At 64.1% G+C, this 54674-nt stretch carries 60 protein-coding genes; 43 read left to right on the forward strand and 17 right to left on the reverse strand.

Annotated elements, in window-relative coordinates:
* Window positions 1-703: 703 nt before the first annotated feature.
* Entirely contained in the window at window positions 704-1768 is a 1065-nt protein-coding gene (locus AC4FWB_RS24845; RefSeq protein WP_491028874.1) for a TraB/GumN family protein, read from the reverse strand.
* Window positions 1769-1970: 202 nt separating this feature from the next.
* Window positions 1971-2918, reverse strand: a complete 948-nt coding sequence (locus tag AC4FWB_RS24850; RefSeq protein ID WP_491028875.1) for a tyrosine recombinase XerC — start codon at window positions 2916-2918, stop codon at window positions 1971-1973.
* An 89-nt stretch (window positions 2919-3007) separates the two neighbouring features.
* Here AC4FWB_RS24850 and rimM point away from each other — a divergent pair, with 89 nt between their 5' ends.
* Window positions 3008-3604: a ribosome maturation factor RimM gene (gene rimM, locus AC4FWB_RS24855; protein WP_491028876.1), complete on the forward strand. Its 597-nt coding sequence runs from the start codon at window positions 3008-3010 to the stop codon at window positions 3602-3604.
* A complete protein-coding gene (gene trmD, locus AC4FWB_RS24860; RefSeq protein ID WP_491028877.1) occupies window positions 3601-4302 on the forward strand; it encodes a tRNA (guanosine(37)-N1)-methyltransferase TrmD in 702 nt (233 codons plus the stop codon). The genes rimM and trmD overlap by 4 nt, the downstream gene beginning before the upstream one ends.
* On the opposite strand, the gene AC4FWB_RS24865 is transcribed toward trmD, so the two are convergent.
* Window positions 4284-5036, reverse strand: coding sequence for a sulfite exporter TauE/SafE family protein (locus AC4FWB_RS24865; RefSeq protein ID WP_491028878.1), 753 nt, complete (start codon window positions 5034-5036; stop codon window positions 4284-4286). The two genes, trmD and AC4FWB_RS24865, sit on opposite strands and share 19 nt — an antisense overlap.
* Window positions 5037-5344: 308 nt before the next feature.
* On the opposite strand from AC4FWB_RS24865, the gene rplS reads away from it, so the two are divergent.
* The 10 genes from rplS to AC4FWB_RS24915 all read left to right on the forward strand — a co-directional run bounded on the left by rplS (window position 5345) and on the right by AC4FWB_RS24915 (window position 14337).
* The gene (gene rplS / locus AC4FWB_RS24870) at window positions 5345-5878 is read left to right on the forward strand and encodes a 50S ribosomal protein L19 (RefSeq protein WP_491028879.1); all 534 of its coding nucleotides are present in this window, start codon (window positions 5345-5347) and stop codon (window positions 5876-5878) included.
* A 156-nt stretch (window positions 5879-6034) separates the two neighbouring features.
* On the forward strand, window positions 6035-6469 hold the full coding sequence (locus AC4FWB_RS24875; protein WP_491028880.1) for an organic hydroperoxide resistance protein: 435 nt from the start codon (window positions 6035-6037) through the stop codon (window positions 6467-6469).
* Window positions 6466-6969, forward strand: a complete 504-nt coding sequence (locus AC4FWB_RS24880) for a MarR family winged helix-turn-helix transcriptional regulator (RefSeq protein ID WP_491028881.1) — start codon at window positions 6466-6468, stop codon at window positions 6967-6969. Before AC4FWB_RS24875 ends, AC4FWB_RS24880 begins: the two co-directional genes overlap by 4 nt.
* 169 nt (window positions 6970-7138) lie before the next feature.
* The gene (locus AC4FWB_RS24885; protein WP_491028882.1) at window positions 7139-7936 is read left to right on the forward strand and encodes a transporter substrate-binding domain-containing protein; all 798 of its coding nucleotides are present in this window, start codon (window positions 7139-7141) and stop codon (window positions 7934-7936) included.
* A 260-nt stretch (window positions 7937-8196) separates the two neighbouring features.
* Window positions 8197-9009 carry an amino acid ABC transporter permease gene (locus AC4FWB_RS24890; protein WP_491028883.1) on the forward strand — a complete coding sequence of 271 codons (813 nt, stop codon included), beginning with the start codon at window positions 8197-8199 and terminating at the stop codon, window positions 9007-9009.
* A gap of 63 nt (window positions 9010-9072) precedes the next feature.
* A complete protein-coding gene (locus AC4FWB_RS24895; protein WP_491028884.1) occupies window positions 9073-9723 on the forward strand; it encodes a class I SAM-dependent DNA methyltransferase in 651 nt (216 codons plus the stop codon).
* A 371-nt stretch (window positions 9724-10094) separates the two neighbouring features.
* On the forward strand, window positions 10095-10220 hold the full coding sequence (locus AC4FWB_RS24900) for a hypothetical protein (RefSeq protein ID WP_491028885.1): 126 nt from the start codon (window positions 10095-10097) through the stop codon (window positions 10218-10220).
* A 69-nt stretch (window positions 10221-10289) separates the two neighbouring features.
* Entirely contained in the window at window positions 10290-11699 is a 1410-nt protein-coding gene (gene leuC / locus AC4FWB_RS24905; RefSeq protein WP_491028886.1) for a 3-isopropylmalate dehydratase large subunit, read from the forward strand.
* A 165-nt stretch (window positions 11700-11864) separates the two neighbouring features.
* Complete coding sequence (locus AC4FWB_RS24910; RefSeq protein WP_491028887.1) at window positions 11865-13088, forward strand: GGDEF domain-containing protein; 1224 nt, start codon at window positions 11865-11867, stop codon at window positions 13086-13088.
* Window positions 13089-13137: 49 nt separating this feature from the next.
* Entirely contained in the window at window positions 13138-14337 is a 1200-nt protein-coding gene (locus AC4FWB_RS24915; protein ID WP_491028888.1) for a GGDEF domain-containing protein, read from the forward strand.
* On the opposite strand, the gene AC4FWB_RS24920 is transcribed toward AC4FWB_RS24915, so the two are convergent.
* A complete protein-coding gene (locus tag AC4FWB_RS24920) occupies window positions 14321-14674 on the reverse strand; it encodes a hypothetical protein (RefSeq protein WP_491028889.1) in 354 nt (117 codons plus the stop codon). The genes AC4FWB_RS24915 and AC4FWB_RS24920 overlap by 17 nt on opposite strands.
* Before the next feature lie 246 nt (window positions 14675-14920).
* On the opposite strand from AC4FWB_RS24920, the gene AC4FWB_RS24925 reads away from it, so the two are divergent.
* The 7 genes from AC4FWB_RS24925 (at window position 14921) to AC4FWB_RS24955 (ending at window position 20437) form a co-directional block, all read left to right on the forward strand.
* Complete coding sequence (locus AC4FWB_RS24925; protein WP_491028890.1) at window positions 14921-15397, forward strand: hypothetical protein; 477 nt, start codon at window positions 14921-14923, stop codon at window positions 15395-15397.
* 231 nt (window positions 15398-15628) lie between these two features.
* A complete protein-coding gene (gene sdhC / locus AC4FWB_RS24930; protein WP_491028891.1) occupies window positions 15629-16051 on the forward strand; it encodes a succinate dehydrogenase, cytochrome b556 subunit in 423 nt (140 codons plus the stop codon).
* Window positions 16051-16446, forward strand: a complete 396-nt coding sequence (sdhD, locus tag AC4FWB_RS24935; protein WP_491028892.1) for a succinate dehydrogenase, hydrophobic membrane anchor protein — start codon at window positions 16051-16053, stop codon at window positions 16444-16446. The genes sdhC and sdhD overlap by 1 nt, the downstream gene beginning before the upstream one ends.
* A gap of 4 nt (window positions 16447-16450) precedes the next feature.
* Window positions 16451-18289, forward strand: a complete 1839-nt coding sequence (sdhA, locus tag AC4FWB_RS24940) for a succinate dehydrogenase flavoprotein subunit (protein WP_491028893.1) — start codon at window positions 16451-16453, stop codon at window positions 18287-18289.
* Between the two features lie 2 nt (window positions 18290-18291).
* Window positions 18292-18726, forward strand: a complete 435-nt coding sequence (locus AC4FWB_RS24945) for a DUF3052 domain-containing protein (protein WP_491028894.1) — start codon at window positions 18292-18294, stop codon at window positions 18724-18726.
* A complete protein-coding gene (locus AC4FWB_RS24950; RefSeq protein WP_491028895.1) occupies window positions 18726-19505 on the forward strand; it encodes a succinate dehydrogenase iron-sulfur subunit in 780 nt (259 codons plus the stop codon). Before AC4FWB_RS24945 ends, AC4FWB_RS24950 begins: the two co-directional genes overlap by 1 nt.
* 305 nt (window positions 19506-19810) lie before the next feature.
* On the forward strand, window positions 19811-20437 hold the full coding sequence (locus AC4FWB_RS24955; protein WP_491028896.1) for a YceH family protein: 627 nt from the start codon (window positions 19811-19813) through the stop codon (window positions 20435-20437).
* Window positions 20438-20657: 220 nt separating this feature from the next.
* Here AC4FWB_RS24955 and AC4FWB_RS24960 read toward each other — a convergent pair whose 3' ends face one another.
* The gene (locus AC4FWB_RS24960; protein ID WP_491028897.1) at window positions 20658-21083 is read right to left on the reverse strand and encodes an OsmC family protein; all 426 of its coding nucleotides are present in this window, start codon (window positions 21081-21083) and stop codon (window positions 20658-20660) included.
* Window positions 21084-21350: 267 nt separating this feature from the next.
* On the opposite strand from AC4FWB_RS24960, the gene AC4FWB_RS24965 reads away from it, so the two are divergent.
* The 3 genes from AC4FWB_RS24965 to AC4FWB_RS24975 all read left to right on the forward strand — a co-directional run bounded on the left by AC4FWB_RS24965 (window position 21351) and on the right by AC4FWB_RS24975 (window position 22632).
* Window positions 21351-21578, forward strand: a complete 228-nt coding sequence (locus tag AC4FWB_RS24965) for a hypothetical protein (protein ID WP_491028898.1) — start codon at window positions 21351-21353, stop codon at window positions 21576-21578.
* On the forward strand, window positions 21575-21931 hold the full coding sequence (locus AC4FWB_RS24970; RefSeq protein WP_491028899.1) for a YciI family protein: 357 nt from the start codon (window positions 21575-21577) through the stop codon (window positions 21929-21931). Before AC4FWB_RS24965 ends, AC4FWB_RS24970 begins: the two co-directional genes overlap by 4 nt.
* 170 nt (window positions 21932-22101) lie before the next feature.
* Window positions 22102-22632 (forward strand): hypothetical protein, encoded by a 531-nt coding sequence (locus tag AC4FWB_RS24975; RefSeq protein ID WP_491028900.1) that lies wholly within the window; start codon window positions 22102-22104, stop codon window positions 22630-22632.
* 272 nt (window positions 22633-22904) lie between these two features.
* On the opposite strand, the gene AC4FWB_RS24980 is transcribed toward AC4FWB_RS24975, so the two are convergent.
* Window positions 22905-24167, reverse strand: a complete 1263-nt coding sequence (locus AC4FWB_RS24980) for a ubiquinone biosynthesis hydroxylase (RefSeq protein ID WP_491028901.1) — start codon at window positions 24165-24167, stop codon at window positions 22905-22907.
* 101 nt (window positions 24168-24268) lie between these two features.
* On the opposite strand from AC4FWB_RS24980, the gene tesB reads away from it, so the two are divergent.
* From tesB to xth, 7 genes are all read left to right on the forward strand, one after another.
* Window positions 24269-25132, forward strand: a complete 864-nt coding sequence (gene tesB / locus AC4FWB_RS24985) for an acyl-CoA thioesterase II (RefSeq protein ID WP_192255936.1) — start codon at window positions 24269-24271, stop codon at window positions 25130-25132.
* A 248-nt stretch (window positions 25133-25380) separates the two neighbouring features.
* Window positions 25381-25719 carry a P-II family nitrogen regulator gene (locus tag AC4FWB_RS24990; protein WP_126097179.1) on the forward strand — a complete coding sequence of 113 codons (339 nt, stop codon included), beginning with the start codon at window positions 25381-25383 and terminating at the stop codon, window positions 25717-25719.
* A 50-nt stretch (window positions 25720-25769) separates the two neighbouring features.
* Window positions 25770-27098, forward strand: coding sequence for an ammonium transporter (locus tag AC4FWB_RS24995; protein ID WP_491028976.1), 1329 nt, complete (start codon window positions 25770-25772; stop codon window positions 27096-27098).
* 268 nt (window positions 27099-27366) lie between these two features.
* The gene (locus AC4FWB_RS25000) at window positions 27367-27642 is read left to right on the forward strand and encodes a hypothetical protein (RefSeq protein WP_491028977.1); all 276 of its coding nucleotides are present in this window, start codon (window positions 27367-27369) and stop codon (window positions 27640-27642) included.
* Window positions 27643-27852: 210 nt separating this feature from the next.
* Window positions 27853-30498, forward strand: a complete 2646-nt coding sequence (locus AC4FWB_RS25005; protein WP_491028902.1) for a DNA translocase FtsK — start codon at window positions 27853-27855, stop codon at window positions 30496-30498.
* A 166-nt stretch (window positions 30499-30664) separates the two neighbouring features.
* Window positions 30665-31333 (forward strand): outer membrane lipoprotein carrier protein LolA, encoded by a 669-nt coding sequence (locus AC4FWB_RS25010; protein ID WP_491028903.1) that lies wholly within the window; start codon window positions 30665-30667, stop codon window positions 31331-31333.
* A 358-nt stretch (window positions 31334-31691) separates the two neighbouring features.
* The gene (gene xth / locus AC4FWB_RS25015; RefSeq protein ID WP_491028904.1) at window positions 31692-32492 is read left to right on the forward strand and encodes an exodeoxyribonuclease III; all 801 of its coding nucleotides are present in this window, start codon (window positions 31692-31694) and stop codon (window positions 32490-32492) included.
* 289 nt (window positions 32493-32781) lie between these two features.
* Here xth and AC4FWB_RS25020 read toward each other — a convergent pair whose 3' ends face one another.
* A complete protein-coding gene (locus AC4FWB_RS25020; protein WP_491028905.1) occupies window positions 32782-33237 on the reverse strand; it encodes a Crp/Fnr family transcriptional regulator in 456 nt (151 codons plus the stop codon).
* A gap of 191 nt (window positions 33238-33428) precedes the next feature.
* Window positions 33429-34112, reverse strand: a complete 684-nt coding sequence (locus tag AC4FWB_RS25025; RefSeq protein ID WP_040974579.1) for a response regulator transcription factor — start codon at window positions 34110-34112, stop codon at window positions 33429-33431.
* A 147-nt stretch (window positions 34113-34259) separates the two neighbouring features.
* Between AC4FWB_RS25025 and AC4FWB_RS25030 the strand changes: the two genes are divergently transcribed.
* Window positions 34260-34793 (forward strand): L,D-transpeptidase family protein, encoded by a 534-nt coding sequence (locus AC4FWB_RS25030; RefSeq protein ID WP_491028906.1) that lies wholly within the window; start codon window positions 34260-34262, stop codon window positions 34791-34793.
* 74 nt (window positions 34794-34867) lie between these two features.
* Here the strand turns inward: AC4FWB_RS25030 and AC4FWB_RS25035 are convergent, their stop codons facing one another.
* A complete protein-coding gene (locus tag AC4FWB_RS25035; RefSeq protein WP_491028907.1) occupies window positions 34868-35125 on the reverse strand; it encodes a hypothetical protein in 258 nt (85 codons plus the stop codon).
* 130 nt (window positions 35126-35255) lie between these two features.
* Between AC4FWB_RS25035 and AC4FWB_RS25040 the strand changes: the two genes are divergently transcribed.
* A complete protein-coding gene (locus AC4FWB_RS25040) occupies window positions 35256-36182 on the forward strand; it encodes a LysR substrate-binding domain-containing protein (RefSeq protein ID WP_491028908.1) in 927 nt (308 codons plus the stop codon).
* 21 nt (window positions 36183-36203) lie between these two features.
* Here AC4FWB_RS25040 and AC4FWB_RS25045 read toward each other — a convergent pair whose 3' ends face one another.
* The 6 genes from AC4FWB_RS25045 to tsaD all read right to left on the reverse strand — a co-directional run bounded on the left by AC4FWB_RS25045 (window position 36204) and on the right by tsaD (window position 40333).
* Complete coding sequence (locus tag AC4FWB_RS25045) at window positions 36204-36629, reverse strand: DUF1761 domain-containing protein (protein WP_491028909.1); 426 nt, start codon at window positions 36627-36629, stop codon at window positions 36204-36206.
* A 102-nt stretch (window positions 36630-36731) separates the two neighbouring features.
* A complete protein-coding gene (locus tag AC4FWB_RS25050) occupies window positions 36732-37445 on the reverse strand; it encodes a class I SAM-dependent methyltransferase (RefSeq protein WP_491028910.1) in 714 nt (237 codons plus the stop codon).
* Window positions 37400-37825, reverse strand: a complete 426-nt coding sequence (locus AC4FWB_RS25055) for an EVE domain-containing protein (RefSeq protein WP_491028911.1) — start codon at window positions 37823-37825, stop codon at window positions 37400-37402. Before AC4FWB_RS25055 ends, AC4FWB_RS25050 begins: the two co-directional genes overlap by 46 nt.
* A 97-nt stretch (window positions 37826-37922) precedes the next feature.
* Complete coding sequence (locus AC4FWB_RS25060; protein WP_491028912.1) at window positions 37923-38219, reverse strand: YciI-like protein; 297 nt, start codon at window positions 38217-38219, stop codon at window positions 37923-37925.
* Between the two features lie 18 nt (window positions 38220-38237).
* Window positions 38238-39251 carry an NAD(P)H-dependent glycerol-3-phosphate dehydrogenase gene (locus tag AC4FWB_RS25065; protein ID WP_491028913.1) on the reverse strand — a complete coding sequence of 338 codons (1014 nt, stop codon included), beginning with the start codon at window positions 39249-39251 and terminating at the stop codon, window positions 38238-38240.
* On the reverse strand, window positions 39248-40333 hold the full coding sequence (tsaD, locus tag AC4FWB_RS25070) for a tRNA (adenosine(37)-N6)-threonylcarbamoyltransferase complex transferase subunit TsaD (RefSeq protein WP_491028978.1): 1086 nt from the start codon (window positions 40331-40333) through the stop codon (window positions 39248-39250). Before tsaD ends, AC4FWB_RS25065 begins: the two co-directional genes overlap by 4 nt.
* Window positions 40334-40563: 230 nt before the next feature.
* On the opposite strand from tsaD, the gene hemC reads away from it, so the two are divergent.
* The 9 genes from hemC (at window position 40564) to AC4FWB_RS25115 (ending at window position 49721) form a co-directional block, all read left to right on the forward strand.
* Window positions 40564-41487 (forward strand): hydroxymethylbilane synthase, encoded by a 924-nt coding sequence (gene hemC, locus AC4FWB_RS25075; RefSeq protein WP_491028914.1) that lies wholly within the window; start codon window positions 40564-40566, stop codon window positions 41485-41487.
* Between the two features lies 1 nt (window position 41488).
* The gene (locus AC4FWB_RS25080; RefSeq protein WP_491028915.1) at window positions 41489-42202 is read left to right on the forward strand and encodes a uroporphyrinogen-III synthase; all 714 of its coding nucleotides are present in this window, start codon (window positions 41489-41491) and stop codon (window positions 42200-42202) included.
* A 99-nt stretch (window positions 42203-42301) separates the two neighbouring features.
* Entirely contained in the window at window positions 42302-43768 is a 1467-nt protein-coding gene (locus AC4FWB_RS25085) for a COG4223 family protein (RefSeq protein ID WP_491028916.1), read from the forward strand.
* A 10-nt stretch (window positions 43769-43778) separates the two neighbouring features.
* Complete coding sequence (locus AC4FWB_RS25090) at window positions 43779-45347, forward strand: heme biosynthesis protein HemY (RefSeq protein ID WP_491028917.1); 1569 nt, start codon at window positions 43779-43781, stop codon at window positions 45345-45347.
* A 33-nt stretch (window positions 45348-45380) separates the two neighbouring features.
* Window positions 45381-45857, forward strand: coding sequence for a tellurite resistance TerB family protein (locus AC4FWB_RS25095; RefSeq protein WP_491028918.1), 477 nt, complete (start codon window positions 45381-45383; stop codon window positions 45855-45857).
* A gap of 14 nt (window positions 45858-45871) precedes the next feature.
* Window positions 45872-46588, forward strand: coding sequence for a glutamine amidotransferase (locus AC4FWB_RS25100; RefSeq protein ID WP_491028919.1), 717 nt, complete (start codon window positions 45872-45874; stop codon window positions 46586-46588).
* A 139-nt stretch (window positions 46589-46727) separates the two neighbouring features.
* Window positions 46728-46958, forward strand: a complete 231-nt coding sequence (locus AC4FWB_RS25105) for a hypothetical protein (RefSeq protein WP_491028920.1) — start codon at window positions 46728-46730, stop codon at window positions 46956-46958.
* Window positions 46959-47317: 359 nt separating this feature from the next.
* Window positions 47318-47740: a hypothetical protein gene (locus tag AC4FWB_RS25110; RefSeq protein ID WP_491028921.1), complete on the forward strand. Its 423-nt coding sequence runs from the start codon at window positions 47318-47320 to the stop codon at window positions 47738-47740.
* Between the two features lie 85 nt (window positions 47741-47825).
* Entirely contained in the window at window positions 47826-49721 is a 1896-nt protein-coding gene (locus tag AC4FWB_RS25115) for an esterase/lipase family protein (RefSeq protein WP_491028922.1), read from the forward strand.
* A 727-nt stretch (window positions 49722-50448) separates the two neighbouring features.
* On the opposite strand, the gene AC4FWB_RS25120 is transcribed toward AC4FWB_RS25115, so the two are convergent.
* On the reverse strand, window positions 50449-51687 hold the full coding sequence (locus AC4FWB_RS25120; protein WP_491028923.1) for an MFS transporter: 1239 nt from the start codon (window positions 51685-51687) through the stop codon (window positions 50449-50451).
* Window positions 51688-52305: 618 nt separating this feature from the next.
* Here AC4FWB_RS25120 and AC4FWB_RS25125 point away from each other — a divergent pair.
* The 3 genes from AC4FWB_RS25125 to AC4FWB_RS25135 are packed head-to-tail and all read left to right on the forward strand — an operon-like array spanning window position 52306 to window position 53545.
* On the forward strand, window positions 52306-52632 hold the full coding sequence (locus AC4FWB_RS25125) for a hypothetical protein (RefSeq protein WP_491028924.1): 327 nt from the start codon (window positions 52306-52308) through the stop codon (window positions 52630-52632).
* Window positions 52616-53092, forward strand: a complete 477-nt coding sequence (locus AC4FWB_RS25130; protein ID WP_491028925.1) for a hypothetical protein — start codon at window positions 52616-52618, stop codon at window positions 53090-53092. Before AC4FWB_RS25125 ends, AC4FWB_RS25130 begins: the two co-directional genes overlap by 17 nt.
* A gap of 45 nt (window positions 53093-53137) precedes the next feature.
* A complete protein-coding gene (locus AC4FWB_RS25135) occupies window positions 53138-53545 on the forward strand; it encodes a lysozyme inhibitor LprI family protein (protein ID WP_491028926.1) in 408 nt (135 codons plus the stop codon).
* A 16-nt stretch (window positions 53546-53561) separates the two neighbouring features.
* On the opposite strand, the gene AC4FWB_RS25140 is transcribed toward AC4FWB_RS25135, so the two are convergent.
* Window positions 53562-54662, reverse strand: a complete 1101-nt coding sequence (locus AC4FWB_RS25140; protein ID WP_491028927.1) for a pyridoxal phosphate-dependent aminotransferase — start codon at window positions 54660-54662, stop codon at window positions 53562-53564.
* Window positions 54663-54674 lie beyond the last annotated feature (12 nt).

Raw genomic sequence — 54674 nt, forward strand, 5'->3', positions numbered from 1 at the left:
CCCGCGAAGGGTCGCGGCCTTGAAAAGCTTGGGGCCCTCTCCCCCATGAACATGGGGGAGAGGGGGCCTCGCAGCGGCCGGAGTGGGGGACTGGCGCCGCCATATGCGATTGGCCCTGCCGTTTACGGGAGAAGATGCCGGCAGGCAGATGAGGGGCGGCGCCTGCGCTGAAATATCCGCACGCCCTTATTCGTAAAGCGAATGGACGCGCTCCAAACAAAACGACCCGCCTTTCAGCGGGCCGTTCGTCGTTAAGCTGCAGCCTATTACTGAGCCGGGGCAGGAGCCGGTGCTGGCGCCGGGGCGGGTGCCGGCGCAGGAGCCGGAGTTGCCGGTGCCGGCTCGGGGGCCGGAGCAGGCGTTGCAGGCGCTGGCTCAGGTGCCGGAGCCGGTGTCGTAGCTGCCGGCGGCTCGGCTGGCGCCGGGGCCTTTTCGCCGCCGGTTCTGCCAAAAACATAATACGCAACAATGGCCAGGATAATGACAACAAGGGCGATCAGCCACCCGCTGCCGCCGCCACCCGACGAGGGAGGCTTGCTCGAAGGGGTGAAGGGGTCGTTAGGGTTCGCCATGAAACGTGTCCTCCTTGGAATGAAAGGCTTCAATCAACAGCCATCAACGCGCGATCCCGCATTCGGTTTCACGCGGGCGGGCGGAAAGCGCTGAAAAACCGCCGTTTTCCGCTCCCCAGCCGCCAGACGACTCAGTTGACGGCGGTAACAGTATACCCCGCCTTGCGGAAATCTTCGACCAGTCCGTCAGGACCGGGAAGATGCAGCGCACCGACGGCCATGAAAGCATTGCCCTTGGCCAGAATCGGCCCGGCATGTTCCACCATCACCTTGTTGCGGCTGGTGATCATGGTCTGCTCGAAGGCGGCATAGCCGGCCTGGTCGTTCGCGGCGTCGGGCAGCACGGCGCGAAACAGCGGCCAGAACATGCCGACATCGCCGCGCTGGTAGAGCACGATCATGGTTTCGTTGACGTCGTTCACCCTGTCACCGAGCTTCAGCGTCTCGACCAGCCCTTTCATGTGGTAGGCAAGCGGCAGCGAGGCCATGGCGCGCAATTGGTCGACGGCGGTTTCCAATCCCTCGACGTCCTTTCCGGACGCTTTGGCATCGGAGGCGAGCTTGACGTCCAGCACCGGCGCGCCGGCGGTCTGGCGCGCCACCTCGCAGGCCGGCAGCGCCACCATGGCCGACAGGATCCACGGCTTCATCTTGGCGACCGTCAGGGGCGGAATGCCGCGTGCGTCGAGCCCTTTGTTCAGCACCGCCACGTCCTCGGGCGACAGCAGCGAGGACAGCGTCGTGTTGTCGGTGAACATCATCAGGCCGGGCTCGGCGGCCATGGCGGCCATCATCTTGGCCTTGTCGAGGGCGTCGGTCGTTTCGATGATGACGGTATCGGCGCCGTCATAGGCCTTTTGCGCCGCGGGCGGCAGCGTGGTGACGCGCTGGTCGGTGATGTGCATGGTGCCAAACAGGAAGGACGGCTTTTCGCCGGGTTTTTCCAGCTTCCACAGCAGGCCCTTGCCGTTCGGAACCGCGGCCGCCTCGGTCTCGACCTTCTTGAAGGCGGCCGGATCGCTCTTTGCGAGGCTTGCCAGCAGATCGCTGCCGGCGCAGGCGGCCGCTTCGGCATGCGCCCTGCCGACCAGCAGCAGGACGACGAGGAACGACAGGAAAAACAGCACGTTGAGCGCTGCGAGCAGCTTCAACGAGACGAGAGCCGCGCGGTCGGCGATGGCGATGACGCGTTTCATGGAGAAGCGTCTTAGCGCCGAAAAGCGGCAAAACGGTTAACCGGAAGAATGAAATTGTTTCCGGTGCGGTGAGTTTTGCAATCCGCTTGGGTTGTCGGAGGGAATGCTTTGACGATTGGCCGAAACGCCCATCGCTTCGTCATCCACGGGTCTTCGCCCCCGCTTCGCTCCCGCTCCGCCCGTGGATGACGAAGTCGGCGGATCACGCCCTTGGATGCGCCCGTTCGTAGATGTCGAGCAACCTCGCCGTGTCGACGCCTGTATAGATCTGGGTGGTCGACAGGCTGGCATGGCCGAGCAGTTCCTGGATGGTGCGCAGGTCGCCGCCGCGGCCAAGCAGATGCGTGGCGAAGGAATGGCGCAAGGCATGCGGCGTCGCGGTCTCGGGCAGGTTCAGCGCCGAGCGCAGCTTCGCCATCTCGCGCTGGACGATCGCCGGGTTGAGCGGTCCGCCGCGGGCGCCGCGGAACAACAGGCCCTTCGGGTCGATATGGAAGGGGCAAAGCCGGCGGTATTCCGCAACCGCGCGCAGCGCGACGGGGAGCACCGGCACCAGTCGCGTCTTGCCGCCCTTGCCGGTGACGCGCAGCACGGTGTCGGCTTCCGTGGCGAGATCGGCGCCGGCGAGGCCAAGCGCCTCTGAAATGCGCAGTCCGGAACCATAAAGCAGCGTCAGCACGGCGGCGTTGCGGGCGGCGATCCAGGGCTCTTCCGCGAGCTGGCCTTCCACAGCCACGACCTGTTTGGCATCGCTCGCCGTCAGCGGCTTGGGCAGCGATTTCGGCTGGCGCGGCGCGCGCAACGCCGCAGCACCCGCAGCGTTGGCGAGGCCGCGCCGCTCGAGAAAGCGCAGCAGCGAGCGGATGCCGGCAAGGCCGCGGCCGAGCGTGCGAGCACCGGCGCCGCTATTACGGCGCGCGGCGAGGAAGCCGCGCAGGTCGGCCGGCCGCAGGTCGGCGATCTCGGCGATGCCGGGCGGGCCGCCGCAATGCCCGGTTAAAAAATGCAGGAACTGGCGCGTGTCGCGCTCGTAGGCTTCGACCGTCTCCGGCGACAGCCGGCGCTCGCGTGCCAGCATCTTCAGCCATGTCTCGCGCGCTGCCTGAAGGTCGGTCTTTGCCGGGATGAGGAATTCCTGCATGACAGGCATCTTCCGGCAGCGAGGTTAGGAAGCGGTGAAGAGGCGATCATTGAAATGACGACGGCAGAGGGCTAGAGCAAGTCAAAGGATTTACACCGATGACCAAGCCCCAGAACCCCGTCCAGATGGCCGTGATCGGCGCCGCGCACGGCATCAAGGGCGAATTGCGGGTAAAAACCTTCACCGGCGATCCGCTGGCGCTGGCCGATTACGGGCCGCTCTACGCCAAGGATGGCCGCGCCTTCCAGATCCTCGACATCAGGCCGGCCGGCACGGTGGTCGTCGTGCGCTTCAAGGGCGTCGCCGACCGCAACGCCGCCGAGGCGCTTGCCGGCACCGAGCTGTTCGTCGACCGTTCAATGCTGCCGGACGACGGCGAGGAGGACGAGTTCTACCATGCCGACCTGATCGGCCTGGAGGTCAGGGACGATACCGGCGTCATCGGCAGGATTGTCGCCGTGCACAATTTCGGCGGCGGCGACATACTCGATGTCACGCTTGCCGGCCGCCAGGGCGTGCTGATCCCGTTCACCCAGGCCGCGGTGCCGCATGTGTCGATCGCCGACGGTTTTGTCGAAATCGATCCGCTGGCGGCGGGCTTGCTCGACGACGAGGACAGCGAGGCGCCCGGCCGTTCCGGCTTCGACCCGAAAGGCCGGCCGCGCGGACCGAAGGACGCCGGGGGCAACCGGTGAGCTTTGCCGCCTCGGTGCTGACGCTCTATCCCGAGATGTTCCCCGGCGCGCTCGGCCTGTCGCTCGCAGGACGGGCGTTGGAGGCCGGCACCTGGTCGCTGGAAGCGATCCAGATCCGCGACTTCGCCACCGACAGGCATCGCACAGTCGACGACACGCCGGCCGGTGGCGGCGCCGGCATGGTGATGCGCGCGGATGTGTTGGCCAAAGGCATCGACCATGCCTCGCCGCCGGGCGATGCGCGCCCAAAACTGCTGATGAGTCCGCGTGGAAAACCTCTGACCCAGGCCCGTGTGCGGGAACTCGCCACCGGGCCGGGCGCCATCATCCTTTGCGGCCGCTTCGAAGGCGTCGACCAACGGCTGATCGAGGCGCGCGGCCTGGAGGAAGTCTCGATCGGCGACTTCATCCTGTCAGGCGGCGAGCCGGCCGCGCTCGTGCTGCTCGACGCCGTGGTGCGGCTGCTGCCCGGCGTCATGGGCAATGCAGTGTCGGGCGAGGACGAAAGTTTCGAGCACGGCCTGCTCGAGCACCCGCATTACACGCGGCCGCAGGAGTTCGAGGGCAGGCAAATCCCCGAGGTGCTGATTTCCGGCAATCACAAGAAGATCGCGGAATGGCGGCGCGCCGAGGCTGAGAAGCTGACCCGGGAGCGGCGGCCGGATCTATGGGCGGCAGGTCACCCCTTGGCGAAATAGTAGAAGGCCAGGAGCAGACCTACGGCAACGACGAAGCCGCGCACGGCACCCTGCGGCACGCGCTTGGCGATCCACACCCCGGCATAGCCGCCCAGCGCCACGCCTGGGATCATGACGACCGCCTGCGGCCAGGCGATGACGCCTCCCGAAACGAAGACCAGAATGGCGACGACCGCGATCACGATGGACAGCATGTTCTTCAGCGCGTTCAGCCGGTGGTAGTCGCCGGCCTGCGTCAGGCCGAGGGTCGCCAGCATCATGACGCCCATGCCGGCGCCGAAGAAGCCGCCATAGACCGAGGTCGCGAACTGCACCAGCGATCCCGCCAGCGAGCCGACCGAGGCTTGATGCTCCGGTCCGGCCGTCGGCTTCAGCCATGGCCCGGCCGCGAACAAGGCGGTGGCGGCGATGAGCAACCAGGGAACGAGGGCACGGAAGGACGGATTGGTGAGCGCGAGCAGGATGAGCGAGCCCGCCAGCGCGCCCCCGGCCGATATCAGGCAAAGCAGCAGGGCGCCGCGCCAGAAATGCCGGATGTCGGTCCAGTAGGCGAGCGTCGAGGTGATGTAGCCCGGCAGTTGCGTCACCGATGAGGTGGCGTTGGCCATGATCGGCGGCAGGCCGACCAGCGTCATGGCGCCGAAGGTGAGGAAGGTACCGCCGCCGGCGACCGCGTTGGCGGCGCCCGAAGCAAAACCCGCAAGGAAGAGCAGGACGGCATCGAATAACGTCATTGAGGGGAGGCCCAGGAAACACACTTTTCCCGGCTTAGAAAGCTTGCGAGACTCGCGCAACCCGGCAGGGGGGCAATAAGATGGTGCCATCGGCGCAAAAAATACGCCTCAAAGGCGTGACAAAGCGCCGAAATAGCTGTATGTGGCCGCCCGAACCGGAAGAACAGTCTTTCGGGCCCGTCAACAATGGCGGTGTAGCCGTCCCTGTCCGATGCTTCTAGCGAAGGACATAGCCGAGCGGTCATTGGAACTGCAAGGCGAGACGAGGACGCTCTGGCTGTCGGAAGAACAAGAAGTGGATATTTGAGATGGACCTCATCCGTCAGCTCGAGGCCGAGCAGGCCGCCAAGATCGAAGCCAAGCGCAAGCTGCCCGAATTCCAGCCCGGCGACACCGTGCGCGTCCAGGTGCGCGTCACCGAAGGCAGCCGCACCCGCGTCCAGGCCTATGAGGGCGTCGTCATCGCCCGCTCCGGCTCCGGCTTCCAGGAGAATTTCACCGTCCGCAAGATTTCCTACGGCGAAGGCGTCGAGCGCGTTTTCCCGGTCTATTCGCCGATGGTCGAGGGCGTCGAGATCGTGCGCCGCGGCAAGGTGCGTCGCGCCAAGCTCTATTACCTGCGCGACCGTCGCGGCAAGTCGGCCCGTATTTCGGAAAACACCGGCGTGCGCGCCCGCAAGCTGAACGACGAGGAGCGTGATGCGCTGAACGCCGAACGCGCCCGCATCGAGGCCGAGAAGGTCGCCGCCGCCGAGGCGCTGGCCGTCGAGAAGGCCGCGCAGGACGCCGCCGAGAAGAAGGCCGCCGAGGCTGCCTCCGCCGAGGCCGCGTCGGCCGAATAAGGCTTTTCGACAGACTGTTTTGGAAAGGCGGCTTCGGCCGCCTTTTTCATTTTCACTAAGCTGTGACGGCTTCGTGCGAGAAAACCGCCCCGGGGCGATTGACAGCCATTTATCTTGTACACTAAATAATCGTGCACAAAGCAAATGGAGACGAAAATGTCAGCACTCTACACCACTCAGGCTCGCGTCGTTGGTGGCCGCGCGGGCCATGCCGAGACCAGCGACGGTCTGCTGAAGGTCGATCTGGCGATGCCGAAGGAGCTCGGCGGGCAGGGCGGCGCGACCAATCCCGAGCAGCTTTTCGCCGCCGGCTATGCCGCCTGCTTCGAAAGCGCGATCCGCTTCGTGGCGCGCAAAAAGAAGCTGCCGCTCGAGGACGCGGCGGTAACGGCCACCGTCAGCCTCTATCCCAACGACCAGGGCGGCTTCAGGCTCGGCGTGGCGCTGGCGGCCGAGACGAAAGGCCTTGATCAGGCGGCGGCGGAAGCGCTTGTATCCGAGGCGCACCAGATCTGCCCCTATTCCAACGCCATCCGGGGCAATATCGATGTTGCGCTTTCCACGGTGGCGCTCGCGGCAAAGGCAGCATGACGACTGAAACCGAAATTCGAAGAAGCGACGTCCCGGCTGATAATGCCGGGACTATCGCCGTTCCGCGTCTCGACCAGCAGCTCTGCTTCGCGCTCTATTCCGCCAGCGGGCTGATGACCAGGCTTTATCGGCCGCTGCTCGACCCGCTCGGCCTCACCTATCCGCAATATCTGGCGATGCTGGCGCTTTGGCAGCGCTCACCCATGACCATCGGCGAGCTCGGCGAGGCGCTGGGGCTGGATTCGGCGACGCTGACGCCGCTGATCAAGCGGATGGAAGCGGGCGGCCTCGTCACCCGCCGCCGCGATGCCGCCGACGAGCGCCGGGTGCTGGTGGAGCCGACGGCAAAAGGCCAGGCGCTGCGCACGAACATGAAGGATGTGACGGCGGCTCTCGACTGCAGCATGCCGCTGGAACGGGCCGAGCTGAAAGCCCTGCACGGCACGCTCACGCGGCTGGTCGCCGGCCTGCGCGATGCCGTTGCGGAGCCTGCGGAATAATCGCTTCACCGCCTGCGTTCGGAAACCGTGCCGATCAGAGCATGGGAATCCGCTTTGACGCTTGTCCATGCAGCGGATCGGCTTGCAAGGCGCTTGCGGAAAGCTAAAGTCGGCGCCGGATTTTCATGCGTGCCCGCATAGCGGGCGTTTCAGGTTCTGGGGAGTTGTCATGACCAAGTCGAAACTGCTGCTGGCCGCCATGCTGGCCTGTCTTCTCGCGCCCGTCGCGGCGCTCGCCGACACGCTGCCCGATCTCGGCGGCAAAAAGGTCGTCGTGGTGACGGAGAACGCCTACCCGCCGCTGCAGTTCATCGACAAGAAAACCGGCAAGCAGATCGGCTGGGAGTATGACGCGATGGACGAGATCGCCAAGCGGCTCAACTTCAAGGTCGAGTACCAGAACACGTCCTGGGACGCGATGATCCAGGCGGTTTCCGACAACCAGTACAACATCGGCATGACCGGCATCACCATCAAGGACGACCGCAAGCAGAAGGTCGACTTCTCCGATCCCTATATGCGCTCGGAGCAGTTCATGCTGGTGCGCGGCGACGAAAGCCGCTTCACCGATGCCAAGACCTTCGGCGCCTTCAAAGACGGGCTGATCGGCGCCCAGCCTGGCACGACGCCCTTCTACACCGCCGTCTACAGCGTGCTGGACGGCAATGAGCAGAATCCGCGCATCAAGCTGTTCGAAACCTTCGGCGCCACCGTGCAGGCGCTGAAGTCCGGCGACGTCGACGTGGTGCTCACCGACGGCACCGCCGGCAAGGGCTATGTCGACGCCTCCGAAGGCAAGCTCAAGCTGATCGGCGGCCCGCTCGGCACCGAGGATTTCGGCTTCATCTTCCCCAAGGGCTCCGATCTGGTGAAGCCCGTCAACGCCGCGATCGCCGCGCTCAAGGCCGACGGCACGCTCGATGCGCTGAACAAGAAGTGGTTCCTTGACTACAAGATGGGGCAGTAAGCCCTGTTGTCGGAAGCGGTGCATGTGCACGAACTCGCGCTGACATTGCGCCAAGGCACCCCCCTCTGCCCTGCCGGGCATCTCCCCCTCAAGGGGGGAGATCGGACGTCGCGTCGGCTTTCGCCAATCTCCGACGCTGTAAGATGGGCGGTGACGCCAAAACTGCCAATCTCCCCCCTTGAGGGGGAGATGGCCGGCAGGCCAGAGGGGGGTGCCTTGGCACTGTCCTTTCGCGACTTTCATTCCAGCGGCAACGCCTGATGGCCACCGCAACTTCCACCGCCAAATCCGAATTCCCCTGGTGGCTGGCCGCCGCCCTAGTCCTGGCATTGGCCGCCGCCCTCGCCATCGCGGCGAGCGACCTCTACGCCCAGGTCTTCGCCACCGTCGCCAAAGGCATCGGCATCACCATTTTCGTCACCGTGGTCGCTTTCGCGCTGGCCTCGGCGCTGGGGCTCGGCATCGCGCTGATGGCGCTATCGGGGTCGCAATGGTTGCGGCAGGTCGCCCGCTTCTATGTCGAGATCATCCGCGGCGTGCCGATCCTGGTGCTGTTGTTCTGGATTGCTTTTGCCGGGGCGCCGACCTTCGTCGCGGCGTGGAACGCGCTGACGGCGCCGCTGCAGAGCGCCGGCTTTATCGGCGAATTGCTGGTGCGCGACGTCTCGCTTCTGTGGCGCGCCATCATGGCGCTCACCATCGGCTACTCGGCCTTCATTTCGGAAGTGTTCCGGGCCGGTATCCAGTCGGTCGAGAAGGGCCAGATCGAAGCCGCCAAGGCGCTCGGCCTGACGCGCGTGCAGCGCTTCCGCCTGATCGTCTTCCCGCAGGCGATCCGCACCATCCTGCCGCCGCTCGGCAACGACTTCGTCGCCATGGTCAAGGATTCCTCGCTGGTTTCGGTGCTGGGCGTCGCCGACATCACCCAGATCGGCAAAGTCTATGCCGCCGGCTCCTTCCGCTTCTTCGAGACCTATTCGATCGTCGCCTATGTCTATCTCATCCTGACCGTCGGCCTGTCGCTGGCGCTGCGGGCGCTCGAACGGCGGCTGCGCCGCCAGCATGTGGAATAGCCGGCAGAGGGAGTCCGCGTTACGATCCCGGCTGTTCGATGCGTGTCCATGGAGGAGCCGACCATGAATTTCGACAAAGCCAATGCGGCGCTGGACTCCGTCTATACGGCCGAGACGCCGGAGGCGCTCGCCAAGGCCTATGCCGAATGGGCGGCGAGCTACGACAGCGAGACCGCCTCGCTGGGTTACCTCTTGCCGTTCCTGATCACCGCCTGGGTGGCGCGCCATGTGCCGGTCGGCGAAGGCCCGCTGCTCGATGCCGGCTGCGGCACCGGCCTGTCGGGGCCGTCGCTCAAGGCGCTGGGCTATGGCGACATCGCCGGCCTCGACCTCTCCGACGACATGCTGAAGCTCGCCGGCAGCCGCCAGGCCAATGGCAGGCCGGCCTATGGCGAGCTGAAAAAGGCGATGCTCGGCGGCCCGCTGCCCTGGCCGGACCGGCATTTCCGCGCCTTCTTCTCAACCGGCGTCTTCACCATCGGCCACGCGCCGGCTTCCGGCCTGCACGAGCTGGTGCGCATCACGAAGGCCGGCGGCCACGCCATCTTCACCGTGCGCGACCAGGTTTTCGAGAGCGGCGGATTTCAGGCTGTGTTCGACGAATTGGAGAAGGCGAGGAAATGGCGGCCGGTCCAGCAGAGCCCGTGGTTCCGCTGCTACGCGATCGGCGACCCGGAAGCGCTGGTAAAGACTTTTGTTTTCGAGGTGATTTAGGGCGGTGAGTTCGCTGACCTTGGCTCCCTTCCTCTCCCTCCGGAGGGGGGAGAGGTGGCGCTGCGAAGCGGCGACGGAGTGGGGGAAGGCGTTCCCCAAGTGCGCCGCCGCTGACAACTCGCCACAGAGCCCCGACCAAGCCGAGGGATTGCCGGGCTTGAATAACATTGCCCGCGCCTGGTCGCCCCCCACTCCGACGAGCTTCGCGCGACCCCTCTCCCCCGATCGACGGGGGAGAGGAAAGGGCGCGAGTTCGCCGACCTTGGTGCCTTTCCTCCCGTTGAAGGTGTGGCAGGTGAGGGCGAGGAACCCAAGTCCTGCCAAGCACGCGCCAATTGCCGAAATCTGCAAACATTGCTATCTACCCCGCCATGGAAGAGCTTTTCGGCGATCCGGCCTACAAGGGTTTCGTGCTGCAGGACAGGAAGCGCCTGCCGTCGCGGTTTGCCGCGCGCGTGTGCGGCGCGCCCACCAGCCGACTTAGCCTGGCCGACTGAAGGTCGCTTTGCCGGTTTAAGCCCGGCGTCAGCTTTTTCCATTTTTCAAAAATCGACGGATTTACGCACATGAGCGCACCGCGCACCCTCTACGACAAGATCTTCGACGACCACGTCGTCGACCGCCAGGACGAAGGCACCTGCCTGCTCTACATCGACCGCCACCTCGTGCATGAGGTCACCAGCCCGCAGGCCTTCGAAGGCCTGCGCATGAGCGGCCGCCAGGTTCGCCATCCCGAGAAGACGCTGGCCGTGGTCGACCACAACGTGCCGACCTCGCCCGAGCGCAAGTTCGGCATCAAGAACGAGGAAAGCCGCATCCAGGTCGAGGCGCTGGCCAAGAACGCCAAGGACTTCGGCATCGAGTATTATTCCGAGAACGACGTCCGCCAGGGCATCGTCCACATCATCGGGCCGGAGCAGGGTTTTACGCTGCCGGGCATGACCATCGTCTGCGGCGACAGCCACACCTCGACGCACGGCGCCTTCGGTGCCCTGGCGCACGGCATCGGCACGTCGGAGGTCGAGCATGTGCTTGCCACCCAGACGCTGATCCAGCGCAAGGCCAAGAACATGCTGGTGCGCGTCGACGGCCAGCTTCCGGAAGGCGTCACCGCCAAGGACATCATCCTCGCCATCATCGGTGAGATCGGCACCGCCGGCGGCACCGGCTATGTCATCGAATATGCGGGCGAGGCGATCCGCTCGCTGTCGATGGAAGGCCGCATGACCATCTGCAACATGTCGATCGAGGGCGGCGCGCGTGCCGGCCTGATCGCGCCGGACGAGACCACCTTCGCCTATGTGAAGGACAAGCCGCGGGCGCCGAAGGGCGCCGCCTGGGACGCCGCACTCGCCTATTGGAAGACGCTGCATTCCGACGAAGGCGCGCATTTCGACAAGGTGGTCGTGCTCGACGCGCAAAAACTGCCGCCGATCGTCTCCTGGGGTTCCTCGCCCGAGGACGTCGTCTCGGTGCAGGGTTTCGTGCCCGATCCGACCGATATCGCCGACGAGAACAAGCGTTCGTCGAAGCTGCGCGCGCTCGACTACATGGGGCTGACGCCGGGCACCAAGATCACCGACATCGCGCTCGACCGCGTCTTCATCGGCTCCTGCACCAACGGCCGCATCGAGGACCTGCGCGCCGCCGCCAAGGTGGTCGAGGGCAGAAAAGTCAATCCGCGCGTCAACGCCATGATCGTGCCGGGCTCCGGCCTGGTGAAGGAGCAGGCCGAGGCCGAGGGTCTTGACAAGATCTTCGTCGCCGCCGGCTTCGACTGGCGCGAGCCGGGCTGCTCGATGTGCCTGGCCATGAATGACGACCGGCTGAAGCCGCATGAGCGCTGCGCCTCGACCTCGAACCGCAATTTCGAGGGCCGGCAGGGTTTCAAGGGCCGCACCCATCTGGTGTCGCCGGCCATGGCGGCGGCCGCCGCGATCGCCGGCCACTTCGTCGACATCCGCGACTGGAAATAAGCGGCGGTCGCCACATCGACCAAGCCAACCCGGACCGCGGCGCGGTCCGGGTTTTTCATGGCCGGCCGAAGCAAGATTCCGCCTGCGTCAGCTTGCGCTTAACCGCTTGTTTGCGCTTCCGCACTAGCATCTCCCCTTGGGTAAAGTTGGGGAAGTCACGGCCCGTTGGACACCGGTCTGCTCATAGCGCTGCTCAATCCGACGATAGCGCTGGCGCTCGGCGCCGCGTTCCTCGTGCTGTGGTTTTATCAGCGCCACCGCCCGTACCTTGCGGTGCTGGCGGCGAGCTACTGCCTGTCGGCGCCGGGTTTCCTGCTGCAATATTTCACGCTTCCGGTCGGCATCGTGCTGACCAAGCTGATCTCCAACATATGCTTCACGATCGCCGCCTGCTGCCTTTCCGGCGCGATCGTCGCACGCTACGGCCGGCGCGTGCCCTATATCGGCATCGGCATCATGACCGGCGGCGGGCTTGCCGCCTTCGCATGGTTCATGTTCGTCCAGCCGGATCTCACCTGGCGCGTGCTCGGCATGAATTTCGGCTTCGGCGCCTTGAGCCTGCTCGTCGCCGCCGAGCTCAAGACAGTGCGCAACAATGGGCCGACTGAGAAGATCCTGTTCGTGCTGTCGCTGCTTTCGGCGCTGAACTTCACCGCCCGCACCCTGATCGTCATCGTCGCGCATGGACCCTTCCCGAGCTATGACGGCTTCTACGGCTCGTCCTACTGGACGACGGCGCTGCTCTCGCATGCGCTCTTGTCGCTCCTGATCGCGCTCTGCCTGTTCACCGCGGCGGCGCTCGATGTGATGAAGGCATTGAAGGCCGAGACGCATACCGACCCGCTGTCGGGGCTTCTCAACCGCCGTGGCTTCGAGGAGGGGGCGGCGCTGCTGCTCGATCGATGCGCCAAGACAGGATCCCCCGTCGCGCTTGTGCTTGCCGACCTCGATCACTTCAAGGCGCTCAACGACCGGCACGGACATGAGGCGGGCGACCGGGCGATCGCCGATTTCGCCGCCAAGCTGCGCTTTGCCACCGGCACGAGGGGCGCCGCCGGCCGCGTCGGCGGCGAGGAGTTCGCCGTGCTCCTGCCGCTCAGCGACCTCGCCTCGGCGCGCCTGTTTGCCGAAGCGATCCGCAGCTACTATTCGGCCGGCCCGGTCGACGGGCTTCCTTCCGGTGTCAGGGTGACGGCGAGCTTCGGCGTCGCCGCCCGCACCGGCAATGAAGGGTTGGCGCCGCTGATGCGGCGCGCCGACGAGGCGCTCTACAAGGCCAAGAAGAACGGCCGCGACAGCGTCCGTCTCTCCTACGAGCGGCCTGAAACCACCTTCATGCCCGAAGCGGTCGGCGTCGGCTGGAATCCCGCAGCTTTACGCGCGCGTTAACGCCTTTTTCGCCCGTCGATGGTTTCTGTCCCAGGGGACTTCGAGGGACATGGGCAGCGCTGATTTCATCCTGGTGATCAATCTGTTCGTCGCCGGGCTTCTGGCGGCGGCCTTCATGACGATCGCCCTCTATGACGTTGGGCGCGTGTCGGCGCGCTGGCTGGCGTTCAGCTATGGGCTCGGCATGGGCTACTTCGCCATCGAGTTCAGCATCCCCGCCTTTGCCGATGCCCGGCTGCCGGTTGTCGCAGCCTTCGCCGTCTTCCTCGGCGCGACCATTGTCTTCAACGGCGGACTTGCCCACAAATATGGCCTGACGCCGCCCTGGGCGCCGATGCTGTTCTTCCTGGGCGTCGCCTCGGTCGCCGTCTATCTGGTGCAGGACCTGCCGCGCCACTCGCTCACCCGCATGATGGCCTATCAGCTTCCCTATGCCGCCATGCAGCTCACCGCTCTCGGTATCGTGCTCTCCTCCAGGCAGAGGCTCGGGCGGCTCGATCACATATTGATGGTCGTGCTCGCGGCAAGCGCTGCGCAGTTCGCGTCAAAACCTTTCATCGCCGGCGCGCTCGGCGGCTGGGGCGCCAATCCGCAATCCTATGTGCAGACGGGCTATGCGCTGGTGTCGCAGTCGCTTGGCACCGTGTTCGGCCTGGCGCTGGCGCTGCTCGCGCTCGCCATATTGGTGCGCGACGTGTTGGCCGAGGCGACGTCGAAATCGGAGACGGACACGCTGTCGCGATTGCTCAACCGCGGCGGTTTCGAACGCCATGCCGAGCTCGCGCTGCGGGATGCCGCGCGCCATGGCGCTCCGGTGGCGCTGGTCATCGCCGACCTCGACCACTTCAAGGGCATCAACGACAGCTACGGCCATGCCTGCGGCGATCGCGTCATCGAGACTTTCGCAGGCCTCCTGCGCGAGGCGGCGGCCAAGCACCATGTCGTCGGCCGCATCGGCGGCGAGGAATTCGCCATCATCCTGCCCGGCACCAATCTCGCCGCCGCGCGGCTGTTCGCCGAAGGTGCGCGCAGCGCCTTCGGCGCGCTGCCGATCGACAGCCTGCCTGCCGATCACCGCTGCAGCGCAAGCTTCGGCGTCGCCGAGCTCGCGGCGGACGAGGGGTTTTCAGATCTCATGCACCGTGCCGACGGAGCGCTCTACGCGGCCAAGAATGCCGGCCGCGACTGCGTGCGCGTATCGCCCGGGATCGCGATTCGACAGCCCAAGGCGCTCAGCGGCAGGGGCTGAGGTTGGGCATCTCGCCGTCGGAAAGCCCGTACATATAGGAGCGGCCTTTCACGAAGACCGGCGGCTGGTAGCAGCCCGGAGCGCCGGCATCGTCGGAGTCGTAGATGACGTCGGGCTGGCCGGCGCTGGTGAAGTTCGAGAGCTCCTTGGCGTGCCTGCCCTCGCCGACTATGATGCGCTTGTAGCCGGCGGCGCTGTCGATGACGAGATTGCCGAAGGAATCGGCATAAACGCGGTCGTGATGGCGCAAGCCGGCCTCGGCCGGCGCGGCAATCGCGGTGGCGAGTGCCGCCAGCGTGACGGCCGCGAAGCTTGCCCGCACTGAATTCGAACGCATGTCGCTCTCCCTTGAACGGCGACCGGTAGGATCGCGCTGCAAAACGCCGGTCGAATCAGAAATTAACCCTTTCTTAACCTTTGTTAAGGGGTGGACGGCTTCCACTGCCGGATCTTAATGGACATGGTTAATTTTCGGCGGATCGGATCGACGGGCCGCGTCACCCAGCCCAGCCCGGCTGACTCAGGGTGAACTTGATCTTGGCGCGCCGCGTGGCTAGCGTGCCGCGCACGAAAGGGGCCGCACATGGCGATTGGCCGCACGGTTCGGGTGTCGCTTGTTATTCCGCTGCTTCTTGCGGCCGCGGCCTGCGTGCCGCAGAACGGCGCGCCCAAGGCGGCGAGCACGGCATCGCCCGTGGTGTCGCCTGCTCCCGGCCAGCAGCCCGCTGCACCCGCGGCGCCCTCGATATCGGCACCAACGAAAACGCCAGCAACGCCTCCGCCGCCCGCAACCAAGATCATCACCGACCTGACCGCGCCACGATCCACCGTGGGTACGGCCACTTATAGATGCGGCAATGGCGGTATGATCACCATCCAGAATCTCGGCTCGTCGTTGCGTGTGCTCGGGCCAGATGGCGCGTCCGAAGAGTTTGCGGCTTCGCCGGCGAATCAGAGCAGCCGCTACCAGGAAGCGGCGACGCATGACGCAATCGTGATCGACGGACGCGAGGCGCTGGTGATGAAGAGAGGATCGACGCCGCAGACCTGCAGAAGGTAGCGAGGTCAATCTTCATGCCGCACTGCAGCGACGTTGCGCCGGCTTCGCATCGCCCGCTAATCGATTGAAGCGGAATTCCCCCTTTTTGTCAGACCAAATGACGTTTCCAAAACGATTTTCCGGCTTTGACGCGGTGCAAAAAGCGCATTAGAAACCGCCTATCCGAAGCCATATCGGGAGGCGGCAATTGCCGTGTCCTTCGCGGCTCCGGAACGCCGACCTGGGGGAGCCATGAGCAAATCACCAGCCACCCGCGCAGTTGCCAGACGTGAACGGCCGCTTTCGCCGCATCTGACGATCTACCGGCCGCCGATCACGATGACGATGTCGATCATCCATCGCATCACCGGCGGCGCGCTCTATTTCGGAACGCTGCTGGTGGCGGCCTGGCTGATCGCTGCAGCAAGCTCGCAGGCTACCTTCGACTGGGTCAACTGGGCCTTCGGTTCCTGGCTTGGCCGGCTGGTCCTGCTCGGCTACACCTGGGCGCTGATGCACCACATGCTGGGCGGGCTGCGCCACCTTGTCTGGGATACCGGCGTGGGGCTTGAAAAGCACACCGCCTCGAAGATTGCCTGGGCGACGCTTGCCGGCTCGGTTCTGCTCACGCTGCTGATCTGGATTGCCGGCTATATGGCGCGGGGAGCTTTGTGATGAGCGCAAGAAACACCGACATGCGCACGCCGCTGGCCAAGGTGCGCGGCTTGGGCTCGGCCCGCGAGGGCACGCAGCATTTCTGGCGCCAGCGGCTGACGGCGATCGCCAACATCCCGCTGATCCTGTTCTTCGTCGGTTTCCTGATCGCGGTCAACGGCCACGGCTATGCCGACGTGCGGGCTTCGCTTGCCAATCCGTTCGTGGCGCTGGTGCTGTCGCTGGTGCTCATTTCCGGCCTCTACCACATGCGGCTCGGCATGCAGGTGATCATCGAGGACTACGTGCATGGCGAGGCCATGAAGCTGGCGCTGATCGCCCTCAACACATTCTTTTCGATAGCAGTCGGCGTCGTCTCGCTCTTCGCCCTGCTCAAACTGGCATTCGGAGGCTGAAGTCTTGGCCAAGGACGCATCAAACGCCAACACGGCTTCCGCCTACACCTTTGTCGATCACAAGTTCGATGTGGTGATCGTTGGCGCCGGCGGCGCCGGGCTGCGCGCCACGCTCGGCATGGCCGAGCAAGGCTTACGCACCGCCTGCATCACCAAGGTGTTCCCGACCCGCTCGCACACGGTCGCGGCGCAGGGCGGCATCGCCGCCTCGCTCGCCAATATGGGCCCCGACAACTGGCAGTGGCATCTCTTCGATACCGTCAAGGGCTCGGACTGGCTGGGCGACATCGACGCACAGGAATACATGGTGCGCGAGGCGCCTGCCGCGGTCTACGAGCTCGAGCATTACGGCGTGCCGTTCTCGCGCACCGAAGAGGGCAAGATCTATCAGCGGCCGTTCGGCGGCATGATGATGAATTTCGGCGAGGGCCCGCCGGTGCAGCGCACATGCGCGGCCGCGGACCGCACCGGCCATGCCATGCTGCACACGCTCTACGGCCAGTCGCTGAAGAACAACGCGCAGTTCTTCATCGAGTATTTCGCGCTCGACCTGATCATGGAGCCGGACGGCACCTGCACCGGCGTCGTCGCCTGGAACCTCGACGACGGCACCATCCATCGTTTTTCGGCCAAGATGGTGGTGCTGGCGACCGGCGGCTATGGCCGCGCCTATTTCTCGGCCACCTCGGCGCATACCTGCACCGGCGACGGCGGCGGCATGGCCGCGCGTGCCGGACTGCCGCTTCAGGACATGGAATTCGTGCAGTTCCATCCGACCGGCATCTATGGCGCCGGCTGCCTGATCACCGAAGGCGCGCGCGGCGAGGGCGGCTATCTTGTCAATTCCGAAGGCGAGCGCTTCATGGAGCGCTACGCGCCGTCGGCCAAGGACCTTGCCTCGCGCGACGTGGTCTCGCGCTGCATGACGATGGAGATTCGCGAGGGCCGCGGCGTCGGGCCGAAGAAGGACCACATCTTCCTGCATCTCGACCATCTCGATCCGGCCGTTCTGCATGAAAGGCTGCCCGGGATTTCGGAGTCGGCAAAGATCTTCGCCGGCGTCGACCTGACCAAGGAGCCGATCCCGGTGCTGCCGACGGTGCACTACAATATGGGCGGCGTGCCGACCAACTACTGGGGCGAGGTGCTCAACCCGACGTCGAGAAGCCCGGACAAGGTTTCACCCGGTCTGATGGCGGTTGGCGAGGCCGCCTGCGCTTCGGTGCACGGCGCCAACCGGCTGGGCTCGAATTCGCTGATCGATCTGGTCGTCTTCGGCCGCGCCGCGGCGATCAGGGCCGGTCAGGTGATCGATCGCACTTCGCCGGTCCCGTCGCCCAACCAGGCTTCGGTCGACAAGATCATGGACCGGTTCGACCGGCTGCGCCACGCCAGCGGCTCGACGCCGACGGCAGTGTTGCGCGAGAAGATGCAGAAGGCGATGCAGGAGGATGCCGCGGTGTTCCGCACGCAGGAATCGCTCGAGAATGGCTGCAAGCGCGTTTCGCAGATCTGGGGTGAGCTCAAGGACATCAAGGTGTTCGACCGCTCGATGATCTGGAACTCGGATCTGGTCGAGACGCTGGAGCTGGAAAACCTGATGGCCAACGCCATCACCACGGTCTACGGCGCCGAAGCGCGCAAGGAGAGCCGCGGGGCGCATGCGCGGGAGGACTTCACGGCGCGTGACGATGCCAACTGGCGCAAGCATACGCTTGCCCATGTCGGCGAAGACGGCAAGGTGACGCTCAGATACCGGCCGGTGCACACCGAGACGCTGCTGGCGGAAAAAGACGGCGGCATCAACCCGGCCAAGATCGCGCCGAAGGCGAGGGTCTACTGACCATGGCGCTGGCGGCCGCGGGATATTCCGGCACGCCCCTTCAGGCCAAGCTCGGGCTGAAGGACGGCATGGTCGCCGCCTTCATCGCGCTACCGCCGGAGCTCGACGATCTGACCGAAGCCGTGACGTTTGCCAGGGTCGATCGGCTGCCAGACTGGTCGGCGATCTCGGGCAATCAAAAATACGATACCGTGCATGCCTTCACCCGCCAGCGCGCCGAGATCGAAGACGGCCTTGCCGGCATCGAGACGGCGATCAAGCGTGACGGCATGGTCTGGGTTTCCTGGCCGAAAAAGGCATCGAAAGTGGCGACAGATGTCACCGAGGACGTCATCCGCACGCAAGCGCTCAAGCGCGACCTCGTCGACGTCAAGGTCGCCGCCGTGAACGAAATCTGGTCCGGGCTGAAGCTCGTCATCCGAAAGGACCGCAGGTAATGGTCGAACTCACGCTTCCCAAGAATTCGAAAGTCCAGCAGGGCAAGACCTGGCCGAAGCCGGAGAGCGCCACCAACCTGCGTGAATACCGCATCTACCGCTGGTCGCCGGACGATGGCGAGAACCCGCGCATGGACACCTATTTCGTCGACATGGACGATTGCGGGCCGATGGTGCTCGACGCGTTGCTCTGGATCAAGAACAAGATCGACCCGACGCTGACGCTGCGCCGTTCCTGTCGCGAAGGCATTTGCGGCTCCTGCGCGATGAACATCGACGGCTCCAACACGCTCGCCTGCACCAAGGGCACCGACGACATCTCCGGCGCGGTGAAGATCTACCCGCTGCCGCACATGCCGGTGATCAAGGATCTCGTGCCCGACCTTACCAATTTCTACGCCCAGCACGCCTCGATCGAGCCGTGGCTGAAGACGGTCTCGCCGGAGCCCGCCAAGGAATGGCTGCAGAGCCATGAGGACCGCGAGAAGCTCGACGGGCTCTACGAATGCATCCTGTGCGCCTGTTGCTCGACCTCATGCCCGAGCTACTGGTGGAACGGCGAGCGCTATCTCGGCCCGGCGACGCTGCTGCAGGCCTATCGCTGGCTGATCGATAGCCGCGACGAAGCGACCGGCGAGCGGCTCGACAATCTCGAAGATCCGTTCCGGCTCTATCGCTGCCACACCATCATGAACTGCGCGCAGACCTGCCCCAAGGGCTTGAACCCGGCCAAGGCGATCGCGGAGATCAAGAAGATGATGGTGGAGAGAAGGGTTTAGGCAAAGGCTGTTCGCTCGCGATAACCGCGAGCGCAGCGATCCTTCGCGCCCCCCTCTGGCCTGCCGGCCATCTCCCCCACTTGGGGGGAGATTGGCTGTCGCGATGGCTTTCGCCAATCGCCGACGTCGAAGATTGAGCGCTGTCGGCAAAGCTGCTGATCTCCCCCCAAGTGGGGGAGATGTCCGGCAGGACAGAGGGGGGCGTTGTCCCGCCGAGGTTGGCGTGGTTCTACTCTGTCCCGGCGCTCCGATGTCTGCCAAAATCGCTACCCCGAAGAAGCGAACACAACCGACAGCCAAATCCAATGACCGATCTCCCCGTCCTCTCTCCCGCCGAAGCCCGTGTTCTCGGCTCTCTGATCGAGAAGAAAGAGCTGACGCCGGACGTCTATCCGCTGACGCTCAACGGCGCGCACGCCGCCGCCAACCAGAAGACGGCGCGCGAGCCGGTGATGGCGCTGGAGCTCACCGAAGTCAGGCGGGCGTTGAGCCAGCTCGAGCAGAAGGGCCTGGTGCGGCAGGCATTTGCCTCGCGCGTCGAGCGCTACGAGCATCTGATGGCGCAGCGCTTCTCGCTGACCACGCCGCAAATCGCCATCGTCGGCCTGCTGCTCCTGCGCGGCGCGCAGACCGCGCATGAGCTGCTTGCGCGGTCGGAACGCATGGCGCGCTTTGCCTCGATTGAGGAGCTGCGCGACAATCTCGACCTGCTGATCGGCCGCCGCCCGCCGTTGATCCAGTTGCTCGAACGTGCGCCCGGCCAGCGCGAGGAGCGCTATGTGCATTTGTTGAGCGGGCCGGTCGAGACAGCGGCGGTCGCGGCGCCTTGGCAGGCGGCGGCGTCATTGGATGCCGATCTGGAGGCGCGTGTGAAGGCGCTGGAAGAAGAGGTTGCGGCGCTGCGGGCGAAGATCGAGGCGCTGGGCGGTTAAGCTTGCTAGTTGGAAAGGTTGGCGGGACAGCGCCCCCCTCTGTCCTGCCGGACATCTCCCCCACTTGGGGGGAGATTGGCAGTTCCGGCGCCGGCGTCTTCTCTCAACGTCGACGATTGGCGAAAGCCGGCGCGACATCTGATCTCCCCCCAAGTGGGGGAGATGCCCGGTAGGGCAGAGGGGGGCGCGAAGGATCGCTGCTGTCCAATAGATTAGGCAGTTATCCCAACTTCGCGTCGAGCGAGACCTTGATGGCGCCAAGCGCTTTCGAGACCGGGCATTCGGCCTTGGCCTTCTCGGCCAATTCCTTGAACTTCGCCGCGTCGATGCCCGGCACCTTGCCAACCAGGGTGATGGCGCTGCCGGTGATGCCGGTGCCGGGCACCAGCGTCACCACCGCCTTGGCGTCGAGCTCGGCCGCCGGCGTGCCGTTCTCGGCCAGGAAATGCGAGAGCTGCATGGCGTAGCAGCCGGCATGCGCCGCGGCGATCAGTTCTTCCGGATTGGTGCCGGATTTGCCGCTCTCGTCCTCGAAGCGCGCCTTGAAGGAATAGGGCGTGGCCTTCAAGGTGCCGCTCTGGGTATCCAGCGTGCCCTTGCCTTCTTTGAGATTGCCTTTCCAGACGGCGTTTGCGGTGCGGTCCATGAAGTCCTCCTGGCTTTTGTCGGGGTCTGCGCCGGCGGGCGCCGGCGTTCTCCTGAACTATAGCGCGGGCGCGCCGGAAGGCCATCCTAAGGCGTGTCGAGATTCAGGTGAGGCCGGCCTGACCTCGATCTCGACAGGCGCTCGCAGGCCTTGCCGGCGCAGGGGCAAAAAAAGTCCTGAAAAAAATGCGCGTGCAAAAATGTCGACTTCCTATCGGCCCAGTCGTCCTGCGGGCGGCCACGGATTCACGGCCGATGGAGGTGCAGGATGGACAATCTGTTTTTCGCGTTTTGGAAAAACCCGGGCCAACGGGTCCGACGATCGGAAGACTTCTGGCTGGACCCGCCAGCATCCGGCTTCGGCCGAATGGTGGCAGCCGTGGTCGTCATCGGCATTGCGGCATGCCTGCTCGACCACGCGGCGGCCGTCAGAAGCAAGGCTGACAGCGTCGCCGTCGCTTCATATGCTTCACCACAGGAAGGGAACGAAAAATGAAATATGTGCTGCTGGTCTATGGCGAGGAAAAAGACCTCTTTGCGCTCACACCGGAGAGGTCGGCCAAGCTCGATGCCGATTCGCTCGCCTATGACAGGTTACTCGACAGCCAAGGCAAGCTGATCATCGCGCAGGCGCTGCAACCGGTGAAGGCGTCGAAATCGCTGCGGCGGCGCAAGGGCAAGCGGCTGGTCACCGACGGCCCCTTCGCCGAGACCAAGGAGCAATTGCTTGGCTTCGTCATGGTCGATGTGGCGAATCTCGAGGAGGCGCTGGCGATCGCCGACGGCATTCCGCTGGCCGAGCTCGGCACCGTCGAGGTCAGGGCGATCTACGACATACCGGGGTCATGAGGCCGGTATATTGCGGCTGCGGAGTCTTTGTTCTGATGCATGTCGTTCTCCCAAAACCGCTGAGCACTTTTGGGCGACATGCATTAGGGGTTTCTTAGCTGCCGCAACTGTCGCGTGTTGAAGCAATGCTGCTCTTCTCCTATCGTTGCCGGGATTTCGGGGGATTCGGCATGCCTTTCCTGATCGCTGTACTTGGCCTGCTCGGCGCGGCGGCCATCTGGTGGTACCGGATGAAAGCCATGAACGAGGCCGCGCGCGAGGTGGCCGACGTGGTCGGGCGGGTGCAGGGCAATATCCGCCGCAAGAAACTGCGCAAGCAGGCGGCGCTGTCGCCCTTGACGGCGATCGACGATCCGGTGGTGGCGGCGGCGACGCTGATCACCGCCATCGTTTCGGAACAGGGCCCGATCCTGCCGCAGCGCGAGGCTGCCCTCCGCGAGGTGATCTCGCAGATCGCGGAAAACCCGAAGAAGACCGACGAGGCCGTCGTCTACGCCAAATGGGCCGCCTCGCAGGTCGACGATACGACGATCGTCATCGACAAGCTGGCGCCGTTCCTGCGCGAGCGCCTCGACCCGCATGAGCGGGAGGATCTGCTACGGATGCTGAACCGCGTCGCGCAGGGCGGCGAACAACGCCTGCGGATCGCCGACCAGCGGATGCTGAGGTTGCGGCAGAAGCTGGGGTTTGAGGTGAATTAAGCTGAAGCAGCGGCGGCCGGACCGCCTGCCTTCGTGATTGGCCGAAACGCCTCTTGCGTCGTCATTCTATGGCGAAGCAAGGAGCGAAGCGACGCGGCGCAGACCATAGAATCCATGCCGTTACCTATAAGCGTTGCAGCGGTGCAGAATTCTGCTCCGCAGCACCCTACGATTAAAGTCACGGAATGGATCCTCGGGTCTTCGCGTCCGCTTCGCTCCCGCTCCGCCCGTGGATGACGAGGTCGTGTAGGCCTCGGCCAGTTGCGAGGCGCTCAGATCGCCTCGCCTTTCAATAGCCGCGGCGTGTCGCCCGATAGTCCCGACGCCTGGCGGATGAAGAAGTCCTTGAGCTTCGGCATGCGCTCGACCAAGCCAAGCCCGACGTCGCGCACGGCGCGCAGCGGGCCGATGTCGTTGGAGAAGAGGCGGTTCAGCACGTCCGTGGTGACGCCCATCTGCAGCGTGTCGAAGCGCCGCCACTGCTGGTAGCGCTCAAGCACGTCGAGGGCGCCGATGTCTTGGCCGAGCCGGTCGGCCTCGACCACCACTTCGGCCAACGCCGCCACATCCTTGAAGCCGAGATTGAGGCCCTGGCCGGCGATCGGGTGGATGCCGTGGGCGGCATCGCCTGCAAGCGCGATGCGCGGCGCGACGAAAGCGCGGGCAAGGATGAGGCCAAGCGGCCAGGCGCGCGGCTTGTCGGCGACGCGGATCTCGCCGAGCTTGAGCCCAAAACGCTGCTCCAGTTCGTGCTCGAAGACGAACTCGTCGCCCTCGACCAGTTTTTGCGCATCTTCCGATCGTTCAACCCAGACGATCGACGAGCGATTGGTGCCGTCCTTGTCGGGCTTCAGCGGCAAGGTGGCGAAGGGGCCTGCGGGCAAAAAATGTTCCTCGGCTCGGCCATTGTGCGGGCGCTCATGCGCGACGGTGCAGACGATACCGGACTGGCCGTATTCCCATTTCACCGTCTTGATGCCGGCCATGTCGCGCAGCTTCGAATGGACGCCGTCGGCGGCGATCAGCAGCCGTGCCTTGAGCGCCGCGCCATCGGCCAGATGCACGGTGATGCCGGCGCCGTTGGTGTCGAAGGCGCTTACCGCCATGCCTTCGATGATGTCGATGCCGAGCTTTTCGGCGCGCCGGCGAAGCGCACCGTTCAGAACCCGGTTGGCCACCATATGCGCGAAGGGTTCGCCGGGCGCCACCTCGCCGTCGAAGGTCAGAAACACCGGGCGCACCGGATCGGCGGCGCGCGAATCGGTGATGATCATCTCGGTGATCGCCTGCGCCTCCGGCGCGATCTCGCCCCAGACCCCTAACTGTTCCAGCATGCGGCAGGCCGCGGCGGCGATCGCCGAGGCGCGGCCGTCCTTCCGCCAGACGCCGGCCGGAGCCGCATCGACGATGGCGACGGCAAGGCTCGGGCGTGCCTGCTTCAGCGACACGGCCGTGGCGAGGCCGACATAACCCGCGCCCGCCACCAGCACATCCAGCGATGTTTTGTCTGCTGCATCCGCCTTGCGCTCCACCATGGCACTTTCCTTTCGCGGCCTCCGGCGGCGGCCGTAGCAGCTTGACTGCCCGCCTGTCCTGTCCGAAACCGCCAATGGCACATCTTCGAAGGACGTGGAACATGACGGCGGCGATGGACGAGCTACTCGACATTCTCGACCTCGAGCAGCTCGAACACAACCTGTATCGTGGTCGCAGCCCCAAGCTCGACTGGCAGCGGGTCTTCGGCGGCCAGACCATCGCCCAGGCGCTGGTCGCCGCCCAGCGCACGGTCGAGCCCGAGCGGCATGTGCATTCGCTGCACGGCTATTTCATGCGGCCCGGCGACACCAAGGTGCCGATCGTCTACGAGGTCGACCGCATCCGCGACGGCGGCTCCTTCACCACGCGCCGGGTGGTGGCGATCCAGCACGGACAGGCGATCTTCTCGCTGGAGGCCTCGTTCCAGCAGGACGAGGTGGGGCTGGAGCATCAACTGCCGATGCCGCGCGACGTGCCGGCGCCCGACACGCTGCTTTCGCAGCGCGAGCTGCTCGGCAAATTCGGCGAGGCGGTGCCGGAAGGCATCAGGCGCTATTGGGAGCGCGACCGGCCGATCGAGATGAAGCCGGTGATGCTGAAGCACTATACCAGCCGCGAGAAGCTGGAGCCGGAGCAGAACATCTGGATCCGCACCACCGGCCCGGTGCCGGAAGACCGCGCGACGCAGGCCGCCGTGCTCGCCTACCTTTCCGACATGACGCTGCTCGACACCTCGACCTTCGCGCATGGCCGCGCCATTTTCGACCGCGACATCCAGGCGGCGAGCCTCGACCACGCCATGTGGTTCCATCGCAGCCATTCGCTGGACGACTGGATCCTCTACACGCAGGACAGTCCCTCGACCCAGGGCTCGCGCGGTTTCACCCGCGGCTCGCTGTTCGCGCGCGACGGAACGCTGATCGCCTCTGTGGCCCAGGAAGGCCTCATCCGGCTGAAACGGTGAGCCGGCTTCGAGTCGCGCCTAGAAAACGGGCATTTTTGAAATTTTGCCTATTTCTTAATCAGGCGCCCTGACGCCTGTGCGCACGATTTGTGTGCAGAGGCCGCCCATTCCCTTTGTTTACAACAGGTTAATGGCCTGCTTCGGCAATTGGCACGGAGCTTGAATCCTGTCCGGCACTCTCCGGCTCTCACGGGATCGGGTGAAGGTGTGCAAACGCGGGGGACCGCAACAGCAAAGGGTGAAACCTTATGAAAATCGTGATGGCAATCATCAAGCCGTTCAAGCTCGACGAGGTGCGCGAAGCGCTCACCGGCGTCGGCATCCAGGGCCTGACCGTCACCGAAGTCAAAGGCTACGGGCGTCAGAAGGGCCATACGGAAATCTATCGCGGCGCGGAATATGCGGTCAGCTTCCTGCCCAAGATCAAGATCGAGGTCGCCGTCGGCGCCGACATGGTCGACAAGGCCGTCGAAGCCATCAGCGCTGCCGCCAAGACCGGCCAGATCGGCGACGGCAAGATCTTCGTCTTCGGCATCGACCAGGCGGTGCGCATCCGCACCGGCGAAACAGACACCGACGCGCTCTAAGCGGCGACCCAGCTATTCCAACGGAGAGTTCAATGAATATTCCTTCCACCTTGAAGACGACGGGACGCGCGGCCGCTTCGCTCGCTCTCGTAGCCCTCAGCACCGCCGCCGCCTTCGCGCAGGAAGCTGCTCCTGCAGCCACGGCCGCCGCGCCGGCTGCTCCCGCGCCTGTGCTCGACACCGGCAACACCGCCTGGATGCTGACCTCGACGGCGCTGGTGCTGATGATGACCATTCCGGGCCTGGCGCTGTTCTACGGCGGCATGGTGCGCAAGAAGAACGTGCTCGCCACCATCATGCAGAGCTTCGCCATCACCTGCCTGGTGACGGTGCTGTGGTTCATGTTCGGCTATTCGCTCGCCTTCTCCGACGGCGGCAGCACCAATGCCTATATCGGCGGCTTCTCGAAATTCTTCCACCACGGCATCACCACCGCGACGCTGTGGCTGCCGGGGGTGGCGAACATTCCTGAATTCGTCTTCTCGATGTTCCAGCTGACCTTCGCCATCATCACCCCGGCGCTGATCGCCGGCGCCTTCGCCGAGCGCATGAAGTTCTCGGCGCTGCTGATCTTCATGGGCCTGTGGCTGGTCTTCGTCTATGCGCCGATCGCGCACTGGGTGTGGGGCGGCGGCTTCCTCGGCTCGGCCGGCGTGCTCGACTTCGCCGGCGGCACGGTCGTCCATATCAATGCCGGCGTCGCGGGCCTGGTCTGCGCGCTCGTTCTCGGCAAGCGCGAGGGCTACGGCACCACCAACATGGCGCCGCACAACCTCGTCTATTCGGTGATCGGCGCCTCGCTGCTGTGGGTCGGCTGGTTCGGCTTCAACGCAGGTTCCGAGCTCGCCGCCGACGGCCTCGCGGGTGCTGCGATGATCAACACGCAGGTCGCCACCGCCGCCGCGGCGCTGGCCTGGATGTTCGCCGAATGGATCGTCGCCAAGAAGCCATCCGTGCTCGGCATCATCTCGGGTGCTGTCGCCGGCCTGGTCGCGGTGACCCCGGCTTCCGGCTTCGTCAACCCGACCGGCGCCTTCATCGTCGGCATCGTCGCCGGCGTGCTCTGCTACATCTCGGCGGTCAAGGTGAAGCACATGTTCGGCTATGACGACTCGCTCGACGCCTTCGGCGTGCACGGCGTCGGCGGCGTCATCGGTGCGCTGCTCACGGGCGCGCTCGCCGATCCGGCGATCAACGCGCTCGGCAAGGGCGCTTCGGTCGGCACGCAGGTCTACGGCATCGTCTTCACCATCCTGTGGACGGCGATCGCCACCTTTGTGATCCTGTTCATCGTCAAGGCGCTGGTCGGCTTGCGTCCGAGCAGCCAGGAAGAGGTCGAAGGTCTCGACGTCACCCAGCACGGCGAAGTGGTGCCGTAAGGAACGTTACCGGCGCCGGCATCCTCCCGCCGGCACGGAAGACAATCCCGTCGTGACGCTCTCGAAAGGGGCTCACGCCTTGAGGCCCGGAGCAATCCGGGCCTCCTTTTTTGGAAAATCCTACGTGTCGAAGGCGAAGCGGAGGATCGTTTTTCGGCGCGATCACGTTCGCGTGATGCGCAAACAGGAAGAAACATCGGGCTTTCCGGTTCCGTACTTGGGGTTGCGGCCGCCGTTCCGGCGCTCGTTAAAGGGAAGGAACCACCTGATGAACATCAAGAACATCTTCCTCGGGGCACTCGCTTTTTCCATGATCAGCGGCGTTGCACTGGCCGGGGCTCTCGACGAACCGGACAACATGGCTCCGTTCTTCACCGATGCCGGCATGAAGACCATGAAGTCCGAGGCCGATTTCAAGGCAGCCTGGGCTTCGACGGCCAAGGACAAGCAGGACATGATGATGAAGGAGTGCCAGGACGCGGCGATGAGCAAGCCCCACGCCGAATTCTGCGCCAACCTGATGATGTACGCCGGTCACAAGTGATTTGCGGGAGATCGGGTCCGAGAGGATCGGATCGTTCGTCGCTCTACAGGGAAGATGGCGGGCTGCGAGGCTCGCCATTTCTGTTTGGAGGGCGGCGCTGGTAAAAGGCCATGGTTAATGCGGCCTTAACCTTCCCACCGATAGTCTGTCGTTCGAATCTGCCGGGGTGCGTCATGCGCCCGGCCAGGCAACGACTTACGGGGACGAGGCATGCGTTCAGGCGCTTCAGCACCGCTCGCGCTGACCGATACGGGGCACGGCATCCAGGCGTTCGCGCGGCGGCAGGTCGGGCGGCTGGTCGGCGCCGGCCTGTTCGTGTTCACCGCTTTCGGCGTCGCCAGCCTCGCCACCTGGAACGTCGCCGATCCGAGCTTCTCGCACGCCACCAACAACATCGTCACCAACGCCATGGGCTATGCGGGCGCGGTGTTTTCCGACCTTGCCATGCAGTTCTTCGGCCTGGCCGCCGTCGCCGGCCTGGTGCCGGCTGTGGTCTGGGGCTTTCTTCTCTTCTCCGCGCGCGGCGTCGACAGGCTGCCAAAGCGCGGGCTTGCCTGGTTCGGCTTCGCGCTCACTGCCGCCGCGATCGTCGGCTGCGTCACGCCGCCCAACACCTGGCCGCTGCCGACCGGTCTCGGCGGCGTGTTCGGTGACATGGTGCTGAAAATCCCGGGCATCGCCGTCGGCGGCTATCCGAAGGGTCTTTTCGCCTCTATCATCGCCGTCGTGCTTGCCGCGCCCGCCCTGTGGCTGTTCGCCTATGGCTCGGCGCTGATCGCACGCAAGAACGGCTTTGCGGTCATGGAGCGCGCCGCCGAGCCCGATCCGCGCGAGCAGGACGAATTGCTGTTCGACGAGGATGAGGACGAGGGCGACGAAGGCATTCTTGCGCTCGGCGCCGTCACCCATTGGTGGCTGTCGTTCCGCGCCTGGATGCACCGCCGCGCCGCGCGCCGCAGGCAGGAGCGCGACGATTTCGAACCGCAGATGGAACCGCGGGCGAGCGCCTGGCGGCGCGCCGCCGAGCGGGTCGAATCGGCCGAGTTCGCCGAGTCCCGGATGAGCCCCGGCGGCCGTGCCCGCGTCGAGCCGGAATTCTTCGCCGCGATGGTCAACGACCGCAGCGCCTCGGTCGATCCGGTCGACGACGATGTCTTCGACGACGAGGAAGAGGTCGATTTCGACGACGAGGAACCTGTCCAGCGCCGCGCCAATGTGCGCAACTTCCGCTCGGACGCGGCGACCCGCGTGGAGGCCCCGGCGCCGCGCCCGGTGCAAGGCGCGCGCGTGCAGCGCGAGGCGCAGACCTCGCTGATCGGCTCCGGCACGTTCGAGATGCCGTCGCTGCATTTCCTCTCCGAGCCGAAGAACGTGGCCAAGGATCCGAGCCTGTCGAAGGACGCGCTGGAGCAGAATGCAAGGCTGCTCGAAGGCGTGCTCGAGGATTTCGGCGTCAAGGGCGAGATCATCCATGTCCGTCCGGGTCCGGTCGTAACACTCTATGAGCTCGAACCCGCGCCCGGCATCAAATCCTCGCGCGTCATCGGCCTCTCCGACGACATCGCCCGCTCGATGAGCGCGATCGCCTGCCGCGTCGCCGTCGTGCCCGGCCGCAACGCCATCGGCATCGAATTGCCGAACGCCAAGCGCGAGACGGTCTATCTGCGCGAAATCATGGCGAGCCGCGATTTCGAGACGACCAAGGCCAAGCTCGCGCTGGCGCTGGGCAAGACCATCAATGGCGAGGCGGTCATCGTCGACATCGCCAAGATGCCGCACGTGCTGGTCGCCGGCACCACCGGCTCGGGCAAGTCGGTCGCCATCAACACCATGATCCTGTCGCTGCTCTACCGGCTGACGCCGCAGGAATGCCGGCTGATCATGATCGACCCGAAGATGCTCGAACTTTCGGTCTATGACGGCATCCCGCATTTGCTCACCCCAGTGGTCACCGACCCGAAGAAGGCGGTGGTGGCGCTGAAGTGGACGGTGCGCGAGATGGAGGACCGCTACCGCAAGATGTCCAAGGTCGGCGTGCGCAACATCGACGGTTTCAACGCGCGCGTCAGCCAGGCCGAGAAGAAGGGCGAAAAAATCTCGCGAACGGTGCAGACCGGCTTCGACCGCCAGACCGGCGAAGCGATCTACGAGACGGAGGATCTCGACCTCGAGCCGATGCCCTATATCGTGGTCATCATCGACGAGATGGCCGACCTGATGATGGTGGCCGGCAAGGACATCGAGGGCGCGGTTCAGCGCCTGGCGCAGATGGCGCGCGCCGCCGGCATCCATGTCATCATGGCGACGCAGCGTCCGTCGGTCGACGTCATCACCGGCACCATCAAGGCCAACTTCCCGACCCGCATCTCCTTCCAGGTGACGTCGAAGATCGACAGCCGCACCATCCTTGGCGAGCAGGGCGCCGAGCAGCTGCTCGGCATGGGCGACATGCTCTACATGGCCGGCGGCGGCCGCATCCAGCGCGTCCACGGCCCGTTCGTGTCCGACGACGAGGTCGAGCGGATCGTCGGACATCTCAAGCTGCAGGGCGTGCCCGAATATCTCGACGCCATCACCGAGGACGATGAGGACGACGATGAGGACGGCGCCTCGGGCAGGGGCGGTTCCGGCGGCGGCGGCAATTTCGAGGATTCCGACGATCCTTACGATCAGGCGGTTGCGGTGGTGCTGCGCGACGGCAAGGCCTCGACCAGCTACATCCAGCGCCGGCTCGGCATCGGCTACAACCGCGCCGCCTCGATCATCGAGAAGATGGAGAAGGAAGGCATTGTCGGCCCGGCCAACCACGCCGGCAAGCGCGAGATACTGGTGCCGATGGAAGACGATAAATTTTAGCCTGGCGGCGACCACAGGGCCGGCCGGCAACTTTGAACCTTCTGGCGCGTTTGTGCGACGGGCTGTCGCCCGCGCTTATGCGACCAAGCGCCGTGTGACCCGCCAAACTTAGGCCCAACTGGGGGTCCAGACACTGCGACGACACGAATCACAGGAAGTGACCGGCATGAAGACCCAGACAGAATTCGCTCCGACCCGCCGACAGGTGCTCGGCCTTGGCCTCATCCTCGCGGGCGCCGCGGCCGTCAATGTCGTGCCGGGCTTCCAGCTACTGGCCCGGGCGCAGGCCGCGGTTCCGCCGGCGGCGCAAAAGATCGCCGACCACTTCTCCTCGGTCAAATCGATGAGCGGCGAGTTCGTGCAGTTCGGCCCGAAGGGCGAGCAGACCGGCGGCAAGTTCTTCCTCGAACGCCCCGGCAAGATCCGCTTCAACTATGACGGTTCGTCGAATTTCCGGGTGATCTCCGACGGCAAATCGGTGGTCATCCTCAACAAGAAGCTGAACACCTCCGACCTCTATCCGCTGTCGAAAACGCCGCTCAAATTGCTGCTCGACGACAGGATCGATCTCTCGGGCGGGCGCGTGAAGGCCGTCAAGGAAGAGGACGACCTCACCACCATCCAGCTTTCCGACAAGTCGGTGTTCGGCAATGCCCGGATCACCATGATGTTCGATCCGAAGAGCTATGAGCTGCGCCAGTGGACGATCACCGACGCGCAGGGCAAGGACACGACGGTGATGATCTTCAACGTCAAGGAAGGCGTCTCCATCCCCGACGACACTTTCGCCATCGACTATACGGCGAACCGCGAACTGAATACGAAGACGCGCTAAATTGCCAACTTGGCGGGCCGATCAGTAGCTTTCGTCATCCTAGGGCGAAGCGACGCGAAGCGGAGCGCAGACCCTAGGATCCATGCCGTAACATAAGAACGCTGCTGCGGTGCAGAACCTTTGCTCTCGATGGAGAGGGAAGGATCGTTGCAATGTTCATTCTGTGCCGCTGCGTTCTCCGATTGGCGTCACGGAATGGATCCCAGGGTCTCCGCGACGGCGCTTCGCGCCTGCTTCGCCCTGGGATGACGAAGTTGAGAAGGCTTTGGCCAATCTCGACGGTTTGCGACTTGCTTCGGCTTGTCTTCGCTCGCCGTCACTGGCAGTAGTTCGGCGATCTTTTGCCGGACCTGCCTGAATGCCCTTCACCATCGCGACCTGGAACATCAACTCCGTGCGCCTGCGCATGCCGATCGTCGAGCGGCTGTTGAAAGAGCACGCGCCGGACGTGCTCTGCCTGCAGGAAACCAAGGTTCCGGACGAGCTTTTTCCTGAAAAGGCCTTCCGCAAGGCGGGCTATGAGCACATCCTTTTCCATGGACAGAAAGGCTACCACGGCGTGGCGACCGTGGCCCGCCGGCCGATCGAGTTGGTCGAGAAGCGGCGTTTCTGCGAGATCGACGACAGCCGGCACCTGTCCGTCAGGGTCCAGGCCGACGGCAGGTCGATCCTGCTGCACAATTTCTACGTTCCGGCCGGCGGCGACGAGCCGGATCCCGAGATCAACCGGAAGTTCCGGCACAAGCTCGACTTCGTCCACGAAATGAACGGCGTGCCGGCGAGCCAGGACGATGCCTCGATCCTGGTCGGCGACCTCAACATCGCGCCGCAGGAGCATGACGTCTGGTCGCACAAGCAGCTGCTCAATGTCGTCAGCCACACGCCGGTCGAGACCGAAGGTTTCGAAGCGATGCGGCGAGCCGGCGGCTGGGTCGACCTGATGCGGCTCAACGTGCCCGCCGAGCAGAAACTCTACACCTGGTGGAGCTACCGCGCGAAGGACTGGGAAGCATCGGACCGCGGCCGCCGGCTCGACCATATCTGGTCGTCGGCCAATCTGGTGCCGAGGTTCAATGGCTACGAGATTCTCAAGGCCGCGCGGGGGTGGGAGAAGCCGTCGGACCATGTGCCGGTGATTGCGCGGTTTGATTTGGATTGACGCGCGGTGGCGGAAGAGGCGCCTGCCTTTCCGGTCGTCATCCTAGGGCGAAGCGACGCGTAGCGGCGCGCAGACCCTAGGATCCATTCCGTTGCCTGTGTCGAAGGATGCAACGACGCAGAACAGAGGGCAAAGCCCTGCCGCATGTCGATCGGCAGCAGGAAAACCTCGTTCTGCAACGCGGCGAAGCATCAACGTCACGGAATGGATCCTAGGGTCTGCGCGCGTCGCTTCGCTCCTTGCTCCGCCCTAGGATGACGCACTCGCCCTTGCGCCGTTGCGTCTGGCCCTACCCCGTGAACCGAGGCGCGAGCTCCTCGATGCGGGCGATCATCTGCTGGAATTCTTCCAGGATGCGCTCGTGCAGCTGCATGGCCAGCTCCGGATATTCCTCCAGGATGCGGCGGAACATCTTGCGGCTGAGCCGGATCACTTCCGAATCGACCGCGGCCGATGCGCTGGTCAGCCGGTTGGTGTCGGCAATCAGCGCCAGTTCGCTCAGCATAGCGCCGGGGCCGGCGGTGCCGATCGGGATGCGTTCGCCGCCCTGCTCGCGGTAGAGCGCGATCAAGCCGCTGACCACGATATAGGCCGAGTCAGCCATGTCGTCCTCGCGGTAGAGCTTGTGGTCGGCCTGCAGGAAGGTGTTCTCCGCGCCAAAGGCGAGCAGGCGCAACTGTTCCTGCGTGAAGCCCTGAAAAAGCTTCACGGCGGACAGGATGCGGATGTCGTCATCCAGCGCCATCCTAGCTGTGTTCCCGAGCGGTCAGTCCAGTCCCTCCTTTGGAGCGTCGCGTCCCTCTGGACGCACACGAACGCTCCAACACTTCCAATCACGCACCATCCGATGCGTCCAGCGAGCCGATCCATCACCCTCCAGCACCAGGATCGTACCCGAAGCGGTCCCGCCCGACCGCTCATTAGATCATGAAATGTTTAAGGAACCAGCTTGTAGCCGCCGCTTTCTGTCACAAGAATTTCGGCATTGGAAGGATCGCGCTCAATCTTCTGGCGTAGCCGGTAGACGTGGGTCTCCAGCGTGTGCGTGGTGACGCCGGAATTGTAGCCCCACACCTCTTCCAGGAGCACGTCGCGGGTCACCACTTTCTGGTCGGCGCGATAGAGATATTTGATGATAGAGGCCTCCTTTTCGGTCAGCCGCACCTTGGCGCCGCGCGGATCGATCAAAAGCTTCTGGCTGGGCTTGAACGTGTAGGGGCCGACCGAGAAGGTGGCGTCCTCGCTCTGCTCGTGCTGGCGAAGCTGCGCGCGGATGCGCGCAAGCAGCACGGCGAAGCGAAAGGGCTTGGTGACATAGTCGTTGGCGCCGGCCTCGAGGCCCAGGATCGTGTCGGAATCGGTGTCGTGGCCGGTCAGCATGATGATCGGCGCCTTGTAGCCGCCCTTGCGCAGGATCTTCACCGCCTCGCGGCCGTCCATGTCGGGCAGGCCGACATCCATGATCAGCAGATCGACGAGGCCGCCGCGCGCCGCGGCGACGCCTTTCGCGGCGGTGGATTCCTGCTGGACGTCGAATTCCTCGTAAAGGGCCAGTTGCTCGACGAGAGTGGCTCGCAGGTCGTCGTCGTCGTCAACGATCAGAATGGTGCGTGATGTCATGGATCAATCCGTTGTTTTAAAAAGAATATTCAGTTGACCTCCCCCCATTTATGCGGAAGCTCACCGGCGCAACAGCCGATCACAGTGATTTGTTCCGTGACACAATCATACAAGAAAAAACGCGCGCGCAATGAGGCGGGTGAATTTTTGCCGAAAGGCCTGCGTGTCCTGACTGTGCGCGCGCGGCCCGGCAACCCTGCGCAAGGGTTCCTGCAGGCCGGCAAAACGGTGTTTCCCTGCGCGCTTGGGCGCGGCGGCATCTCGGCAAACAAGCACGAGGGCGACGGCGCGACGCCGCTGGCCGCGATGCGGATATTGTCGGGCTATTTCCGCAACGACCAGTTTCCCGGCGGGCGGCGGACGAGGCTGGCGATGGCGCCGATCGGCCCGGACCTCGGCTGGTGCGAGGTGCCGGACGACCGCAACTACAACCGTCCGGTGAAGATCCCTTATGGCGCCAGCCATGAGCGGATGCGGCGCGCCGATCGCCTCTACGATGTGTGCCTGGTGCTCGACTGGAACATCGCGCCGCGCCGGCGCGGCCGCGGCAGCGCGATCTTCTTCCATCTCGCGCGTCCCGGCTTCACGCCGACGCAAGGCTGCGTGGCGGTGACGGCGCGCACCATGGCGCGGCTGCTGCCGCTGCTGTCGGACCGGACTGTGGTGAAGGTGGTGAGGTAGGGGAATAGGGGAATGTTGCTTCCATGGGCGCGCGTTCGCACCCAAATGCCCTACTCCCCTACTCCCTCATTCCCTTAATGCCGTCGCGGCTGCTGCCACCCCGCATCCAGCAATCCGATCCGGCCAATCTCCCGGTCCATCGCCTTCGCGACGTCGCGGCGTTCGGCGCCGATGTCGCGCAACTGGCGGTCGGAGAGATCCTCGATGGACTCGAGAGGAAGCCGGGCGGCGACCTTCGCCTGACGCAGCCAATCGACTGCCGAGCGCAGCCAAAGCGTGATGCGGGAGCGGGATTTCAGGGCGGTAAGGGACTTGAGAACGATCTCGGTCATGGCTTTTCCCGTGCTCTCCGGATATCAAATCCGGTTTTAAGGTGTTTCGATGCCGCGATCTTGCCGGATTGAAAAACAAACGGGAAACGAGTAGTTCTTTTCTGATCATCAAGTTTTATTTGGAGATCGAATGTCCAAGCTGCTGCCCGGAACGCGCGCGTTGAGGACGTTCGAGGCGGCGGCCAGGCACCTCAATTTCACCCGCGCCGCCGACGAGCTCGGCCTGACTCCGGCAGCGGTCAGCCACCAGATCAAGGAAATCGAGGATCAGCTCGACCTGGTGCTGTTCACGCGCACCAGCCGCACCATCCGGCTGACGGAAGCGGGCAACGTTCTGTTCGAGGCCTCGATCGATGCGCTCGACCTGCTTGGTCGTGCCGTTACCCGCGCGCGCAAAATGACCAGAGGCACGGCGCTGCTCAAGATCACGCTTGACGCGCAGTTCGCGACCAAGTGGCTGATGCGCCGCGTGGACTATTTCCGCCGGCAAAAGCCCGGCATCGAGCTGCGCTTCGACATCACTTATGACGTCAGAGATTTCGAACGGGACGATGTCGACGCCGGCATCCGCTTTGGCGCCGGCAAATATCCGGGGCTCTGCGCGCATCGGCTGTTCGAAAACATCATCATTCCGGTGTGCAGCCCGGCGCTGCTCAGCTCAGGCCCGCCGCTGAGAGAGCCGCGCGATCTCTTCCACCACACGCTTGCGCATATCGAATGGTCACGGCAGGGCGTGACATGGCCGAACTGGCAGATGTGGATGCACGCGGCAGGCGTCGACGATTTCGACGACAGCCGTATACTGGTCTTCGGATCTGCCACGGACGCCACCCAGGCGGCGCTCGAAGGCAATGCCGTCGCGCTGGCCGACTTCGCCATGGTGGCCAACGACCTTTCGCAAGGGCGGCTAATCCGCCCCTTCGAGCTCGGCATCAAGGTCGCGCCGGAATTCGCCTATTTCCTGGTTTACCCGGAAGCATTGAAAGTCGACGCGCGCATCGTCGCCTTTCGCGAATGGCTTCTCGACGAGGTCGCGAAAGACGGAGAGGCGGGGTAGCGATGGTGCGGGCGACATGCATTAGCCCGCGGGCGCGGCCGGCGCGCCGAACCAGCCGATCACAGCACCCATGATCAGCAGCACGCCGAGCCAGTGGCCGGCGTCGATCAGGGTGAGGTTCCAGCCGAAGCCTTCATAGCGGTGGTTGACCGAAAGCGTGGTGGCGACGAAGCCCAGCCAGAGCACGAAGCCGAACAGCAATCCCGCGACAGGGCTCGGCTCGCCGCCGGTTATCGCGCCGACCACAAGCGTCAGGATCAGCGCCATCACCAGCTCGGCGATGAAGCTGACGATGAACGGAACGGCCGAGCGCTTCATCGCCGCCGGGTCGAGTTTTGCCGCCTTCAGCCACGGCTTGCTCAAGCCCATGTACCAGACGGCGCCGAACAACCATGCCACGACAGCGGCGACGATCACCGCCAGCCAGTTCACGACCGAAAAATCCATGGGTCCCCTCCCCGATGCATGTCGCTCAAAAGTGTGAGCGGTTTTGAGACAACGACATGCATGAACTAAGTCAGCTGATGGAATCCCTGTTCGCCGGCGGCGTCAAGCGGGGAGAGCGGGATCCCATCGCCAGACGGTGGTGCGCTTGACCTCGGCGTCCTCCAGCACGCGCGTCACCGGCACCTGATAGACGGCGAGCGATTGCAGCCCCTTCTTCGGCAGGTAAGCGCGGCCGGGATCGCCGACGAGGATGTCGGCGCCGCGCGCCGTGAGCGTCGCGAACCAGGGCGTCAGCCGGTCGGCCAACGGCTTGTCGTAGAAGACGTCGCCGGCGAGCACGACATCCCAGCCGTCATCCGTATCGATGCAGTCCGCATCCAGGAATTTGGCCTTCACGCCATTGGCTTCCAGGTTGAGCGCGATCACCGCCCCGCAAAACGGGTCGATGTCGGCTGCAATCACTTCAGCCGCGCCGGCCTTCAAGGCAGCGATGGCGACCATGCCGGAGCCGGAGGCGAAATCGAGCACGCGTCTTCCCCGCACCGTTGCCGGATGGTCGAGCACGTATCGAGACAGGCCCTGGCCGCCGGCCCAGGCGAAGGCCCAGAAGGGCGGCGGCAGGCCGATCTCGGCCAGCTCCTCCTCGGTGCGCAGCCACAGGTCATGCGCTTCGTCGGCCAGATGCAGCAGCACTTCCGGCACATGCGGCGGCGCCATCAGCGCCGTGTTGTCGAGGATGAATCTTTTCGCGGTTTTTGGCGTGAGCCGTTTCACGGCGCCGGGTTGAGATCGGCCATGCGGCAGACTTCTTTCCATTCGGCCGGGGTCACCGGCTGCACGGAAAGCCGCCCGAGGCGAACCAGTGCCATGTCGGAGAGCTTCGGATTGGCCTTGACCTGTTCCAGCGTCACCGGCTTCGGCACGTCCTTATAGGCGCGGATGTCGACGCATTCCCAGCGCGGATCGTCGGTGGTGGTGTCGGGGTGGGCGAGCGCGCAGACCTCGGCGATGCCGACGATGTCGAGGCCTTCATTGGAGTGATAGAAGAAGCCGAGATCGCCGATCTGCATGGCCTTCATGTTGTTGCGGGCGGCGTAGTTGCGCACGCCGTCCCACTGCGTGCCGGCCTTGCCTTTCGCCTTCAGCGCCTCGAAGGAAAAGACCGAGGGTTCGGACTTGAACAGCCAGTAGTTCATCTCACTTGTCCCATTGCCATTGCCGCCACGATGAAGCGTTCGCGCTACCCTTACCCTTTCCCCGTTCTCACGGGGAGAGGGGGTGCCGAGCGAACGATCATGCACCGGCGGGCTTCTGGAAGACCCAGTTCCACGCCCGGATTTCGACGCTTTCGAACAAGCCGGCCCTGGCATAGGGGTCGGAGGCCGCCAAGGCTTGCGCACCGGCCATGTCCGGCGCCTCGATCATCACCAGGCTGCCGTCGGGCTTGCCGTCGACGTCGAGGAAAGGACCGGCAAAGGCAAGCTTTCCTTCGCCGATCAGGTCTTCCAGGAAGGCCGCATGCGCCGGCCGCGTGTCGATACGCAGCTGCAAGCTGCCGGGCTTGTCCTTGCAAATCAACGCAAACAGCATCTCTAAAACTCCGATGGTTCAGATGTCGGTTTCGGTTTTGAGCGGGCGCGTCATCAGCGCCGTCACGGCCTGTCCGATGGTGATCTTGCCGTCGAGGATGGCGGCGACGGCGGAAATGATCGGTGCCTCGATCTGGCGCTCGGCGGCGATGCGGGCGGCAATTCCCGCGGTCGGCACGCCTTCGGCGAGCGGCAGGCCGGCAAGCGGCTTGCCCTGGCCGAGCGCCAGGCCATAGGCGAAATTGCGCGACTGCGCCGAGGAGCAGGTGAGCAGAAGGTCGCCGAGGCCGGATAGCCCCATCAGCGTCTCAGGCTTGGCGCCGAAAGCGGCGCCGATGCGGCGCAGCTCGACGAAGCCGCGCGTCACCATGGCGGCCTGGGCGCTGGCGCCGAGCCCGGCACCGGTGACGGCGCCGGCGGCGATGGCAAAGACGTTCTTCAGCGCGCCGCCGATCTCGACGCCGATCAGATCGTCGCTGGAATAGCAGCGCAGGTTTTCGGCCGAGAAGCGGGCCGCGAGCTCGGCCGCCAGATCGCCTTCGCGGGCGGCAACCACCACGGCCGTCGGCAGGCCGCGCGCGACATCGCTGGCAAAGCTCGGGCCGGAAAGGGCTGCCACCGGATTGTTCGGCAGGCTCTCCTCGACGATCGCCGACAGCAGCGCTCCGGTATCGCGCTCGATGCCCTTGGCGCAGAGGACCAGCGGCACGCCCTTCGGCACATCGCCTGCGGCGGCAGCCAGCATCGCGCGCAGCGATTGCGCCGGCGTCACCGCCAGCACGCAATTCGCGCCGTCGAGCGCGGCAGCGATATCGCTGGTGGCGACGATGCCGGGCTCGATCGCGATACCCGGCAGGTAGCGCGGATTCTCGCCGTGATCGATGGCGGCGACGGTCTCGCTATCGCGCGCGTAAAGCCGCACGAAATGGCCGGCCCGCAGCATGGCGAGCGCCAGCGCCGTGCCCCAGGCGCCGCCGCCCAGCACCGCAACGCGCCAGCCGCTCGCTGGCCTCCTGCTGGTCGTGCTGGTCATGCCTTGGCACCGCGCCGGCCAGAGCCGACCAAAGGAGCGGAAACACTGTCCAGCGGCCAGCGCGAACGCGGCACGAAATCGGCGGCATTCTCGTCAGCCATCCCGGCGCGCAGCCGCTCGATGCCGGCCCAGGCGATCATCGCCGCATTGTCGGTGCAGAGTTTCTGCGGCGGCGCAACGAATGCGAAGCCGGCTTCAGAACAGAGCGCTTCAAGCGTGCCCTTGATCGTGCGGTTGGCGGCAACGCCGCCGGCGACGACCAGCGCCGGCTTTGCCTTGTCGGGAAATTCCTGGCGAAAGCGCGTAAGCGCCCGCGCGACACGGTCGCCCAGCGCATCGGCCACCGCCGCCTGGAAGGAGGCGCAGATGTCGGCGACGTCCTGGTCGCTGAGCGGCGCGATCGCCGTTGCCGCCTGGCGCACCGCTGTTTTTAGCCCCGAGAAGGAGAAATCCGGCTGTGCCGAGCCTTTCATCGGCCGCGGGAAGGCGAAGCGGCCGGCATCGCCGCTCACCGCCGTCTTCTCGACGTTCGGGCCGCCAGGATAGGGCAGGCCGAGCATCTTGGCCGTCTTGTCGAAGGCCTCGCCCAATGCATCGTCGATGGTCGTTGCCCAGCGTTGGTAGTCGCCGACGCCGCGCACCGCGACGATCTGGGTGTGGCCGCCGGAGACGAGCAAAAGCAGATAGGGAAAATCGAGACCGTCGGTCAGCCTTGCGGTCAGCGCATGGCCTTCGAGGTGATTGATGGCAATCAGCGGCTTGTTCGCGGCGGCGGCGATCGCCTTGGCTGTCATCAAGCCGACGATCAGCCCGCCGACGAGACCGGGGCCTGCCGTCGCGGCAACCGCATCAACCTCGTCCAGCGACACCGCAGAGTCGGCCAGCGCTGCCTCGACGATGCCGTCCAGCGCCTCGACATGGGCGCGCGCGGCGATCTCGGGCACGACGCCGCCGAAGGCCGCATGCTCCTCGATCTGGCTGAGCACGATATTGGACAGGATCTCGGGCGCGGAAGCGCCGTCCAGCGCCACCACGCTGGCCGCCGTCTCGTCGCAACTCGTCTCAATGCCCAAAACGCGGATCAATTCGTCGCTATCCTCGAAGATTGTGTCTCCGGCCTTTCCTATATAGGAGGTCTGTCGATGTTCAGGTGATGCCGGCCTGCAAATGGCGGTTTTCTGCGCTTCCGGTGTTCACGTACCCAAAAGTACGATCCGCTCCGGTTCTCGAAATCCACCTTTTTCGGCTCGGCCTGACCTTAAATCTCGGCAGACCTCGAAATCGCCCCGGGGGTTATCACGGACCGCGCGCCATGCAAACTTTGAAAATCGGAACACGCGGCAGCCCGCTGGCGCTCGCCCAGGCGCATGAGACGCAAGCGCGGCTGATGAGGGCGCACGGCTTGCCTGAGCAGGCGTTCGAGGTGATGCCTATCTCGACCAGCGGCGACCGCATCCAGGACCGGCCGCTGTCGGAAGCCGGCGGCAAGGGCCTGTTCACCAAGGAGATCGAGGAGGCGCTGCTCGACGGCCGCATCGACATCGCCGTGCATTCGTCGAAGGACATGCCGACGGTGCTGCCCGATGGGCTGCAGCTCTCTACCTTCCTGCCGCGCGAGGACGCGCGCGACGCCTTCATCGGCAAGGCGGTGAAACGGATCGCCGACCTGCCGCATGGCGCCAGGGTCGGCTCGTCGTCGCTCCGACGCCAGGCGCTGATCCGCCGGATGCGGCCGGATCTCGACGTGGTGATGTTCCGCGGCAATGTGCAGACCAGGCTGCGCAAGCTGGATGAGGGCGTCGCCGAAGGCACCATTCTCGCCTATGCCGGGCTGAAGCGGCTCGGGCTCGAGAGCGTCGTTACCGACCTGATGCCCTTGGATGTCTTCCCGCCGGCTCCGGGCCAGGGCGCGATCGGCATCGAAAGCCGCATCGGCGACGGCGCGGTGGAAAAAATGCTGGCGGCCATCCACGATGCGCCGACCGGCCAGGCATTGGCCTGCGAGCGCGCCTTCCTCGCCGCGCTCGACGGCTCCTGCCGCACGCCGATCGCCGGCCATGCAACGATATCGGGCGAGAACCTGTCCTTTGCCGGGCTGATCATTTCGCCCGATGGCACCGAATCGCATGAGGTCAAACTGGACGGCCGGGCGGCGGATGCGGCGGAAATAGGCACGGAAGCCGCGCGAACGGTGCGCGCCAAGGCCGGCGCGAAATTCTTCGACGGCTGGGCCTGACATGGTCCGCGTCCTGGTGACGAGGCCGGAACCGGGCGCCTCGCGCACGGCCCGGCGGCTCGAAGCCCAGGGATTTCGATCCATTGTGCTGCCGCTGACCGAGACGGTGGCGCTGCCGGTCGAGGCAAGCGTCTTCCCTGCCGCCGTTGCGGTCGCCGTCACCAGCGCCAACGCGGTTCGTCATGCGCCGCAAGCGCTGATCGCAGCGCTTGCGGCCTTGCCTTGCCATGCGGTCGGGAAGAGGACGGCCGAAGCCTGCCGTGCGGCCGGATTTACGGCCGTCTCCGAAGGTCTGGGCAATGCCGAAGCGCTGGCCGGTGCGATAGCCGACGAACTCGCAGGCAAAGAGATGGTCTATCTTTGCGGCCGTGTGCGCTTTCCGGCGTTCGAGGAGCGGCTTGCGGCGGCCGGCATACGTTTCAATGCGGTCGAGACCTACGACACGGTTCGGCTTGGCTATTCGGACGAAGAGATCGTCGCGCGCCTTTCGAACAAGCCCGTCGACGCGGCGCTGGTCTATTCGGCCAAGGCTGCAGAGGCGCTGAGCCCGCTGATCCGCCGGCCCGCCTTGCGCGGCTTGTTCGAAAGCACGGAATTTCTCGCGCTGTCCGCCCGTGTCGCCAAGGCATTGGCCGAGGTCGACGGGCAAAAGGTCCGCATTGCCTCGCAACCCGACGAGGACGCGCTGCTGGCGCTTTTGTCGCTGCCGCGCTGAGCCGCGTCATCACACCGCCCCTTTTCACCGCTTGGTGATGTGCTAGAGCATCCCCTAGACCCTTCGAACCATCCACCAGCCAGTTCGCGGAGCCCAAGCATGGTCAAGACGCCGAAGACGCGACATTCGAAGGTTCGCCGCGAGCCGGTGACGATCGAGCTCGAGCCCGGCGCCGTCTCGCGAATCGCCGACGAGGATGCCGCCAAGGCCGAGACGGGCGCGGCGCAAACCGATGAAGCGAAGGCGGAGGAAGCCGCCGCCGCTTCGCAGCCGGAAGCTCCGGAAGAGCCGATACATGCCGAGCAGACCGATATCGAGCCGTGGGAACACGCCGATGCGGCGCAGGGCACGGCAGATGAGCCTGAGGCCAAGGACGAGCCGGAGGCGCCTTATCCCGGCAGTTCGGAGGCTCCGAAGAGCGAGCCAAATAATTTCGGCTACAATTTCGAGGATGCATCCGGGGCCAAGTCCAGTTCCGCCGCTTCTGCGCCGAGACCGAGCGAGAGCCGGGGCGACGATCGTGGGACGTCGCCGCCCGGACGCGCCGGCGTGCGCACCATTGCAGCCGGTGTCATCGGCGGCGTGATCGCGCTTGCCGGCGCCGGCCTTCTGCAGGCGGTTGGCCTGCTCGGCTCCCCGGCCACCAGTGGAGCGCAGCTCGACGGCGTCACCGGCGAGATCGCCTCGCTGAAGAGCGAGATCGCGGCGCTGAAGGAAACAGGCGACGCCGGCGCCTCGGCCAAGGTCGATGGCCTGTCCTCGGCGCTCGACCAGGTGAAGTCGGATATCGCGGCGTTGAAATCGTCGGCCGGACAGAGTGGCGACGACACCGCGCTCAAGGCGCTCAACGACAAGGTCGGTCGGATCGAGACGGCCGTCGCGGACCTGCAGAAGGCAGGCAGCGCGGCGCCGGTGGATCTCGGCCCGCTCAACGAGAAGCTCGCCGGGCTCGATGCGCTGGTGAAATCGACCGGCGACGCGTCAAAGGCCGAGGACGGCCGAATCGCGGCGCTGGAACAGTCGGTGTCGCAGCTCTCCGGCAAGGTCGAGGCGCAGGCCTCGCAGCCGAAGATCGCGCTCGCGATTGCCGCTTCGGCGCTGAAGGCGGCGCTTGACCGTGGTGCGCCCTTTGCGACCGAGCTCGACACTTTCGCGGCGATCGCGCCGGACGCGCCGGAGATCGCGGTGCTGCGGTCGTACGCCGAGAAGGGCGTGCCGACCCGCGCCACGATCGCCGCGGAGATCGCCGCCGCCGCCAATGCCATGGTCGAGGCGGCGACGCCTGTTGACCAGAATGCCGGCTTCTTCCAGAGCCTGGTGTCGAGCGCCGAATCGCTCGTCAAGGTGCGGCCGGTTGGCGCCGTTCAGGGCAAGGGCGCGCCGGAAACCGTCGCGCGCATCGAAGTGGCGGTCAACCAGGGCGACTATGCCAAGGCGCTCGCCGAATACGACACGCTGCCCGATGCGGCGAAGTCGGCAGGAGCCGATTTTGCCGGCAAACTGAAGGCGCGGCTCGATGTCGAAAAGCAGATCGAAGCGCTGATTGCCGGCGCGACGAAGGCGTGAGGACCATTCGATGATCCGCATCCTCGTCTTCCTCGCCGTCGTCTTCGCGCTGGGGCTCGGCTTCGCCTGGCTGGCCGACCGCCCGGGCGAGATGATCGTCACCTTCAACGGCTACCAGTACCAGGTCACGCTGATGGTGGCGGCGGTGGCGATCGTCGCCGTGGTCGCCGCGGTGATGATCGTCTGGTGGCTGATCAAGTCGCTGTGGAACAGCCCCTACACGATTTCGCGCTATTTCCGTGTGCGTCGCCGCGATCGCGGCTATCAGGCGCTGTCGACCGGCATGATAGCGGCGGGCGCCGGCGACGGCGCGCTGGCGCGCAAGAAGACCAAGGAAGCGGCCAAGCTGATAAGGTCCGACCAGGAGCCGCTGATCAACCTGCTCGACGCGCAGGCCTCGCTGCTCGAAGGCGACCACGAGGGCGCGCGAGAAAAGTTCGAGCGCATGCTCGACGATCCGGAAATGCGCTTGCTCGGCCTGCGCGGGCTTTATCTCGAAGCCGAGCGTCTGGGCGACCGCAACGCCGCGCGCCACTATGCCGGCCGCGCCGCCGCGGTGGCGCCGCAGCTTGCCTGGGCGGCGGAATCGACGCTCGAGGAGCTGACCGAGCGTGGCGACTGGGATGGCGCGCTGAAGCTGGTCGAGGCGCAGAAGTCCACCCGGCAGATCGAGCGCGACGCCGCCAACCGCCGCCGCGCCGTGCTGCTCACCGCCAAGGCGCAGGGGCTGGTCGACAGCGATCCGAATGCCGCCCGGACCGCGGCGCTTGAAGCCAACAAGCTGGCGCCCGACTTCGCGCCGGCGGCAGTGATCGCGGCCAATATGCTGTTCCGGCAAAACGACGTGCGCAAGGGTTCCAAGGTCCTGGAGACCGCCTGGCGGGCGGAGCCGCATCCGGACCTCGCCGAGCTCTACACCCATGCAAGGCCGGGCGATGCCGTGCTCGACCGCCTCAACCGGGCAAAGAAGCTGCAGGAGATGAAGAAGAACCACGCCGAGTCTTCTATGGCCGTGGCGCGCGCCGCGCTCGACGCGCAGGATTTCGGCACCGCCAGGCGCGAGGCGGAGGCCGCGATCCGCATGGACCGCCGCGAGGGCGCCTATCTGCTTCTGGCCGACATCGAGGAGGCCGAAACCGGCGATCAGGGCAAGGTGCGGCAGCTGTTGTCGAAGGCCGTGCGTGCGCCGCGCGATCCGGCCTGGGTTGCCGACGGCGTCGTTTCCGAGCGCTGGACGCCGGTGTCGCCAATTACCGGCAAGTTGGACGCCTTCACCTGGCGCGCGCCGATGGAGCGGCTTGGCCAGTTGATCGAGAGCGACGCGGACCTCGCGGTGCCGGCAATTTCTGCCGCGCCGCCGGCCGTGCCGGCCGAGAAAGCAATCGACATTGTCTCCGATGCACCGTCCACGAAGCCGGCCGCTGAAGCGTCGAACGGCACGGAGAATGAAATCGCGGCCGCCCTGCGCGATGGCGCGGCCGCCGAGCAGGCTTCGGAGCCGCCGCGCTTGCCGGACGATCCGGGCGTCGCACCGGAAGACGGGGCGGAAAAATCGCCGCGCCGGTTTCGTTTGTTTTGAGGTCCGGCTTTGGCGGACAAGGGAAAGGTGTCGATGTTCGAACGCGTGTTGTCCTTCCTGAGGGATTTGCCGACTGGCGGGGCCAAGCCGAGCGCCGACGATCCGCGCGTCGCGGCCTCGGCCCTGCTCTATCACGTGATGAATGCCGACGGCGTGCGCCAGGATGTCGAGTGGGAGCGCTTCAAGAAGATCCTGGCCGAGACCTATTCGATCAGCGGCGACGAGCTTGACGCGCTGGCGGCCGCCGGCGAGCGCGCCGACAATGAGGCGATCGACCTCTATGCCTTCACGAGCGTGCTCAAGCGCCATCTCGATGCCGAGGCGCGCAAGGCCTTCATCGGCCTGATGTGGGAGATCGTCTACGCCGATGGCGAATTGCACGAGCTCGAGGACAACACCGTCTGGCGCGTCGCCGAACTGATCGGCGTCGAGCGCCAGGACCGCATCGAAGCGCGCCGCAAGGCGGCGGCCGAAGCGCCGGACGCACGCGGAACGTCGAGCGACGAATAGGACCTCGCCTGCCCATGCCACCCAGACCGAGGCCGAGACCAAAAATCCTGATCGTGCTGCATCAGGAGACGTCGAGCCCCGGCCGCGTCGGCCATATGCTTCTGGAAGAAGGGTTTGACCTCGACATCCGCCGGCCGCCGCTTGGCGAGGAGCTGCCCTGCACGCTGGATGGCCACGCCGGCGCGGTGATCTTCGGCGGACCGATGAGCGCCAACGACTCCGATGAGTTCGTCCGGCGTGAGACCGACTGGCTGGAGATCCCGCTCAAGGAAAACCGTCCCTTCCTCGGCATATGCCTCGGCGCGCAGATGCTCGCCAACCATCTCGGCGGCAAGGTCGAGGGTCACGGCGAAGGGCTGGTCGAGATCGGCTGGTATCCGCTGAAGGCGACCGAGGCCGGCAAGAAGCTGCTGCACTGGCCGGAGATGGTCTACCAGTTCCACCGCGAGGGCTTTTCGCTGCCTAAGGACGCGACGCTGCTCGCGACCGCTGAAACCTATCCCAACCAGGCGTTTCGTTATGGCGACAATGCCTGGGGCATCCAGTTCCACGGCGAGCTGACCAGGGTGATGATGCAGCGCTGGGTGGTGCGCGGCGCGCACCGCTTCGAGCTGCCCGGCGCGCAGCCCGGCCGCGACCATCTCGGCGGCCGGCTCATCTGGGACATGCACCTCAAGCGCTGGCTGGGCGAATTTTTGGGCCTGATCTTCGGCAAGCCGGCGGTGGGATAGAGCAAAAGCTTGCCCCGAGTGGCAGAGCTCAAGCCAAAGACCTCTGCCGAGGCGTGGCGATCACCTTGCGCCCCGTCAGTATCGGCGGGGCCACAATCTGTGCTAAGCCGCCCGCCCAACCAACCAAAGGACGACACCTGTGAGCGAACTGACCGTGGCCGAGGCGACCGAAAATATCTATGCCTCACTCCGAGCGGACAATGCCGACATCGATGCACATATCGCGACACTCAAGGCAGCGATGACACGAGAGGGGAAAAAACAGGCGGTGTTCGATCCGACCAAGTTGGCGCAGAACAACCGCTCCGGTCGCAAGTTGATGCAGGCCTATTTTCGGCAGCGCGGCGTTAGCGTGAGTTTTTCGGAGTAGAAGAGCCCGCGCGGGTGATCTCAAGCGCGCTGTTCGGCCGGTCCGGCGGTTCGCCATCTTGACGTCGGGACTGCGCCTGATTCCGGCCGTTCGCGCTACCCGCAGAAGCTACCGAAAGCTGTCCTTCCGCTTCGATAGTGCCGTCACCTCCGGAACGGGCCGAAATCGGACCTGCCAGCGCCACATCGAATGGTATCACTTCTGCTATTCAATAGGTGTTTGTACCGCGGTTGCTTCGCCCGCTCGAAGGAGACATCGGCATCGGTACCGGCTATCGCGCCTAGTCGAAACGTTGTACTACTTAGTGCACTGCCCGCTTTCAGGCGCCAAACTCGCTCACATGCCGGCCGGATCAAGCAATGAATGAGCAAGCTGCTGATGCGCATACGAACATGCCAATGCGGGACGCGTTGGAGCAGGAGATAGCAAAGCAAGCAGCGTTTCAGAGACGCTGGCGGATCATTTCGATGTCCGGCTATTCCGTGACCACAGTTGGAAGTCTTCTCAGTTCCGCGTCAGCCACCATTTGTGCGGGGGTCGGATTCAATCTGGCAGCTGCGGTCTTGGCCGCAACCTCTACGGTCCTGCTTGGCACCGAGAAGGCACTTCTCTTTCGAGAGAAGTGGAAATTTCATCTCATGATGCACACAAAATTAACGGCGCTTTCTTCGCAGTTTAGGCTCTCGCGGATAACGACGGACGATGCCGCAGACCAATTTAACGAGATTATGATTTCATATGCGCAAGAGCTTCCTATGGCAGGACGGGAGCTCGGCGCGTAGGGCCCGTTGACAAAAGGCAGCCAGGCGGAGCCGTAAAACTGGATGGGAGAGCTGCCTTAAGAGTTGCGATTGGAACTTAAACGCGATGTCTGACAAGGCGGAGGAGGTTCATACTAGCGCCTCAATACCCGCAAGTCCCATTCTTCATGGCAGCAATCCATCCGACAGCTTAGATGTCGTAACTCTTGTCCACGGGACGTTTGCGCGCGGTGCCGCTTGGACCACGCCGGGCTCTCACTTTCGGGAAAGCCTTCAGCGCGCATTGCCAAATGCGAAGATACAGACCTTTCTTTGGAGTGGCCAGAACTCTCATTTCGAAAGGATCAAAGCTGGGCAGGAGCTCGCTCAGTTTCTGGGGAAGCAAATCGAACTCGATGCTAGCAATCGACATGTAGTCATTTCACACAGTCACGGCGGCAATGTTGTACTGCATGCAATGCGAGATCCTAGGGTTTTGCGAAGTGTCCGAAAGGTTGTATTTCTTGGTACTCCATTTATTACCTGTTCGAAGCGAGATTTCCGGCCTTCATTGGTGTTGCTGGCGGCTCTTGTGAATTGGCTTTTAGTTTTTCCTGTTGTTATGCCATTTGGTGTGATATCGCTAATTAGCTTGCTTTCTGGTGCACTACAGAGACTTGCTGTACCTTTCAGTGACCATTACTTCGCTCTTGGTGGTCTAGGAGTTGTTCTCGGGATTGGTGCATGTAGCGGTTTTTTGATTTGGCACCTCTACCTAGGTGGAACAAAAAAAATTCGTAAATTGATTGTTGAACGATTCGGGAGTTGGTTGGCCTGGAAGCAGGACGCTTTAGCTGCGGAGTTCGCCCTCCCGCGCCTGCGCTCCGACTTTCTTGTCGTATACGATGATCTCGACGAAGCATTAGTCTGGCTTCGAATAATAGAGTCCGTCGCGTTATTGCCGAATTTGATTTGGGATTTGTGTTTGTGGGGTATACCAAAGTTTGGATGCCTTGTCCTTGGTCTTTTCATACTATCCATATTGGTTAAATTTCGTGATCCTAGTGATTATGCCTTTGGTCTGCTGTCTACTCCCATATTGGCATACGTGTTTTTATGCATCGCGGCGATTTTGATTTACATTTCGTGTATTATTGTTCCGCCAATAATGCGAGGCACCCCTATCGGCTTTGGAAAGGAAGCGTTGCTCACCAACGTTCTCCTTCGTGTCAGTCCGGCGCGACTTCCAAATGGGTCTTTTTCGGGGCTTGGCCAATTGTTGAAGTCTACTTCACCCAAGACAACCCTGAACGGATTGCGCCATAGCTTGCTTTACTCAGATTTGACTATTGTCGACCGGGTCACTCGTTGGATTCAGGGTGATCAAAGCGATTTGCAAATCTTAAGCGGCGAAGTGCGGAGGACGGGCACGATAGGTATTATTCTGAAATGGAGCACTTTGGCGGCGGCCATAATCGCATCGGCTCTCAACATTGCATGGAAGTATGATAAGTACAACTCACCGTTTGTGATTAGCCCCTTGTATGAAAGAAGTAAATGGGCTGTCCTCACCGAACACAGACAGCTAGCAAATGTTGACCACCGTGTAATTGCTAACAACTCACACACGGACATTCCTTTTAACGTAAACTCCGATCTTAGATCGAGACACTGTCACATCAGCGGTCATGCCATGACAAGCGACAGAGGTGTTTACTTTAATGTTTATTTATGGGATTGGCTTAAGATAACTAAGGACGAGATAGAGAGCAATCCGTTTATCGAAGAGAGAGAAAAGGAATACGTCAAGCCAATCGATGAGGCTAAACAATTTAACGTCTTTGACAATCGTGACGAGAGAAAATATTATTTTGATTTATCATTCGACAAACACCTAGATGGAATTTTTCTCGACTACACGAAAACTGGCGGGATTTACATTGGAAATTACGACGGTGAAGAAGATGCGGTGGTATCGATGACGATATTTCTCGATTGCTATGCGGGCGTCTCGTTAGACTAGCACGCCGAAGGCCCTTACCTTCAGCGTGAGGTCCGCGAGTGGTAATGCCTTGGGAGAACATCGCCCTGGTTTGGCCTATTGGCTCTTGTGTCGGCCGTCGCCTGCTCTACTCGGTAGCATCCGCTGGACGCGAACCTTCAACAAACGCTTCGACATCCAGATAGCTTCCCTTCGGTGAGCTACCAACAACTGGGTCAGCCGGCGATCGACAGGATTCTGCGGCCGATAGACCTGGCCAATGGCCAGCGCTGCAGCCAGGGCGGTGAACGCGCCCCCGATTGCACCACTGACGTAGTGGGTGCCGACGTAAATCCGGGAAGTGCGACGAGGATAGCGACCGCAGCGAAGAATAGACCGTATTTGCGCAGGCCGCACAGAAGAAACGCGATCGCAATCGCCGCCGCGGCTGTCGCGTGATCGGATGGGAAGAGAAATCGACAGTCGGCGATATCAAAAGATACGGTAGGCCAACTTCGTCGGGACGAGGCCTGCGAATGAACAGCAGGATGAGTTGATTGAGCGTCAAGCCCAGGCAAAAGGTCAAGCCGGACGGCGCGCATGCGCTTATGGGCCGGAGCTCCTCATGTACTCGTCTGGAAGGCCAATGGCTATTTTACCCGGTCTGTGCCTACGAAGCTGCCATTCCGCTTTCGGCCCCATCTCAGTCGTCGTCGGCGAAAGCCGATCGCCTCAGCGTCGGATCCAGCGGGTTAGGTCCGGCGCCCAGTCAGTTCCGGCTGTTCAGATGCCGCACCTGGCGCAGGGCCGGGAACAGATAGGCCCACAGCCCTGCGACAGCTATGGCGCCGATGCCGCCGACCACCACGGCCGGAACGGTGCCGATCAGCGCCGCCATGGTGCCGGCGCGGAATTCGCCGACTTCGTTGGAGGCGCCGACGAAGACCTGGTTCACGGCGTTGACGCGGCCGCGCACCTCGTCCGGCGTCCAGAGCTGGATCAGCGTCTCGCGGATATGGACGCTGAACATGTCGGTGGCGCCGAGCATGGCGAGCGCGGCGATCGACAGCCAGGTGATGGTCGAGACGCCGAACAGCACGGTGCAGGCGCCGAACGCCGAAGCGGAGGCGAGCATGATCTTGCCGGCGTGGTCGCGGATCGGGTGGCCAGCGAGCCAGACCGCGACGCAGATGGCGCCGATGCTGGGCGCCGAGCGCAGCAGGCCAAGGCCCCAGGGCCCGAGTTCCAGAATGTCGCGGGCATAGACCGGCAGCAGCGCCGAGGCGCCGGACAGAAGCACGGCGAAGAGGTCGAGCGAGATGGCGCCGAGCACGATCTTCTCGCTCCGGATATAGCCGAATCCGGCAAACAGCGTCTGCATCGTCGGCTTGTCGGTCGCCGTCTGCTGGGCGGGCTTTGGAATGGTGAAGACGAGCAGCGCGGCGACGAGCATCAGCACGGCAGCGGTGACGTAGGCGATTTCCGCCGAAAGGCCGTAGAGCAGGCCGCCGGCGACCGGGCCAACAATGGTCGCCGTCTGCCAGGCGGACGAGTTCCAGGCAATCGCGTTGGCGAAATCCTGCGGCGGCACCAGATTGGCGACCAGCGAGGACGATGCCGGTCCGTAGAAGGCGCGGGCGATACCGAACATGGCGAGCACGACGAAGATCGGCAGCGGGCCGCCAAGGCCGCGCAGCGTCAGCAACAGGAGAGCGAGCGCGCAACCGGCTTCGACGAGCGACGACAATGTCATGATCAGGCGGCGGCCGAAGCGGTCGGCGACGACGCCGGTGATGAGCACCAGAAGCAGCGACGGCAGGAACTGGACGATGCCGACGATGCCGAGGTCGAAGGGATTGCGCGTCAGGTCGTAGATCTGCCAGCCGACGGCGACAGAGACGATCTGGGTGGCGAAAGTGGTGAGGAAGCGCGCCGTCCAGTAGCTGAGATAAGGTCGGTGACGGAAGGCGGCGTAGCGCTGGTCAGGTGAAGTTGCTTCGATGGTCATGGTTCAAGGGCCCCGTTGCGGCGTCGGCCGGCGGGGCACTTCCACGGTGGGCGCTGGTCCGGCCGCGGACCCTTAGCCCAGTTCGTCTTTCGGCGCGCGTAAAAAATCCGCACTGGATGAAGGATTTTGCGGCTTGTTCCATCGAAAGCGCACGATATCCACGCCCACGGCGCTGCGAGAGGCGATCGGCTCGCAGGTATCTCGACGACGTCATCGTGTATTATTTCTTGGTCGATACGTTCTGAAAAGCATAATTTTGTCGTTTTTCTTGAGAATGTCTGTCGACATCATATTAGCGTTCACTAAGTTAGCTGGCATGGCCCCATGATTATTAATCATTTTCAAAGTTAAGCCGGCGGTTTGGCATTTTTTCCTTGCCATAGGTCAATTTCAGACGCAACCTTCAGTCGACATCAACCGCGCTGGCGGATTGTCGGCATGCTTGGGCGGACGGGCGCTAAGCATGGAGAGGGAAATAGGCATTCACCGAGGCGGCTCCCGCGGGGAGCGTTCCCCCCTCGACCTTAAGAGCACTTGCTGGTGGTTCGATCGCCGCAGTCGTCGTGCGGCGATCCGGACGGACATCGCGTGGCCGCCAGCCAGTCGGAGGAATGAACCATGAAATTCATGATCCACGCGACCTTGGTCGCCGCCTCGCTGGCGTTCGCCGGTTGCACCACCGACAGTATCGATAGTCGACCGCAATACGACAGGAACGGTAACCCCAATTTCGATACGCGCGGCCGTTACATCGGATGCCGTGGGCTCGGATGCAAAGTCGACGACCCTGACGATGCGGATCAAAGCATCGACGACAGGCCGCAATACGACAGGAACGGCAATCCCAACTTCGATACGCACGGCAACTATCAGGGTTGCAACGGCATCGGCTGCGAGGTCGACACGCCGGACGACAGTTCATCGGACGATGATGATTCCGGTTGACGGACTCTGCAGCAAGAGAAGGACGCTATCCATGTCTGAATTCGGCGACCTAGTCCGAATCGTCATCATCGGCCTCGCCGGGCTGGAAATGACGCTGGCCCCTGCTTTCGCCGCGAACAACGCCTGCGACGGCATAAAGGTCGAAGTCACGAAGGCGCGCAAACAGGAATATGCCCCTCTCGTCGCCGCGGCGGTGGGCAACAAGTTCAAGCCTGCCCAGGCGAAGTTCTTCACGATCATGGAGAGCGGCAACTGGAGCGCCGTTTACGTCTCCACGCCCGTCAGCGATGACGGCGTGATGTTCTTCCAGACGGTCAACGGGAAGAAACAGTTTCGCGACGTATGGGGCGGTTATGCGGAGCCATCGGAAAAACCCGACCTGGTATCCTGGGCGAAGAAGCTCGGAGCGCCGGAAAAGCTGGCCAGGTGTTTTGCCGAAACCGTCACGGAACGACAGTGACGACCTCGGGGAAATGCCGCCCACAAGCAAGGAGGAGGACAATCGATGAAAACTGCAATTCTGACCGCCGTCGTGGTTCTGGCCATGCCGGCTTTCGCCTTTGCCGGGGACAAGTGCGCCGATGCCAAGGATCAGGCCAGCTTGAACCAGTGCGCCGATGCCTCGTTCAGGGAATCCGACAAGAAGCTCAACACGCTTTACAAGCAGATCGAAGCCCGCCTGAAGGACGACGCGGATACCAAGAAGCTTTTTGTCCAGGCGCAGCAGGACTGGATCAAATTCCGCGACGCGGAGTGCAATTTCCAGGCTGCGGGGGCGGCCGGAGGAAGCATGGCCCCCATGCTCGCCTTGATGTGCAGGGACAGCTTGACGCAACCCCGCGTCAAAAACTTCGAGGCTTACCTGAATTGCCAGGAAGGCGATCTGAGCTGCCCCGTTCCGTCCGCGAACTGAAACGCCCGCAAACGGCTCAGCCTCTCAGCGCAGCCGAGATGGCTTCCAGCCCGCCGCGCAATTCCGTCTCCTTCGGCCAGCCGAAGCCGACGCGGAAGAAGCGCTTCGGCATTTCGAACCAGTGGCCTAGCCCGACATAGGTGCCGTGCTCGTCCAGAAGCCTCACATAGAAGCGGTCGAGATCGAAGCCGGCATCGACGTTCAGCCGCGGGAAGCCGACGACGCCGCCTTGCGGCCGCACCCAGTCGACCAGCGGTTCGCCGTCGATCCAGGATTGCACAATGTCGCGCCGCTTCGCCATCTCCGGCAGCAGCGACGCCAGGAAGGCGTCGCGGCGCTCAAGCATCTCGCGCGCGATCGCCTCGTCGATGACGCTGCCGCAGATGCCGATCTGCTCCTTGGCGGCGAGGAACGTCTCCTGCAGGATCTTGTCCCTGGTGACCAGCCAGCCGATGCGTATGCCCGGGATGCCGAAGGCCTTGGACAATGAAGAGACGCCGATGGCGCTTGGGCTGAGCGATGCCGCCGAAGGCAGCCGCTCGCCATAGGAAAGGTCGCGATAGGTCTCGTCGACCAGCAGCCGGCAACGCCGGCTCTCAGCGAGCGCGATCAGCGCGTCGAGATCGGCGCGGCTCATCATGGTGCCCGTCGGGTTGTGCGGGCAGGTGACGCTGATCAGCCTGGTGTTCGGCAGAACGGCAGCCGCGACGCGTTCGACGTCGACCGCGAAGCCCTCGTCGAAATCGAGATCGACATAGGAGATGGCGCAGCCGATCGCCTTGGGCGTCTCGATGTTGGTGGCATAGTTCGGCCGCACGACCACCAGATGATCGCTGGCCGAAAGCAGCGAGGTGGCGATGATGAACAGCGCTCCGGCGGCGCCCGCGGTCACCAGAACGTCGTCAGGCGAGAGTCCATTATCGTGCGCGGCGATCAGCGCGCGCAGTTCCTTATCGCCGCGATGCTCGCCGTAGAACAGGGTGAGATCGGGCAGCGAGAGACCGATGTCGGAGAGTTTTTGGTCGGCGATCGAGCTTTCGGAAAGATTGTAGCGGATGCGGTCGTAGCCGTATTCCTCCGGCGCTTCCTTCTCGATCACCATCCTTGCGTAGTTCATGGCCAGCTCCCC

It is taken from the genome of Mesorhizobium sp. LEGMi-168a (assembly GCF_058312955.1).

Coding starts and splice junctions, on each gene's coding strand:
- AC4FWB_RS24990 (WP_126097179.1), top strand. CDS start 25,381: ATGAAAATCGTGATGGCAATCATCAAGCCGTTCAAGCTCGACGAGGTG.
- AC4FWB_RS25040 (WP_491028908.1), top strand. CDS start 35,256: ATGTCCAAGCTGCTGCCCGGAACGCGCGCGTTGAGGACGTTCGAGGCG.
- AC4FWB_RS25065 (WP_491028913.1), bottom strand. CDS start 39,251: ATGACCAGCACGACCAGCAGGAGGCCAGCGAGCGGCTGGCGCGTTGCG.
- AC4FWB_RS25130 (WP_491028925.1), top strand. CDS start 52,616: ATGATGATTCCGGTTGACGGACTCTGCAGCAAGAGAAGGACGCTATCC.
- AC4FWB_RS25100 (WP_491028919.1), top strand. CDS start 45,872: ATGCCACCCAGACCGAGGCCGAGACCAAAAATCCTGATCGTGCTGCAT.
- AC4FWB_RS25035 (WP_491028907.1), bottom strand. CDS start 35,125: ATGACCGAGATCGTTCTCAAGTCCCTTACCGCCCTGAAATCCCGCTCC.
- AC4FWB_RS25045 (WP_491028909.1), bottom strand. CDS start 36,629: ATGGATTTTTCGGTCGTGAACTGGCTGGCGGTGATCGTCGCCGCTGTC.
- AC4FWB_RS25080 (WP_491028915.1), top strand. CDS start 41,489: ATGGTCCGCGTCCTGGTGACGAGGCCGGAACCGGGCGCCTCGCGCACG.
- AC4FWB_RS25110 (WP_491028921.1), top strand. CDS start 47,318: ATGAATGAGCAAGCTGCTGATGCGCATACGAACATGCCAATGCGGGAC.
- AC4FWB_RS24915 (WP_491028888.1), top strand. CDS start 13,138: ATGGGCAGCGCTGATTTCATCCTGGTGATCAATCTGTTCGTCGCCGGG.
- AC4FWB_RS25025 (WP_040974579.1), bottom strand. CDS start 34,112: ATGACATCACGCACCATTCTGATCGTTGACGACGACGACGACCTGCGA.
- leuC (WP_491028886.1), top strand. CDS start 10,290: ATGAGCGCACCGCGCACCCTCTACGACAAGATCTTCGACGACCACGTC.
- AC4FWB_RS24960 (WP_491028897.1), bottom strand. CDS start 21,083: ATGGACCGCACCGCAAACGCCGTCTGGAAAGGCAATCTCAAAGAAGGC.
- AC4FWB_RS25000 (WP_491028977.1), top strand. CDS start 27,367: ATGAACATCAAGAACATCTTCCTCGGGGCACTCGCTTTTTCCATGATC.
- AC4FWB_RS25020 (WP_491028905.1), bottom strand. CDS start 33,237: ATGGCGCTGGATGACGACATCCGCATCCTGTCCGCCGTGAAGCTTTTT.
- AC4FWB_RS25090 (WP_491028917.1), top strand. CDS start 43,779: ATGATCCGCATCCTCGTCTTCCTCGCCGTCGTCTTCGCGCTGGGGCTC.
- AC4FWB_RS24920 (WP_491028889.1), bottom strand. CDS start 14,674: ATGCGTTCGAATTCAGTGCGGGCAAGCTTCGCGGCCGTCACGCTGGCG.
- AC4FWB_RS24980 (WP_491028901.1), bottom strand. CDS start 24,167: ATGGTGGAGCGCAAGGCGGATGCAGCAGACAAAACATCGCTGGATGTG.
- AC4FWB_RS25085 (WP_491028916.1), top strand. CDS start 42,302: ATGGTCAAGACGCCGAAGACGCGACATTCGAAGGTTCGCCGCGAGCCG.
- AC4FWB_RS24845 (WP_491028874.1), bottom strand. CDS start 1,768: ATGAAACGCGTCATCGCCATCGCCGACCGCGCGGCTCTCGTCTCGTTG.
- AC4FWB_RS24865 (WP_491028878.1), bottom strand. CDS start 5,036: ATGACGTTATTCGATGCCGTCCTGCTCTTCCTTGCGGGTTTTGCTTCG.
- sdhC (WP_491028891.1), top strand. CDS start 15,629: ATGAGCAAATCACCAGCCACCCGCGCAGTTGCCAGACGTGAACGGCCG.
- AC4FWB_RS24885 (WP_491028882.1), top strand. CDS start 7,139: ATGACCAAGTCGAAACTGCTGCTGGCCGCCATGCTGGCCTGTCTTCTC.
- AC4FWB_RS24875 (WP_491028880.1), top strand. CDS start 6,035: ATGTCAGCACTCTACACCACTCAGGCTCGCGTCGTTGGTGGCCGCGCG.
- AC4FWB_RS24850 (WP_491028875.1), bottom strand. CDS start 2,918: ATGCCTGTCATGCAGGAATTCCTCATCCCGGCAAAGACCGACCTTCAG.
- AC4FWB_RS25055 (WP_491028911.1), bottom strand. CDS start 37,825: ATGAACTACTGGCTGTTCAAGTCCGAACCCTCGGTCTTTTCCTTCGAG.
- AC4FWB_RS24965 (WP_491028898.1), top strand. CDS start 21,351: ATGGACAATCTGTTTTTCGCGTTTTGGAAAAACCCGGGCCAACGGGTC.
- xth (WP_491028904.1), top strand. CDS start 31,692: ATGCCCTTCACCATCGCGACCTGGAACATCAACTCCGTGCGCCTGCGC.
- rplS (WP_491028879.1), top strand. CDS start 5,345: ATGGACCTCATCCGTCAGCTCGAGGCCGAGCAGGCCGCCAAGATCGAA.
- AC4FWB_RS24970 (WP_491028899.1), top strand. CDS start 21,575: ATGAAATATGTGCTGCTGGTCTATGGCGAGGAAAAAGACCTCTTTGCG.
- AC4FWB_RS24890 (WP_491028883.1), top strand. CDS start 8,197: ATGGCCACCGCAACTTCCACCGCCAAATCCGAATTCCCCTGGTGGCTG.
- AC4FWB_RS25005 (WP_491028902.1), top strand. CDS start 27,853: ATGCGTTCAGGCGCTTCAGCACCGCTCGCGCTGACCGATACGGGGCAC.
- AC4FWB_RS25120 (WP_491028923.1), bottom strand. CDS start 51,687: ATGACCATCGAAGCAACTTCACCTGACCAGCGCTACGCCGCCTTCCGT.
- AC4FWB_RS25115 (WP_491028922.1), top strand. CDS start 47,826: ATGTCTGACAAGGCGGAGGAGGTTCATACTAGCGCCTCAATACCCGCA.
- AC4FWB_RS24945 (WP_491028894.1), top strand. CDS start 18,292: ATGGCGCTGGCGGCCGCGGGATATTCCGGCACGCCCCTTCAGGCCAAG.
- AC4FWB_RS24955 (WP_491028896.1), top strand. CDS start 19,811: ATGACCGATCTCCCCGTCCTCTCTCCCGCCGAAGCCCGTGTTCTCGGC.
- AC4FWB_RS24895 (WP_491028884.1), top strand. CDS start 9,073: ATGAATTTCGACAAAGCCAATGCGGCGCTGGACTCCGTCTATACGGCC.
- AC4FWB_RS24880 (WP_491028881.1), top strand. CDS start 6,466: ATGACGACTGAAACCGAAATTCGAAGAAGCGACGTCCCGGCTGATAAT.
- AC4FWB_RS25050 (WP_491028910.1), bottom strand. CDS start 37,445: ATGGAAAGAAGTCTGCCGCATGGCCGATCTCAACCCGGCGCCGTGAAA.
- hemC (WP_491028914.1), top strand. CDS start 40,564: ATGCAAACTTTGAAAATCGGAACACGCGGCAGCCCGCTGGCGCTCGCC.
- AC4FWB_RS25095 (WP_491028918.1), top strand. CDS start 45,381: ATGTTCGAACGCGTGTTGTCCTTCCTGAGGGATTTGCCGACTGGCGGG.
- tesB (WP_192255936.1), top strand. CDS start 24,269: ATGACGGCGGCGATGGACGAGCTACTCGACATTCTCGACCTCGAGCAG.
- AC4FWB_RS24900 (WP_491028885.1), top strand. CDS start 10,095: ATGGAAGAGCTTTTCGGCGATCCGGCCTACAAGGGTTTCGTGCTGCAG.
- AC4FWB_RS24950 (WP_491028895.1), top strand. CDS start 18,726: ATGGTCGAACTCACGCTTCCCAAGAATTCGAAAGTCCAGCAGGGCAAG.
- sdhD (WP_491028892.1), top strand. CDS start 16,051: ATGAGCGCAAGAAACACCGACATGCGCACGCCGCTGGCCAAGGTGCGC.
- rimM (WP_491028876.1), top strand. CDS start 3,008: ATGACCAAGCCCCAGAACCCCGTCCAGATGGCCGTGATCGGCGCCGCG.
- AC4FWB_RS25125 (WP_491028924.1), top strand. CDS start 52,306: ATGAAATTCATGATCCACGCGACCTTGGTCGCCGCCTCGCTGGCGTTC.
- AC4FWB_RS25060 (WP_491028912.1), bottom strand. CDS start 38,219: ATGCTGTTTGCGTTGATTTGCAAGGACAAGCCCGGCAGCTTGCAGCTG.
- AC4FWB_RS25135 (WP_491028926.1), top strand. CDS start 53,138: ATGAAAACTGCAATTCTGACCGCCGTCGTGGTTCTGGCCATGCCGGCT.
- AC4FWB_RS25140 (WP_491028927.1), bottom strand. CDS start 54,662: ATGAACTACGCAAGGATGGTGATCGAGAAGGAAGCGCCGGAGGAATAC.
- AC4FWB_RS24975 (WP_491028900.1), top strand. CDS start 22,102: ATGCCTTTCCTGATCGCTGTACTTGGCCTGCTCGGCGCGGCGGCCATC.
- AC4FWB_RS25010 (WP_491028903.1), top strand. CDS start 30,665: ATGAAGACCCAGACAGAATTCGCTCCGACCCGCCGACAGGTGCTCGGC.
- AC4FWB_RS24925 (WP_491028890.1), top strand. CDS start 14,921: ATGGCGATTGGCCGCACGGTTCGGGTGTCGCTTGTTATTCCGCTGCTT.